Source organism: Kluyvera georgiana, from assembly GCF_050990895.1.
In the GTDB taxonomy this organism is placed as follows: domain Bacteria; phylum Pseudomonadota; class Gammaproteobacteria; order Enterobacterales; family Enterobacteriaceae; genus Kluyvera; species Kluyvera georgiana.
In genome coordinates this window covers 1,383,196-1,440,866 of sequence record NZ_CP158865.1, presented here as the reverse complement: position 1 = coordinate 1,440,866, position 57,671 = coordinate 1,383,196, and the positions used below count along the sequence as shown (strand labels likewise).

Below are 57,671 nucleotides of genomic sequence, written 5' to 3'. Positions count from 1 at the left end.
TTAATCAGAGCTGCGCAAGTATCGCCTCTACGCTCGCTTTTGCATCACCAAACAGCATGGTGGTGTTTTCTTTAAAGAACAGTGGGTTCTGTACGCCTGCGTAGCCAGTATTCATCGAGCGTTTGAACACTACCACCTGCTCTGCTTTCCACACTTCTAGTACCGGCATGCCTGCGATGGGGCTCCCGGGATCTTCCTGTGCAGCGGGGTTGACGGTGTCGTTGGCGCCGATGACCAGCACCACGTCAGTATCACTGAAGTCGCCATTAATCTCTTCCATCTCCAGCACGAGATCGTAGGAGACTTTGGCTTCCGCCAGCAGCACGTTCATATGTCCCGGTAAACGCCCGGCAACTGGATGGATACCGAATCTTACCTTCACGCCTAGCGCGTTCAGCCGGCTGGTCAATTCCTGTACCGGATATTGCGCCTGGGCTACCGCCAGACCGTAGCCGGGGGTAATAATGACTGAACGGGCGTTTTTCAGCGCTTCCGCTACCTCCGCAGCGCTGCATTCGCGATGTTCGCCCTGCAGGGCGCTACCGTCAGATGCCATACCTTCGCTGCCAAAGCCGCCGGCAATATTAGCCATTGAACTTAAGGCGTCCAGCGACTGGGCGCGAGAAATGCGCGGTACGGCATCCATTGCCAACACCGTAACGTCGCGGGCGGCGAGTTTCGCCATTAGCTCGGAGTTCTGTGCCGGCCAGATGAAACTGATTAACGTGCAGCCTGGGCGCAAAAGAGGGATTTCATCCGCAAGAGGCGCATTAACTTTCAGGATAATATCGCTCTGCCAGACCTCATCCTGCGAACACAGCGTTGCACCTGCGGTCTGCCATGCGTCATCAGTAATATTTGCCGCTGCCCCCGCGCCGCGGGCGATGGAGATCGTAAAGCCCAGCTTCAGCATCTGTTCAACGGTCGCGGGCGTGGCGGCGACCCGCGTCTCACCCGCCAGCGGTTCCCGGGGAATCGAAATGTTCATATAAGGGTTCTCGTTCAGATATCGATCGAAAGCGATCGCCTGCACATAGAGAGAGGCGATCGGCATTCAGGAAGGAGGATCACAATCAGGCGCTAACAGGCTGCTGGCGTATCAGGCCAAGGATGGCACGAGTTTCGTCAGGGGTCGCGATACTTTTATCCACCTCTGCAGCCAGCCGCTTAACGCGCTCAACGAACCAGGTATTGGATTGCGCCAATTCACCTTTGCGATAGAGAATATTATCTTCCATGCCAACCCGAACGTTGCCCCCCAGTGCCAGCGCGGCGAGGACAATCGGCAGGTGACCGCGACCAATGCCCAACGCCGACCAGGTGAAATTATCTCCCAGATGCTGTGTACAGGTATCGAGCAAGAACATCAGGTTACGCACTTCCGCCGTCATGCCGCCCGGCGCACCGAGGACAAACTGAAAGTGTGGATTCCCCACGATCAGTCCTTTCTTCATGTAGTACAGAACGTTGTAAATCATCCCGGCATCGAAGATTTCAAACTCCGGCTTCACCTGGCACTCGTTCATGCTGACGGCGAGTTTCTCCAGAAAGCGCGGGCTATTTTCGAATATTGTTGCGTGGGCCCAGTTCATGGTTCCGGCATCGAAAGAGGCCATTTCGGGCCGCAATAACTGGAATGGTTTCATGCGAATTTCGTCGCTAAGGCCAAGTCCGCCGGAGGTCGTCAGATTAATGACGATATCGCAGCGCGCGCGAACCAGGCGCACGGTCTCGGCGAATTGATCAAAATCCATCGAAGCCTGACTTCCCTCATCACGCACATGAATGTGGGCAATGGAGGCGCCGGCCTCGCAGCAGCGGACGATTTCGTCGGCCTGCTCCTGCGGGGTAAGTGGAATATACGGGGTGTCGCTCTTCTGCGGCCAGGCCCCGGTACAGGCGACGGTCAAAATAACGTGGTTTTGTGCTGACATAATTAGCTCCTTGTTCCTTATTCTTTTTCAACCACCATGGCCAACCCCATCCCACCGCCGATACAGAGCGTAGCGAGGCCGTAACGAGCGTGGCGGCGCTGCATTTCATGAACCAGCGAGACCAGAATGCGTGCGCCGGAAGCGCCGATGGGGTGGCCGAGAGCAATTGCACCGCCGTTGACGTTGGTTTTCTGCGGATCCAGCCCCAACCCTTTCATAACGCTCAGACACTGGGAGGCAAAGGCTTCGTTGGCCTCGATGACGTCGAGGTCATCCACCTGTAAGCCCGCGCGGGATAAAGCCCTGCGCGTTGCGGGTACCGGCCCGTAGCCCATAATGTTGGGATCGACGCCGCCGCTGCCCCAGGCGCGGATCGTTGCCAACGGCTGAAGCTGGAGGGCGGCAGCTTTTTCACGGCTCATCAGCACGAGCGCGGCAGCGCCGTCGTTAATGCCAGAAGCGTTCCCTGCCGTGACTACACCGTCAGGCCGGAACGCCGGGCGTAGCCTGGCGAGGGTTTCACGCGTAGTGCCGTGACGGGGGAATTCATCGACCTTGATGTAACGCTCTTCTTTACGCGTGACGATTTTTATCGGCACAATTTCATTGTCGAAACGACCGTTTTTCTGTGCCCATTCAGTGCGTTGCTGGCTTTCCGCCGCATAGGCGTCCAGCGCTTCCCGAGTGAGCTGGTATTTTTGTGCCAGGTTTTCAGCGGTGATCCCCATATGCTCGCCGGAAAAAGCGTCGGTCAGACCGTCGCTAATCAGGCTGTCAATCAGCGCGCTGTCGCCCATGCGCTGTCCCCAGCGGGCCGCGGCGGATAAGTACATGGCGTTGCTCATGCTTTCCGTGCCGCCAGCCACCACGATTTCCGCATCGCCCAGCGCGATGGCCTGTGCGCCAAGAATGGTTGCCTTGAGCCCGGAACCGCATACTTTGCTGACGTTAAAGGCGCTTTTCTCTACCGGGATCCCGGCGGCGATAGCGACCTGACGCGCGACGTTTTGACCCAGCCCGGCCCCCAGCACGTTACCCATGATCACTTCGTCAACATCGTCCGGTTTGATAGCGGCGCGGGCGATAGCGGCGGTGGTTGCATGTTCACCCAGTTGGATAGCCGAGAGATCCTTGAGCGCGCCGCCAAAGCAGCCGATGGGCGTACGGGCGGCGCTGACAATGACAACATCTTTTGTACTCATGTGGTTGCTCCTCCGATGCAGAGCGGCATTGATATTTAATAATATAAAAATATCGCTACAAGATTATTTTGGCGTAAAAGCGTGATGCACCAGAAATGAATAAAAATATTATTTCGGGCACAGATTACCTTTCACTAAATAGCAAATTAGTCAGCTACATTACTTATAAAAACTCAGGAGAAATTTAATTAAATGCAGCCTCCGTAGCTATAGGTTCTTTCCGGCACGTTATTCATATCATCTTCATCAATTTCCGCCACGCAGCGCACCATCGAGCCATCGCCTAAATACCAGCGCAGCGGGAAACAGAAGAAACGGAAACGCTTGCCGGAAACTTTATCCAGATTGCCGCCGAGGTTTTCAACGCCGACAATACCGTGACCGAGCATCTGCTTATGGCAGGGTTCCCAGGTTCCCCAGCAGCCAATAGCCTCTAGATCGCCGAACTTTTCATCATAGGCGGCATGGCCGTGAAGTTTGATATACAGCTCTTTATCAAATTCGGCATAGGCTTCTTCACCGAACTGTTCAGTATATTCTTCAGTAAGTGGACGTCCGGATGCGCCGAGTAGATTCATACGCGTGGCACCGTTATTCCCCATCGCAGTATGTAGCGGGTGATCTAATGCCTGCATATCCATAGCGACGCATTTAACTTTATTTTTAACAAACCATTTTCCAGCTTCCACGCCAGTACCGCAGGAATAGTGATAATACTCTTTTGAATCATCAAATTTACGATGCATACCGGTATTCAGGCATACCACCATTCCGGCTAACTCTGCTGGTCTGATATTTGCACGGAGACAGGCATCTTCCAGATGATGTGGCTGAATTAATTCCCAGCGCCCAACGTTAATCTCCAGGCATACCGCCTCGCCAGTATAAGCATCGACCGGCATTTCATGCGTATAGCGCGCTCTTTTACCGTCGAATTCTATTTCCATCACATGACGCGGGGCATCGCAGTGAGTGCCGGTGTGCATGGTGCAGGAAATACGCTGGGTTAACACGCCGCCTTTTGCCATGGTATGCGCACTGTCGATCAGCGGCTTATCGAAATAGGGCCAGCGCGGAGTGTCGGCGCTAAATGGATGCGTTAAATCGACAAAAACTTTCTTACCCATAGTGTTACTCCTCAGGTTGCTGAGTGACACGCTGCAGATAGTTCAGCAGGCGCTCACGACTTTCGTTAATTGATGCGTCGTCCCAGGTCTGAAATCCGCCACCGGATTTGAAGCCCAGCTTGCCTTCGCTCACCAGTCGGCGTAGCAGAGGCGAGGGAGTTGTCGCGTTATTCAGATGCGGAAAAATATATTCATGAATCGCCAGGGTCAGGTCCGTCCCTACCATATCGGCGTTTTCAAGTGGGCCGAGGGCCGGCAGTCGGATACCAAAACCATAGCGGATGCCTTCGTCTACGGTGCGCGCGTCGGCGATGCCCTGCTCCACAAGGTAAATCGCTTCGCGCCACAGGGCGTGCTGTAGCCGGTTTACCAGGAACCCCGGCACATCTTTATTGACCCGCACAGGGCGTTTTCCTGCCCAGGCGAGGATGTCAAATGTGCGTTCGAATAGCGCATCGCTGGTCCAGCGCGTGCGAATGACCTCCACCAGCGGGATCAGAAAGGCCGGATTCCAGAAATGGGTGCCCAGTACGCGCTGTTTGTGGATCACGTCGCGAGCGATCTCGCTGATGCTGATGACCGACGTATTGGAGGCGAGAATGGTTCCTGGCGGACAAAGCGCGTCCAGTTCATGAAACAGCCGCTGCTTGAGGGCCAGCTTTTCAGGTACGCATTCGAAGACGATTTGCGCCCCTTCAACGCTCTCCGCCAGCCGATCGCAAAAAACGACGCGGCTTACAACGTCTTCGATGGTGGCCTCGTCCGCCTGCATACGTCGCAGATTGCTGCGGATGGTGTCCGGTGCGGTCCAGGCGCCAGCGTCGATATCATAAATCGTGACTTCCACACCTCGGGCGGCAAAGATCTGCGCGATACCGCTGCCCATCAGGCCGCCGCCGAGGATCGTGATGCGTGTGAGCGGATTGTTCATTGCCATCTCCTTAGCCCGCCGTACAACCGCCGTCGATGTAAATGACCTGGCCGGTAATAAAATTTGCGGCAGGTGAGCAAAGGTATACGACGGTGCCGACCATATCTTCCACAACGGCAGCCCGGCCCATCGGGATGCGATCAAGGAAGATCTTTTTCAGTTTTTCGTCTTCCAGGACTTCCTGGGTCAGCGGCGTCCAGAAAATGGTCGGTGCGACGGCGTTAACGTTGATGTGGTATTTCGCCCATTCGGTAGCCAGCTGCCTGGTTAATAGATTAATAGCTCCTTTCGATGTGCCGTAAGCCGCGTAGCCGCCGGGGTGTCCGGCAAAAGCGCGCACCGATGAGGTATTAACGATTTTCCCGAACCCCTGCTGGATAAACAATTGGCCAAATACTTTGCAGGGAATAAAGGTACCAGTGATGTTGACGTCCATTACTTTGCGGAAATCATTAACATCAAAGGCTTCCGCTGGATGCCGAATTGCAATGCCGGCAATATTGATCAGAAAGTCGACTTTTCCCCAGACTGCGACCACGCGATCGGCCAGGGCTTTAACCGCCACTTCGTCGGTCATATCGCCAGCGATAGCGAGGGCCTCACCGCCCGCCTCCTGCACCTGCTGAACAGTTTTTTCCAGGGTGGCGATGGTACGGCCGGTTACCGCGACTTTAACGCCGTAGTTCGCCAGGCCACGGGCTACACCTTCTCCGAGCGCGCCTGCACCGCCGGTGATAACCGCAACTTTGCCTTCAAGGCTGAACAGCGCTTTGACTTTGTTATCCCATGTTGTGTCCATAATGATCCCTTACTGGTTACGTATTGCTGGCGATGACCAGCATGCTGGTTGGATAATTGGTGTGGTTAACCACTTCACGCCCCTCAAACGGCGCGAGGAAAACGGCTTCCCCTTTGCTGACTACACGCGTTTCCTCTCTGGTACGGATGGTGATAGCGCCTTCCAGTACCACGTAGAGTTTTTCCGTCGGCGAATCGTCATAGGCCCACTCGGCGCCGCCTCCGGGTAAAAAATGCGACAATCCGCACCAAAACTGGCGGGCGTCGCATAACGCACCATCACACAGCTTCAGCGCCACCATGGCGTGATGCAGCGGTGGGTTGTAGGGGCTAGCTTCACTAATCGGTATCACTTTCATTGATGGTGTCCTTTTTTAGGCAAAATGGATTAATGATTCAGAGATGCGTAGCGGCGCAGCGGTTTGCGCAACCACTTCCTCCACACTGGCATCCGCGGCGATTTCGCGTAAAATCAGGCCGTTATTGACTTCAATGACTGCTTTTTCCGTCACGATCAGATTGACCTGGCCGACGGCGGTCAGCGGCAGCTGGCAGAGAGGCAAAATTTTTGGCTGGCCTTTTTTATCGCAGTGTTCCATGGCGATGATGACGCGGCGGGCACCGTTCACCAGGTCCATAGCGCCTCCCATTCCGGGAACCATCTTGCCCGGGATGATCCAGTTGGCGAGATTGCCCTCCTGATCCACCTCCAGCGCCCCCAGAACGGTCACATCGACATGACCACCGCGTATGATGGCGAACGACAGTGCGCTGTCGAAGAATGCCGCTCCGGGTACGGCGGTGACCGGTTGACCGCCGGCGTTAGTTAAATCAGCGTCGATGCTGTCGCTATCCGGCATAGGACCGAGCCCCACCAGACCATTTTCAGACTGGAAAATGATGCCAAGATCGTCGGCGACGTAGTTGGCGACCTGCGTCGGCAGACCAATCCCCAGATTCACCAGATCCCCTTTGCGAAGCTCTTTTGCAACCCGGCGTGCAATGCGTTCTCTTACGGCGTTTTTATCCATGGTGATCTTCCCCCTTAACCAGGTAGTCGATAAAAATGCCGGGCGTGTTGTAACGGTCGGCGGCGGCGCAATCCATCGGCACAATGGATTCGCACTCGGCGATAACCAGGCGTGCGGCGGTAGCCATCACCGGGTTAAAGTTTTTGGTGGTTTTATTGAACATTGCGTTACCAGCGGTATCGGCAATGGAGCAGTGAATCAGGGCGATATCGGCCTGCAGGGGGTGTTCCAGCAGCCAGGGCTGGCCGTCAATAATCACCTGCTGTTTACCCTCCTCCACGACCGTGCCAAGACCGGTCCGGGTGAGTACACCACCCAGTCCGGCGCCACCGGCGCGGATACGCTCAACCAGCGTTCCCTGGGGAACCAGCTCTGCTTCAAGCTCGCCACTGGACATCTGGCGCCCGGTTTCCGGATTAAGGCCAATATGAGAAGCGATGATCTTGCGGACCTGTTTATTGACCACCAGTTTGCCGATCCCCCGATCGATAAAACCGGTGTCATTGGCGATAATCGTTAAATTACCCACGCCTTTTTCTACCAGCGCATCGATAATTTTTTCTGGCGTGCCGACTGCCATAAATCCGCCAATCATAATGGTCATTCCTTCTTCCACCATGGCGGCAGCGCGTTGCGGCGAAATAATCTCTTTTTCCAGCATGGTATAACTTCCTGAATAAGTGACGTTAATACTCGTGAACCGGCAGTTTACGAAAACGTTAAACCCTGGTGTGGCACTGAAAATATTTACCCGGTGACGACCGAATCTGTTTTGCCTTTGCATTTATCGTTAATCATGAAAATTAACAGGGCCGCAATAATATCCAGGGCGATAAAAGAGATATAAGCGCCATCATAATCACCGGTATATTTCAGACTGACGGCAACAACTGCAAAACAGCTAACCCGGAATAAACAGGCAATAGTTGAAACCAGACGGTTAGCGGCGGAAAAGTCGTAGCGGCCATACACGGTCCCAACCATTGAGGTACATAGCTCTTTGATACCAGCGATACTGGCGCCAACCATTAATAGCGTGAAGTAGATGAAGTAGTCGTTACCGCGAACCAGCAGGCAGGCGTGGGTAACAGCAAAGAAAAATGCGTAAGCGATACTGGCTTTTCGGGTGCCGACTTTCACATCTACCCAGCCCCAGAAATAACTGAAAATAGCGCAAATCAGCGCGGCGGAGGTGAACATCCAGACAGCGGTTTCTTTATCATAGCCAACCGAAATCAGCCGCGGGATTAACTGACTGACAACGCCAATATCCACCAGCCACAGCAGGCCGAAGCCGACGGAAATCAGCCACATTTCTCGGTCGCGGAACAGTACGCGGTAGGTAAAGGGACTCTGGTAATCGGTCTGGGCCGCGAGATTTGCCGCCTGCTGTTCACGAGAAATCGGTTCATTGTCCGGGTACAAGCCCAGTTCTTCCGGCGTATTACGGATCCAGATTATGGAGATGATACCGAGGGTAATTAACGTCCCACCGACAACAGCATAAGCCCCAGGCACGCCGAAGCGGTCAAAAAGAAAGAACATGATAGGGATCAGCGTCGCGGTGCAGAACGACATTCCCATGGTTGCCCAGCCGAGAGCCAGCCCTTTTTTTCTTGGAAACCAGCTATTAAGTAGAGTGGCGGGAACGTTGAAACAGCACCCGGTGGCCAACAGATTCATCAGAGCCAGGCCAATAGCGTATTCGGCGTAGGAAGTAACGCGACCAAACCAGATCATCGTTAATCCCAGTGCCAGCAGACCAAAAATAGCAACGATTTTCGCCCCTTTGCGCTTGATCATTTCTGCGATCACCAGCGCGCCGATAACGCCAATCCAGCCGGCGGGAGTGGAGAAAGAGAGAAGCGTGGCGAAATCCCAGCCGTGGAGATCGACAAAGCTTTGGACGATAACGTTCAGGCCGTCAGCGGTCCAGGCGGCGAAGTTGTAGTACATCAGCATGCTGAAGCCAACCATGCTCCAGCCCCAGCCACCGAAGTTACTCCGGGTGCTGGAATGATTAGCCGTTTTATCGGCAATGTTATTGGTATTTTGCATAATTCTCACCCAGTTAATAAATTTAATTACCCCCTTATCAACAGATTATGCGTAATAAGGGGAGATGCTTCATAAAACATCTGCGACGGGTAATGTTATTATCGTGAAAACAAACTAACTGAAATAAGATTAACAATACGAACATTGGGTTTGAAGACTAAAAATAAAAACTATACTTGCAAATATGAAAAGGGCACTGGCTTTTTTTAATAGCTCTCCGTACGTATTTGATGAAAAGTGGCAGTGTGTTGCTCAATCAAAAAATGTTTAAAAGAGGACACGCATTCGGTTATCTGACTACGGGCTGGATAATAGATGTTTAATAACCATTGTGATGTTTTCATCTCTTTAAACAAGCAAGTCAGTTTTCCATTGAGAATATCTCGCTGCACAACATATTCCGGCAGGTAGGCTATTCCAGCCCCTGAAAGCACCGATTTTCGTAACAGGGTGCTGTCGCACACCTCAAGAGATTTGGGAATTTTGAAAAAATGACTTTCACTATTAATCTCATAGGCCCAATCGTTGCTGCCGGTTAGAGAACTGGCAAACAGGCAGCGATGATGCACCAGTTCGGACGGGTGCTGCGGCGTGCCGTTTATCAACAGATACTGGGGCGAGGCGACGGTCACGAAAGGTTCAGCGATCAGATTACGTTTCACCAGCGGGAGCTCCTGCTCATGTTGGTGGCTTAATGCATTAACAGCACCGATGATGATATCGTGATCTTTCCAGTTTTGAATACCGAAGGCTGAGACGTGGACGGCGATATTCACCTGACGGTTACCGGCCAGGTAGTTGGCGACGATGGGAATCAGATATTGTTCGGCATACACCGGTGTACAGCATATGCGAATTGTTCCCCGACGCTCGGTGGAAAAATGGGTCAGCTCATTTTTTAACTGGCCGACCTTCTCGCCGATTAAACAAAAATTGCGATACAGATAGTCACCTGCATCGGTCAGCGGCATAGCTTTATTGTTGCGCCGATAAAGAGGACAGCCGATCTCTTTTTCCAGATCGGACAGCCAGCGTGAGCCTGATGAAATAGATATTCCCATACGCTCTGCCGCAGATGATATTGAACCAGTAGTGACCAGGTTTACGAAGAACATCATTCTAGTCATGATATGCGGATCGGAAAGAGCGACATCCTGCGACAAGGTGGGAACTGACTCCTCATAACGATAATCTTCACAGTACATGGTCGGTGTCTCGCTTCAGATTTGCCTGTATTTATCCTGGCAGCTAACCTGATTAGCAAATGGAAAGAATTAACATTTGCCGCGCGCGGTAGTTCACAATTCACATAATCTCACGGCTGGCGACCTGCCTCAGTCCATTAAGATCGAGTACTTCGATATTGCCGTAGTTGAGCGCCACCATCTGGCGATCGGCGAAATGCCTGAGCGTTTTGGCAACAAAAGGACGTGAGAGCCGCAGGCATTCGGCCATAAACTGCATCGTAAAGGGAATGTGACGCTCGCGATGCAATCCTTTTTGGCCTTCTTCACAATCCACCAGAAAAGCCGCCACGCAGGCTTCCCTTGAGGACACTTTATGGGTGTACAGCACCCGATCCAGATCGTTAAGCCTCTCGGTGAGAGAATCTATTACCTGCATTTTGAATTCATCAAACTGGGCCAGCAACTGCGTCGCGCTGCCCCGGGGGAGAATAAGTAATTCGACATCGGTCATAGCGATAAAGTTGCGGTCTAAGGGGGTGCGTTTCCAGACAAAGTTAAACAAGATCATACGTCCGACTGGCACGTGGGTGAGCAGCGTCTGGTTGCCGTTTGCATGATGAACATTAGCAAAGAGATGGCCTTTCAGCGTCCAGGCAATTGCCTCTACTTCGGCCCCCTGATGAAAGACAATACTGCCGGCTTTTTCACTACGAACGCGCGACTGACGCAGTAAAGCCTGCTGGAGTGCATGTGGAAATGCGTTCCAGCCGGGAATCATCATGATAGCTTCTTCGGAGAACATAAACGCTCCTGTCCGTGAGGGGGAGGCATTATTGTCAGCAAACGGGATGTAGTTTTTAAGCCGGGAATCCCCAACATGTGATAGCTATCAAAGAGAACCGTCAGGAGCAGAAAACGTGGCTTCTTCCAGCTCCTGACAACCTGACGTATTACGCCCGGGAATAAAGGAGGTATTGCATGACTATAGCGGCATCGATACCCCAATATGGAAAAAGGTCATTCCGGCATCATTTTCGCTGTGCAAATTAAACAATAGTCGGCCGGTAACGATCGCACCGCTGACGCTATAGCTCATCATCGGACCGGCTTTGAAATGTTCGACGCGTTTGCCGGTAGAATAAATACCCTCAACCCCCTGCACCGTTCTACCGTTAATCTTGTCGTCAGTCACCTGCTTAGTCCAGTTACCGATAAGCCCAGCGGTGAGGTTATTGTTGATACGATGGGTGGCAGTCACATCCAGATACCAAGTGCTACCAGAGCGGTAGTCGGTTTCGCTATTTTTCATATTGAAGTCAAAAATATTATTAAGCGTAATCCCCCAGTCGTCGGTCAGATAGCTTACGGCGATATTGGGTTCAAACGACCAATAATCCCATGAGACGTTATCTCCGGAGATCTCTTTACGCCCGGTTGCCGCATTGCGGGTATAGGCCGTTTTGCCATCCGGTAAATAGATGGCTAACCCGGCGCCAATGTGGAAATTGTTGTGTAAATCCCAGGAAAGAGCGAGGGGCATAATGCTGGTCCCCAGCAATCCGCTTGTGTGGTCGGTGGTGTGTTGGCCGGTGTTTTTTACCTGAATAAACTTATAGGGCTGTACGATCATCGCCGCATAGCGAGCACCGAGGAATTCTACGCCGGGAACCCATGTGGCAGCCATCACCAGCCCGACATTAGAAAGTTTATTTTTCCCCCCGGCGATTTTCGCCGTATCACCACCGCCGTTTCGTACCACACCGGTTTCATAGGTGGATGTCATCGCTATGTAAATTCCGTCGGGCGGAAGCGCGCCGGTATGGGTACCTGTTGTAGCCCCGGGCTGTAACGGCGTCAGTCCTTCGGCAGCAAAGAGTGGGCAACAAAAAGCCAGAGAAGAGATAAGGATAAGAGGTAGCGTTCTGATTTTCATTTTAATCGTCCGTTTTATGACCAGTGCCGGAACGATTAAAGTCAAAAATGGTACTATCCGGAATAGCATAAATAAGAACGTCTTTTCGGAATATGCAAACGTATTGGCATCTTCATCGTAACGCCGTAAACCTGACCTGCCTTCCCCTTCTCTGCATTTCATCAGCGCTCAGCAGGCGGCCCTTAACCGGGCCAGCCTGCATCTCGATTAAACTTTCTCTACAGGGAACTGTATTTCAGTCATCCACTCTGCGGAGTCTTGTTTGTTCCAGATGCCGTCGATGTAGCTTTCCCTTGGGGGATTTGTTAACAAGTAGCCATTGTCTTCAACCCATTGCATCAGGTAGATGTAAGCATTTCTTAATGAATCATAGGGTCCCTTGTGTATTACAGTTACAGCTGTAATGGCAGGGATAACCTGGAAGATAATATCTCCTTCGTTTTTACCCAAATCATCAACAGCTTCACAGAACTCCACATCCATATTTTTCTCTTTGTACTCTTTATCATGATAAAGAGTGAAGCAATAAGCCGGGGTCGCTAAAGTTAAACCTGGATTTGCCTTCATTACCTCTTGCCCTATAGGTGGAATTAATTTGATATACGAGGGTAAATCAGGAACAATGAAACGCCTGGAGTAAACAATACATTCCGGAATTTCTTTCAAAACAGCTTGATATTGCATAATTCTTTCCTTTTTTTTATGTTGCAGATAGTGGTTAATTCGGGAAAGCATATCGTCCATGTCTCGAATTTTTTTCTGTATTTCAAGGCGTCGCTGTTCAATTATGTGACAGGAGTTTTCATCCTGAGTAAGCGTAACTATTTCAGTTATTGTAAATCCAAGCTGACGTAAACTCGCAATCTGATGAAACTTCATTAACTGGTCAGAAGTATAAAATCGATAACCATTCTCAGGATTAATATAGGCAGGAACAAGCAAACCGATTTCATTATAGTAATGAAGCGTTTTTATCGTCACACGACAGATCTTTGAAAACAGCCCTATTTGATACATGCAACCATCCCCCTGAATGAATATGTGAACCTTACAGTCTTACCTTACAGGAGAGTCAACAACAAACTGACGCATCTTAATCACCACAAGCAAATGCTTCAAGAAAGTGAATTACAGGGAGCTATCTGACAGCAATGCCTGCCAGGGAGCATAAAGCAGAAGAATAATCAGTACCTTTTTTGAGCAGAAAGGATTGACATCACACCATCGAACTAGTTTACTGATACAAAATGTAAACAGACAGGTATCGAACGATGACATTTTCAGTGATGACTTTGCATGACTGGTGGCGCACTTCCCGTTAACGGGCAGTATCGTCACGTCTGCAATCCGCACACCGATACCCTGCCCGCCATGAGCGGGCTTTTTTTTGCCCAAATTTTGTCATGCGCGAAAAGTCCATCGCGTATTAACGCAGCCAGGAAGCGCCGCGTAGTCACTGATTTCACTTCACGTGCAGAGTCCGGACCACAGCACCAGGCACTGCGCAGACATTAAGGAGCAATAATGAGCACCATACTAAACCCACGCTTTGGCGAATACGGTGGAATGTACGTCCCGCAAATCCTCATACCCGCCCTGCTTCAACTGGAAGAGGCTTTTGTTAACGCACAGAAAGATCCGGCATTTCATACCGAATTGACCGGGCTGCTGAAAAACTACGCCGGGCGTCCAACAGCGTTGACCCTGTGCCGCAACCTCACCAGAGGAACCCGCACCACGTTATACCTCAAACGCGAAGATCTGCTCCACGGCGGCGCGCACAAAACCAACCAGGTTCTGGGCCAGGCGCTGCTGGCAAAGCGCATGGGGAAAACTGAAATCATTGCCGAAACCGGGGCCGGGCAGCACGGCGTCGCCTCGGCGCTCGCCAGCGCACTGCTTGGTCTGAAATGCCGCATTTATATGGGGGCAAAGGATATTGAGCGCCAGTCGCCGAACGTCTTCAGGATGCGTCTGATGGGGGCGGAGGTGATCCCGGTACACAGCGGTTCCGCAACCCTGAAAGATGCCTCCAACGAGGCGCTTCGCGACTGGTCCGGTAGCTATGAAAAGTCGCATTTCATGCTCGGAACAGCCGCGGGTCCACATCCCTTCCCGACAATTGTTCGTGAATTCCAGCGCATGATTGGAGAAGAGACCCGGGTGCAGATTCTGGAAAGAGAAGGCCGTCTGCCGGATGCGGTTATCGCCTGCGTGGGTGGGGGATCGAACGCGATTGGAATGTTTGCCGACTTTATTGATGAACCACGTGTCGGTCTGATCGGCGTGGAGCCTGCTGGTCACGGCATTGAAACCGGCGAGCATGGCGCGCCACTCAAGCACGGTCGCACGGGTATCTATTTCGGTATGAAATCGCCGATGATGCAGACCGATGAGGGGCAAATCATTGAGTCCTGTTCCATTTCCGCCGGCCTGGACTTCCCCTCCGTCGGACCACAGCATGCGTACCTGAACAGCATCGGACGTGCCGACTATGTCGCCGCGACCGATGATGAAGCGCTGGACGCCTTTAAAACTCTCAGCCGCGAAGAAGGCATCATTCCCGCCCTGGAGTCCTCTCATGCACTGGCGCATGCCCTGAGAATGATGCGTGAACATCCCGACAGGGAGCAGTTACTGGTGGTTAACCTTTCTGGTAGAGGGGATAAGGACATTTTTACCGTACACGACATTCTGCAGGCACGAGGAGAAATTTGATGGAACGCTATAAAAATATGTTTACTGCGCTGAAAGCCCGCAGAGAAGGTGCTTTTGTTCCCTTTGTGATGACTGGCGATCCAGGTCCAGTACAATCGCTCCGGATTATTGATACCCTGATCACAGCAGGCGCAGACGCGCTGGAACTGGGGATCCCGTTTTCGGATCCGCTGGCAGATGGCCCAACCATTCAGACTGCGGCACTACGAGCCTTCGCCGCAAACGTCACTCCAACGCTGTGCTTTGAGATGCTGGCTAATGTTCGACAAAAACACCCGAACATTCCCATTGGCCTGCTGGTGTATGCCAACCTTGTATTCAACCGAGGCATTGATGCATTTTACGCCGAATGCGCGCGGGTCGGGATAGATTCAGTGCTGGTAGCGGATGTACCGTTCGAAGAATCCCAGCCGTTCCGTCAGGCAGCTATGCGCTATCATATTGCGCCCATTTTTATCTGTCCTCCGAATGCGGAAAATAAATTACTCATGGAGATAGCCCGTCACTGTGAGGGATATACCTATTTGCTATCCCGCGCAGGGGTCACGGGTACCGAACAGGGAGCATCAAAGCCGCTGCAACATTTGGTTGAGACACTGACGAATCTTCAGGCCCCTCCAGCACTTCAGGGATTTGGTATTTCCACCCCCGATCAGGTCTCGGATGCTATTCAGGCTGGTGCGATGGGCGCCATTTCCGGTTCTGCCATAGTCAAAATCATTGAGAAACATCGTGAGGATGATGTTGCGATGCTGAATGAACTGAGGGCGTTTGTTATGAGCATGAAGGCGGCAACGCGTCGGGTTTAAGACTATGAGATTGCCTGTATGTATCGACAGGCAATCTCTTATGAGGACAGATGCCAGGCATTCTTATTTCAGAGCATATCTGTGCTGCCTGAACTTATCAAAATAGTCCACGAACATCCGGCTAACCGAAGGTATCCGCGTATGTGGTCATGCCGGTCGCGGCATCCGCGACCGGTTCCCCTGCGTATCAATCGTTTTTCCCGTTCGGGTCGTCATGGTGTAAGCCGTCGTACAGCCAGAGAGAAGCCCCGTCAGCAGGATAAGCGTGAGGTAAGCGCGCTTGCGCATAGTGAATTCCCATTTAAAATCATAAAACGCGAACGCTACGGGATTTCGGGCAAACAAGATGGATAATTGATGCGCTATCTCAGCGTAAAGTCTGTTTACGAATCTCTCAACCTTTGAGAAAGGGTAGCTCCCGCCGGATGGCAGGAGCGGCGAGTCACTTTTGAATCAGATAACGAATCGTTGGCCCATCCTGTTGGATATCAAGCACGGTGTAACCGTGGTTGCGCGCATCCAGGGGGATGTTGTTGATCGACTGCGGACAGTCGCTAACGACTTCCAGTATTTCTCCCTTTTTCAGCTGCGGCATCGCTTCCAGCGTCGCCACCGCGGGATACGGACAGGGCTCTCCCACCATGTCCAGACGATAATCAGGCACGATAGCGCTCATGCATCCTCCTTAGCGATCATTCTTTGAGTGGTCGCGGTTAACTCGCGACGGAAGAAGCGTTTCTCCCAGCCAATAATCAGCAGCATCGCCAGCAGCAGCAGTGCATAAGTCACCAGCAGGCCGCCCAACGGACCGAAAGTGGTGAGCAGGTTGACCTTGTCCCAGCTTGTCGCCAGCGACGGTGCCAGATCGTCCCAATAGTAGGCAAGAACCGTTGAACCGATGACGTTGCCCAGCCCAACCCACCAATAATGCACCTGCCCCTCTACCGCACGATACATCCAGCCGGTTTCACAGCCACCGGCCAACACAATGCCAAAGCCGAACAACAGACCGCCAATTACTGCGTTCGGGCCCGCCCACATAATTTTGGGTGCAACGCCCAGTTGAACGTAGCTGAAGATGCCGATAGCGCTCACGGCCATGCCCGCAATAATCGCCTTCGCCATTTGGGTACGGCCGGTGATCCACAGGTCGCGGAAGGCAGAGGTAAAACAGATTTGCGCACGCTCGATAAGCAGGCCAAAACCGACGCCAAACAGCATTGCCAGTCCCAGCTTAGGACGGTCGAACGCGGTCAACAGCGCCCAGCCCAGCATCCCGACAAACACCAGCATCCCAAGACGAAAGCGGCGACGGGCCTGATCGGGCCTCTGAGTGAGCGGTGAGGCGGCAGAAACTTTCTGAATATTGACCGGAATGCGAAACATAGGCAATAACGTAAAACGCGCACCAAACCACGAACCGAGCGCAGTCGCTAGCGCGAAGAACCAGGCGTGCAGCGAAAACTGCGGGATCCCGGTAAAGAAGGCCGCGAGGTTACAGCCCATCGCCAGGCGCGCGCCAAAGCCCGCAATCATCCCGCCCACGATAGCCTGAAAAATACGAATGCGGCTGCGGGGAAAACGTAGTTTCACGTTATTGGCCCATAGCGCCGCGGCAAAACAACCGCCGAACATGCCAATGATCATCATGCCATCGATACGCGTCAGCGGCGTCCCTTCAAGGCTAATCAGCTTGTAATAGCCCCAGGTTTCACTGTGTACGCCCACCAACTGTAATAGCTGGCCGCCCCAGCGAGTAAATTCGCCGGTGACCGCCCAGAAGGTGCCGGTGATGCCAAAATAGTAGGTAGAAAGAATACCGGCGGCGATAACGGCCGGAACAGGCGACCAGAATTTGATCAAATAAGCCTGCTTGAATTGTTGCCATGTCATAAAGGTTAGCCTCTGAACTCAGAAGGTGTTTGTGCGCGGGAAGTGGCACAGGAGCAAAAGAGTATAGCGACAATAACGGAGGCAATAATTGAAATGATGACAAAAGGTCGATTGGATCAAATAGCTACTCAGACATTAAACAACGATCGTTAATATGTGGCGGCGCCCCATCAGAAAATACCCAGTTGGGGTGATGTGTATTCACTAATTAACTGGCCTTCCACATCTCGACGCAGTTACGTCCGCGTTTTTTAGCGATATACAGCGCCTCATCCGCCAGCTGAATTAAGCGTTCATAGTCCGGATGGCCGCTGAACATCGCCGCACCGATCGACAGCGATAACATAATATCTTCACCGTTGGGGGCCTTCACTTTAGTTTTTTCAACGCGACTGCGGATGCGTTCGGCGGTACGTAGCGTATCGTGAGCGGTAGATTCCGTCAGCACGATAATAAATTCATCGCCACCATAACGGAAAACGTAGTCGCTGCTACGCACATTGTCATAAAACACCTGCGACACCCGGCGCAGTATCTCGTCGCCGGTGTTATGCCCCCATGTATCATTGATTTGTTTGAATTTATCGACATCAATCACCAGGATCGACAACGGCGTGCCAACGCGGTTGGCATGGGCGATTTCACGTTTAAAGATCGTCGGCAGAAAGCGGCGATTAAGCAGTTTGGTCAGAACATCCATCCCCACTTCATGGCGGGAGACTTCCTCAAATAGTTCGCGCAGCAGCGTCGTAATCTGAGAAACCGTGCTTCTGAGCTGCAATAAAAACTTATTGCGGTGAGTCTTACTGTCGAGCGGTTTGGTGGTATTGTTGATCGTCGCAAGAATACCGTCGAAATCCTGTAGCAAGCGAGAAATATGACCAACCTCAGCGATGCCACTAAAATAGTGTCGGCCTTTGTGATTAAACCATAGACCGAAATCAGACTGGCTTAATGGCAGTGTATTACCAAGATCGCCATCCAGTACCACCTTGTAAATGATCTCCAGTTCCCACGACAATAGTGAAGAAATTTGCCGTTCTTTTTCTTCTTCAGCATTTTCCAGCAACGAGAAAATTCGATAATTCTCATCCTCTTTCGCCATACTACTTTCGCTAAAGGAAAAGGCCCGCGACATAACCTCCATCGCTAAATCAATGCTATTAATAGCAAAATGATAAATTTGTAATTTGTCAGCTGACGGTTGTGGGCCATAAATGATAACGGGGTAAAGTATCTTTTTTAACACCCGGAACCCCATTTCAACCAACTCAACGGGAATACCGATGCGAGCGTGAACTTCTGCCACGGTATGCTGAGCGGCCATCAACCCCTCAACATCACCCACGTTGCAGGAGAGGATATCGATAAGCCATTTCTCTAACGCCGTTTTAAGCTGTTTCTCAACCTGCTCATTGCTGAGAAACTCTTCAGCATGGGGATCGGCAAGAACCACGCGATAAAATTCCACGCTTAACGCCTGCGCATGCGCAACGGCAATATCCGCAGCCTGTTGTCTAATCTGAGGATCCGTTTGGTCGAGCAGCGCCAGCCATTCGTTTTTCATTCTTTGCAGATACATCTCCACAGTACACATCCTCACAAGATAGAAAAACGTGTCGTTAAATAACTATGGTTTCTCTTGCGGTAAGACACAAGAAAGAGCGCTAACTCCTCATAAAAAAGCCCCGCGATCTCTCGCGGGGAAAATCTTTCAGGGAAATAATCATTCGCTTAGCGTAGGTCGAACAGATCTTTGTTTCTTTGCAGGATGTATTCTTCCGTGGCCGCCAGCGCGTTAATCCGACCAAAAGCGGCCAACAAGTAGACGACGGCCGACTGCTGTAACGTCGTTTTGTCCGCCGTATCCTTGATGCTACCGGACAAAAACCAGGTGTTTGCCGCCTGCTGGCACAGCGTTTTCACCGATTCAGGATACTCTCGCACTTCTATTTCATCTAATAACCGACGGAATGCCACATCACCTCGATTCTCTTCTCGTGCGTAAAAGAGGATATCCATGATGACGTCAATAATGATGCGCAACTCTTCAGCGTAAATATTCATGGCGTCTCGATACCACAGCACATCAGCGGTAGTTAAATGCATCAGAATGCGTATTTGATCCCCAGCATGCCCTGTGTATCGCTATAACCTTTATCGCCAATCTGTTGAGCGACATTCCCCCAGATATGCAGATTTCGGCCTATCTGACCTTCTACACCGGCCTTCAGCTCACCGATATTGCGCGTTCCAGCCTGATAGTTCGTGACACCATTCATGGCTACGCCGTAGGACCTGGTATTATAGATCCAGTTAGCCTCAACAAAAGGCTGGAACTCACGCCCTTTTCCCTCATCAGCTGCGCTATGGCCTTTGATAAAGGCCTTCATCCCCAGCCGCGTTTGCAGATTACCATCGCCTTTGCCTTCGACTCGCGTGCCGTTGGCTTCCGTATGGGTGTCGGCCTTCACGCCCATCCACGTTAGCTGCGCTTTCGGCTGGAGCCAGTAGGTAGAACGCCCATCGCTACGCTCCCCCATCAGGAAGCTATAGCCCCCTTCGACAGAAGCGGTGATGCCATCGGAATCGTACTTCTCGTTTGCTAACCCCTGGCCGTATACCTTGTTATTGAACCAGTTGTACAAGATCCAGCTGTCCAGATAGGTACCGGTTTTGTGCTCGTCATTGGCGTACCAGGTTCCATATAATCCCACGCTGTACCCCGTCACCTGGCCGCGAGAGTGATAGCGACTGACATCAGAACGCGTGTTGCTCTGATTGTTACCGTAGCCCGCCATAAGGCCGAGGTGCCAACGGTCAAGACCGTCGGTACTCCATTGCGCCAAATCGCCTCCCAACTGCAAAACATAGCGATTGCTTTGCGTACTCAATTGCCCGCTGGAATCCTTAAAGCGCGTATGGCCGCCCACATTGCGCATCCACAGGCTGGTCGTCTTAAGCTCTCCCGTCAGCATGTCTATATACTGCGTATCTCCCAGTCGATCGTGCAGACGGGTATTAAACATCGTGTTGGCAGCGGCCAGATTAGCGATATACGAACCACTTTCGGGACGCAATGTCGGCTGCTCAGGCACCGGTTGTTCGGGCGATTCGGCAGCGTTCATCAGGTACCAATGACTGTATTGCGCCCCTTCTCCGCGACGTAGCGCATATTCATAACTGCCGGCAACAATACGCCCTGCCTGCACAAAGTCGCCGTCAGAAACGCCGTCAACGTGAATGACTTCAATGCCGTTAATCGTCTTAGCGCCACTTCCGCCCGCATTAGCCACCGCAACGCGCGTGGTCCCCGAGGTGTCGCCCTGAACGACCAGCTTATCGCTAACCGAATTGTCATCCCCCAGGACCGTATTAAGCTTCAGCAGGCCGTTATCACCGTGATAGTTCCCGGCAACGGTCAGGATATTTCCCGCCGCGGCCCCCGACCAGGCGACCGTGCCATTGTTCAGCGTTAGCGATGACAGCACCGAATCGCCGGTCATCGTCCAGAGGCTGCTATCGCCATCAATCGTCAAAGCGATAGTCCCGGCATCCGCAGTGGACGTCACCAGCTGATTGGAGTTGGTGATGCCGGTAAATCGGCTGCCGTCCGCCATATGCAGCTGAACCTGCCCGTCCTTATCCGCGACGATATTGCCGTTAATTTCGTAGATCCCTGCCGTCTCGCTTGCCGTGCCGATGTCATAGGATTTCACCAGCGCTTCAGCGCCTGTGGCGTAGACTGCCGCGCCGGTGGCGACGTTAATGGTGGCGTTTTTGGCGAGGAAAATGGCGGCCTGCTGACCAGCCGTTGTCGAAGAGGCAAACAGCCCGTTAGCCCCATCCCCGGTAGCCGAAATATTCACATTTCCCAGGGAGATAGTGCCAGACGCGCGAGCATAAACGGCGTGGGCGTTCTTACCCACCGTTTTAATCGTACTATCGCCGTTGAGGAAAATTTCCGCTTTGCCTTTTACTGCCGTGGAGTTCGCTTCGGTATCCTGCCCGGCATACACCGCATAGCCCGCCACGTTAGAGCCTGCCGAGGTCGTTTCGATGGTCGTCGGGCCATTTAGGGTAATCGTCGCTACCGCATTCGCGTTGTTTACCGATGCATTAGCGCGAACGCCCATGCCCGCCGCTTTAATATTGGTTTCATTATTCACCGTGACCCGAGAATAGTTTGCCGACAGCTCTCGTCCCAGGTTGATACCATCGGAACTGTAGGAACTGGTTATCGCATTGTAATTTTCAATGACGATATTACCGCCGCCGTTTTTGGTATGAATGCCATCCGATAACATCCCAGAAGTGTTAACGGTGAGATCGTTAAACTTGTAATTTTCGCCGTTCATATAAATAGCCCAGCCTTTCAGCCCGCTGGTTGACGCTATTGCATTGGTCGTGATAACCACTTCATCGTAGTTGGTATAGTCGCTGTTGTTGCCGTTCGGATTACCGGATGAATAGTAATAAAGGGTGTTATTCGCATTTAGCGTGTCGGCATACACGGCGCTAATGCTGATATTCGTCGCCAGCAATGCGGCAGTGATACACAATGCTAACTTCCTGGGTTTTAAGGGTATCGGCATCATAATAAACTCCTTGTATTCTTCCTTTTATGTCGCTGCCAGTGCTTGCTTTAATATTTATTCAAGACGTTATTTTTTGTTCAATAAGCAAAAAGGTCGTCGAGTATGGCATCGACGTATGGTTCCTGGGGATATTCTTTATTCATTCTTAATATTTAGGGTACAGGCCTCCCTCACCGTAAGGTGATTACTATAAATATAGAGATTGATTATTTAGTCACATTTACAGAGCGTGTGAAAAACGAAATAGTGTATTAATATCTGCGCCCATCTTTTTTTCCGCGCGACGCTTTGCGGCGTACACCGTCCGGATGTCGACATTCAGTTCACTGGCCAGCTGATTGCAGCTTTCACCGGCAATCAGCGCGCTCAGGACAGAAAATTCCAGCGTCGACAGAACCTCCCCACGAAAGAAAGCATCACGTTGATAGATAAAACGTTTCTTTAATTTCTCACAGGCGATATTTAATTTATCCTGTTGATATATAATGAGAAAAATATCTTTAGAATGTTTAAACCAATAATTTGCCAATGGTTTTAGGTATTTATCGCAAACGATAACAATTTTTAATTTTGTTTCACGTAAATAATCAACCCATCGTTTATCGGTAAAACAACGTAGGTAGCTGATAGAAAAATCAACAAAAATACACCCAAGGTACAGATAGTTATAGCTTTGCTTAAGAAGTCCCTCCATGACTCCGAGAGAAAAATAGCCACTTGTTTCAGGCCAGGTACAAAAACAATAGTTCTGGCAAAATGAAACCCGCAGCGAAGTATTGGGTTTAACTTCACAGTTAGAAGGGCAACTCATACAGTTGATTCTTCCACAATCATTATTTAGCGACATCATTGTCCCCTCCTTATCCGTGATCGAATAATTTCATTGAGGTTAAATATTGTCAATATCCTTTTCTGAGCGAAAACTTTATAAATATGAGAGTAAAACAATATTCTTATCCATCTAAAGAAGATGAAAAAACAACCGTGCGGAAATAGAGGAAAAGAAAGGCGGAAAAACATCTTCCGGGGTAACTACCAGGAATCCTACGAATGTAAATCAGATAATTACAACAAAAAGACTCGGCGATACAATTAATTATTAGTGATATTATTTTTAATTCAATAATTCATGGGCGTGACATGAACATACGTCATTTTGACAGGAACTTTTTCTTCCTGAAAAAAACGATCCCATTAGCGATCAAGATGAGCATTAATCATCATACAGAAGTCGCAGCCAAAACATCGAAGAGAATAGTCAACGCGGGAGCATAAATAGAAAGTGGAGCGACAGATCACTCCACATTTTTAGGACTAATAACCGTCGGTGACAATTCTGGCGGCAGCAGCGAGCACGTCACGACGGCTCTCTGCCTTCGGCTCCGGCTGGGTGAAGTAAGTCACCAGAACGAGCGGCGCGCGACCTTCCGGCCAAATAACCGCGATATCATTCGTCGTACCATAATCGCCGCTGCCGGTTTTATCCCCGACAACCCACGATGTGGGTAGCCCTGCCTGAATGCTGGCTGCGCCGGTGGTGTTGCCTTTCAGCCACGTCACCAGCTGCGCACGCTGAGTGTCACCCAGGGCATTGCCCAATGTGAGATTGCGTAGAGTCTGCGCCATCGCTAACGGCGTGGTGGTATCGCGCGGGTCGCCGGGGATCGCGGTGTTGAGCGTCGGCTCGGTACGATCGAGCCGGAAAGTGTCATCGCCAATCACGCGAGCAAATGCCGTCACTTTACCCGGCCCCCCGAGATGGGCAATCAGCTTATTCATGGCAGTATTATCGCTGTACTGCAGCGCCGCCGCGCTCAGCTCCCCGAGTGTCATCGTGCCATTGACGTGCTTTTCAGCGATTGGGTTGTAGTTAATCAAGTCTGAGGACTTAATTTCAACCCGCTGACTCAGTAAGTCTTTTTGCGTTTCACTTTGCTTAAGCACCGCCGCTGCCGCCATCACTTTACTGGTGCTGCACATGGCAAAACGCTCGTCGGCGCGGTAGAGCGTCTGCGTGTTATCGGCGGTGTTAATCAACGCCACACCCAGTCGTCCCCCGCTGCTTTTCTCCAGCGCCGCCAGCTTTTGCTGAACATCGTTCGCGTGGGCATACAGCGGCACACTGGCCAACAGCAGCGACACACAAGCTGTCGTCATTAGCATCGCCCGCCTTACGCTTTTTCTCATTATCCTAATCCCCTGAACATTCAATTCGTGTGAGTGAAGTATTCACAGTAAGTACAAAAAGTAAAAAACAAAAAACACGCGTCCCCTCTTAACTCCACTCGGTCACACCAGGAATTGTCGCCAGGATAGCATTTTCGGAATAACGCCAGAAAAATAGGCGCAAAATCAATAGGGTTTAAGGCGTCATCAGAGGCAAAACGAAGCGTCGCCAGAATGAAATTTATTACCGTATGAAATTAAAGTGTCGCCGAATCACGACAGTCGTAAGTAACTAAAAATTAATAAAAAAATCCCTCTTGTTTCCCCCTTTTTTTAGGCGTACATTAGCGCCATCTGGAGCACAACAGCACAGAATTCTGAGGTGATGCCAGCCGCGAAAGAGGTCCGTTTTTTTCGTCGGTTGTTACCAGCTCGCAGTACCACTACCGTTCATAAGTGCGTAGAAAAAAAGATACGCGGAGAGATGAGTCGTGAAATATTTCTTTATGGGCATTTCCTTTATGGTCATCGTTTTTGCCGGCACCTTTGCCCTGATGATCTAGTCGATAAAAATGCAAAAAAAACAGGAGCCATCTGGCTCCTGTTTGCATTTCTGCGAGCGAAAAATTATCCCGCTGATTTTTGCTCTGACGGCAGCAGACCGTCGGCGCGGAACATCGCTTTAATTCCGCGCACCGCCTGACGAATACGATCGCGGTTCTCAATCAACGCGAAACGTACGTGGGTGTCGCCGTAGTCACCAAAACCGATGCCTGGCGAAACGCATACTTTGGCGTCCTGCAGCAACTTTTTCGCGAACTCTAAGGAGCCCATCGCCGCATAGTGCTCGGGTATTTTGGCCCACACGTACATCGACGCTTTCGGCATTTCAACCATCCAGCCTGCTTCATGCAGCCCCTTCACCAGCACATCGCGGCGACGTTTATACTGCGCAGCGATATCACGTACGCATTGCTGATCCCCTTCCAGTGCGGCAATCGCCGCCACCTGTAGCGGAGTGAAGGTGCCGTAATCGTGGTAGCTCTTAATCCGTGCCAGCGCGTTAACCAGCGTTTTATTACCGACCATAAAGCCGATACGCCAGCCCGCCATATTGTAGCTCTTAGAGAGCGTGAAGAACTCTACCGCCACGTCGCGCGCGCCGGGCACCTGCATGATCGACGGCGCTTTCCAGCCATCGTAAACGATATCCGCGTAGGCGAGATCATGTACCACCAGCACGTCATAGCGTTTAGCCAACGCGACCACCTTTTCGAAGAACTCCAGCTCAACGCACTGGGCAGTCGGGTTCGACGGGAAGCCTAAAATCATCATCTTGGGTTTCGGATAGCTTTCGCGAATGGCGCGCTCCAGCTCGTTGAAGAAATCAACGCCTTCCACCAGCGGTACGGAACGCACCTGCGCCCCGGCAATCACCGCACCGTAGATATGAATGGGATAGCTTGGGTTGGGTACCAGCACGGTGTCGCCGTGATCGAGCGTCGCCAGCATCAGGTGCGCCAGCCCTTCTTTCGAACCAATAGTGACGATCGCTTCGCTTTCCGGGTCAATTTCAACGTCATAACGGTCCTGATACCAGCGCGAAATGGCGCGACGCAGGCGCGGAATACCGCGTGAAGTTGAGTAACCATGGGTGTCCGGGCGTTGGGCCACGGTGCAGAGCTTTTCGACAATGTGCGCAGGCGTGGCGCCGTCTGGGTTCCCCATGCTGAAATCAATAATATCCTCGCCGCGCCGACGCGCAGCCATCTTAAGTTCAGCGGTGATGTTAAAAACGTACGGGGGTAAGCGATCGATACGCGTAAAACGGCGTTCAGAGCTGGATTCAGCCATAGGTTCCTCAGGATTACGTAAGCGCCCGAACCGTTCGAGCGACGCTGCCACCGATGTGGCATGAACAGAAAATAACCTGAAAAAATTAGCGCTGTCGAGAGGGTAAGCGAAAAAATGTTTTATCGGTAAAAAGAGGAACCAATGAAAACGAGAATCATTAATTAAAATAAGGGATTCAATGGATATAAAACATAATGGCAACAATAAATTATCCATTGTTTTTCATTGTAGGCAGTTCAAGTCCCCCCTGAAGTGGCCATCTCTTCTTGTACAATACGTTTGCCTGACAATCCCCTTTTAAAATTAAGGTTTTTCCCTATTCCGCGTACTGCTGGTCATCTGCCCTCGGGTTACTTATCATAAGACTTTACTGAAAACATTCGGCGCCCCCATGCACGAAATATTCGATATGCTGCTCGCGGTCTACGACCGGGCCGCATTGATGCTGATCTGTCTCTTTTTTCTGATCCGCATCCGCCTGTTCCGCGAACTGTTGCACAAAACGGCCCATACCGCGAAAGAGCTGCTGGCCGTTACCGTCATCTTCTCGATGTTCGCCATCTTCAGCACCTGGTCCGGCGTGCCGGTTGAAGGCTCGTTGGTTAACGTTCGAATTATCGCGGTGATGTCCGGTGGGATCCTCTTCGGCCCGTGGGTAGGCGGCATCGTAGGGGTGATTGCCGGGATCCACCGTTACCTGATTGACGCAGGCGGCGTCACCGCCGTGCCGTGTTTTATCACCAGTATTATCGCCGGGATCCTGTCCGGGCTGATTAACCGCCGGGTACCGAAAGAGCTGCACTGGAAGATTGGTATCCTCGGCGGCATGCTGTGCGAAACGCTGACCATGATTCTGGTGGTCATCTGGGCGCCCAGCATCGCGCTCGGCGTCGATATCGTGTCAAAAATCGGTATTCCGATGATTGCCGGCAGCGTGTGCATCGGTTTTATTGTCCTGCTGGTGCAAAGCGTAGAGGGCGAGAAAGAAGCCAGCGCCGCGCGTCAGGCCAAGCTAGCGCTGGATATAGCCAATAAAACGCTGCCGCTATTTCGTCAGATTAACAGCGACACTCTGCGCCAGATTTGCGACATCATTCGTCAGGATATTCGCGCCGACGCCGTCGCCATCACCAACACCGAACGCGTGCTGGCCTATGTCGGCGTCGGGGAAGATAACTACCACAATAACGATGACTCCATCAGCCCGGTCACCCGTCAGGCGATTAACAACGGTGAAATCATCATTAAAAACAATGATGAAGCTTATCGTACGCCGGAGATTCACTCGATGCTGGTGATCCCGCTGTCGGAGAAAGGCGTGATTACCGGTACGCTCAAGATCTACTACTGCCACGCGCACCAGATCACCTCCTCGTTGCAGGAGATGGCTATCGGCCTGTCGCAGATTATCTCCACGCAGCTGGAGGTCTCTCGTGCCGAACAGCTGCGCGAGATGGCAAATAAGGCAGAGCTGCGCGCGCTACAGAGTAAAATCAATCCCCATTTCTTGTTCAACGCGCTGAACGCAATTTCTTCATCCATTCGCCTTAATCCGGACACAGCGCGACAGCTGATTTTCAATCTGTCGCGCTATCTGCGCTATAACATTGAATTAAAAGACGATGAGCAGATAGATATCCGTCGGGAGCTGTATCAGATTAAGGACTACATCGCCATTGAGCAGGCGCGTTTTGGCGACAAGCTGACCGTTATCTACGATATTGATGATGAGGTGAACTGCGTGATTCCCAGCCTGTTGATCCAGCCGCTGGTTGAGAACGCCATCGTACACGGTATTCAACGTAGCAAAGGCAAAGGCGTGGTGACCATCAGCATTGCCGAGTCGGGCAACCGCGTGCGTATTGCCGTACGTGATACCGGGCCGGGTATCGATCCCCTGGTCATCGCGCGGGTGGAAGCCAATGAAATGCCTGGCAATAAAATTGGTCTGCTGAACGTCCATCACCGAGTCAAACTGCTATACGGTGAGGGATTGCATATTCGCCGACTCGAGCCGGGAACGGAGATCGCGTTCTATATTCCTAACCAGCGCACGTCCGTTCCGGCCGCCGCCACCTTATTGCCCTAACCCGGAGTCACCATGAAAGTCATCATTGTCGAAGATGAATTCCTGGCGCAACAGGAGCTCACCTGGCTGATTCAACAACACAGCCAGATGGAGATTGTCGGCACCTTTGACGACGGTCTGGACGTGCTGAAATTTTTGCAGCACAACAAAGTGGACGCGATCTTCCTCGACATCAACATTCCGTCACTGGACGGCGTGCTGCTGGCACAGAACATCAGTCAGTTTGCCCATAAGCCGTTTATCGTGTTTATCACCGCGTGGAAAGAACATGCGGTGGAGGCCTTTGAGCTGGAAGCGTTCGACTACATTCTGAAACCGTATCAGGAATCCCGCATTGTCAGCATGCTGCAAAAACTGGAAGCGGCCTGGCAACAGCAGCAATCGAGCATCGTCAGCAGCAGCCCCAGCGCACCGCGTGAAAACGACACTATTAATCTGGTGAAAGATGAACGCATCATCGTGACGCCCATCAGCGATATCTACTACGCGGAAGCGCACGAAAAGATGACTTTCGTCTACACCCGCCGCGAATCGTACGTGATGCCGATGAACATTACCGAGTTTTGCAGCAAGCTGCCGAGCAGTCACTTTTTTCGCTGCCATCGTTCATTCTGTGTGAACCTGAATAAAATTCGCGAGATAGAGCCGTGGTTTAATAACACCTACATTCTACGCCTGCGCGACCTTGAGTTTCAGGTGCCGGTGAGCCGCAGTAAGGTGAAAGAGTTTCGGCAGATCATGCATTTGTAGCCGCTGACGGAACATCGACGGCAGGAATGAGCCCGGGAAAAACCCGGGCTCTGTGTATTACAGCACCTGACCCAGCGTCTGACGCAGGTGCGCGCCGGAGCCCAGCAGGCCCGGATTGTCGTGAATAATCAGATACACCGGGATCGGGTGTACATAGTCTTTGAAACGACCTTTGTCTTCGAACCCGCCGCGGAAGCCGGACGCTTTAAAGAACTCAAGGAAGCGCGGCACAATGCCACCCGCAATGTACACGCCGCCGAAAGTGCCCAACGTCAGCGCTAAATCACCGCCGAAGCGGCCCATGATCACGCAGAACAGCGACAGCGCGCGACGGCAGTCGGTGCAGGTGTCTGCCAGCGCGCGTTCGGTAATATCTTTCGGCTTGTAGTTTTCCGGCACCCGGTTGTCCGACTTGACGATAGCCCGGTACAAGTTCACCAGGCCAGGACCGGAGAGCACGCGCTCAGCGGAAACGTGGCCAATCTCTTCACGCAGCACTTCGAGGATAATCCCCTCTTCTTCGCTGTTTGGCGCAAAGTCGACGTGGCCACCTTCGCCCGGCAGGCTAACCCAGCGCTTGTCGACGTGAACCAGATGCGCCACGCCAAGGCCGGTTCCCGCGCCGTAAACGGCGATCGGCTTACCTTCAACCGGCTCGGTGCCGCCAAACTGGATCAGATGCTCTTTTTTCAGCATCGGAATCGCCATTGAGACGGCGGTGAAATCGTTGATGATTTCCAGGTGCGAGAAACCAAGGTTTTTCTTCATTTCCGCAATGGAGAACTGCCAGGTGTGGTTGGTCATCGCCACCCAGTCACCGGTAATCGGACAGGCAATGGCGATACAGCCGTCTTCGACCGACACGTTATGCTCGTCGAGATAGACGCGGACAACGGCTTCCAGGCTTGGATAATCCAGGCCGGAATAGGTTTTCGCCTGCGAAATTTCACCGCTGGCTAAATCGCACAATGCCAGACGCGCATTGGTGCCCCCAACATCACCCACTAAAGCAAACTTTGTCATTCCTTTACGGCTCCGCTAAAGTCAGAATAAATCTTTGCCACACTGTAAATTCAAGGCGCGTTAACAACAATGACGATTATGTTGGCGCCCCAGGATTATCGATCCAGGTCACATTTTTTGCGTATTTTTTAGCAGGTATAGAACGGGATAAGCTGTAGGGCCGTATCGTTTCAGCATCATTTGCGCTGAACATCGGCTCGGGAAAATGCACAGTAAACTCAGTATTCAGCAAAAAGGATATCACCATGCTCCACCCGCGAGCCCGAACGATGTTGTTGCTCTCCATCCCCGCGGTATTGATTGGCATCGCCTCCAGCCTAATTTTGATCGTGGTGATGAAGATTGCTACGGTGCTCCAGCATCTGCTGTGGCGCAACCTACCGGATGCGCTCGGCATGGATATGAATTCGTCGCTGTGGATTATCCTGATGCTGACGCTGACCGGTCTCGCCGTAGGTCTGGTGATTCGTTATAGCCCAGGCCATGCGGGCCCGGATCCCGCCAGCGAGCCGCTGATCGGCGCCGCGGTTCCCGTCGCACATCTACCGGGGCTGGCGATCGCCTTGATCCTCGGGCTGGCGGGCGGTGTAAGCCTGGGCCCAGAGCACCCGATTATGTCAGTCAATATTGCGTTGGCCGTGGCGCTGGGCGCACGTTTCTTCCCACGGGTCAGTTCGCTAGACTGGACGATTCTCGCCGCTGCCGGCACCATTGGCGCACTGTTCGGAACGCCGGTTGCCGCCGCGCTTATTTTTTCCCAGACGTTAACCAGCAGTAATGATGCGCCGCTGTGGGATCGCCTGTTTGCTCCTCTGCTGGCTGCCGCCGCGGGCGCGTTGACCACAGGCCTGTTCTTTCACCCTCAGTTCTCACTCCCCATCGAGCATTATCAGACGATGCGCATCGTCGATATTTTCAGCGGCGCGATGGTCGCTATCATCGCCATCGCCATCGGTATGATCGGCGTCTGGTGCCTGCCGCACCTGCATGGGTTAGTTCACCGTTTAAAACATCCGGTGCTAATTCTCGGCGTCGGTGGATTTGTACTGGGGATTATCGGCACGATTGGCGGCCCGTTAACGCTGTTTAAAGGGCTGGATGAAATGCAGCGCCTGACCGCCGGGCAAAATTTCGGCGCGGGCGACTATATGCTCTTCGCGCTGAGCAAACTGGCGGCACTGGTCGTTGCTGCGGCCTGCGGTTTCCGCGGCGGGCGCATATTCCCGGCGGTATTTGTCGCCGTGGCGCTGGGGTTGATGCTGCATGCGCACGTGGAAGCGGTGCCGGCCGCGATTACCGTCTCCTGCGCCATCATGGGGTTAGTGCTGGTGGTCACCCGCGATGCCTGGCTCAGCCTGTTTATGGCCGCCGTCGTCGTACCGGATACCACGCTGCTGCCGCTGCTGTGTATCGTGATGCTCCCCGCCTGGCTATTGCTGGCGGGGAAACCTACGATGATGGTGCCGCGTAAGCGTAAGGATTAACGGCCGCTGTTTCGCGCCTCCAGCGCGTCGGTAACGGCTTTAAGCAGCGGAGGGATGTCCATTTTGGGTAGCATCACCTCCAGCAGCGTCAGCCTGTCGCGGCGCGCGGCGCGCGCCAGCGCATCGTTCAACTGCGCGACATTGCTGACCTTCCAGCATTCGGCCTGGCTGTCGAGATTCAGTGCCTGTGGCAGCAAGGTCCAGTTCCACAGGCTAATCTCGTTATAGCGCTGCTCTGGCCCATGGATCGCGCGCTCAACCGTATAGCCTTCATTATTCAGTAACAGAATCAGCGGCCGCTGCCCGTCCCGCAACATGGAGCCTAGCTCCTGAATGGTCAACTGCGCCGCACCGTCCCCCACCACCAGCACCACGCGCCGGTCCGGACACGCGGTTTGTGCGCCGAATGCGGCAGGTAAAGTGTAGCCAATCGATCCCCACAGCGGCTGAACCAGCAAACTGGCGCCGGTGGGCAGCGTTAATGCCGCGATACCAAAGGCAGCCGTCCCCTGATCGGCCAGCACAATATCGTGCGGTTGCAGGTATTTCTGCAGCGTTTGCCAGAAGTGACGCTGGGTCAGATGCCCGGTGTCGAGCACCGCTGGCGAGGATATCCGCCGGACATCGGTGTGCCATGGGGCTAAGTCTTCGCTCAACGTTATCAGCGCGTCCACCGCCGACTGCATGTCAATACCGCTAAACCAGCGGGTGCCTACGCGAGCGGAAAATGGCTGTACCTCAATTGATTTTTCCGGCGCAATCCGGTGAGTAAAGCCTGCGGTGATAGTGTCGGTAAAACAGGTGCCGACGCAGACGATCGCCTCCGCATCCTCGATAGCCTCTCGCGTTTGCGGCAGACTCGCCCCGCCGCTGTACGTGCCGACAAATCCTGGCTGTTGTTCATCAAACAATCCTTTCCCCATCAGCAGCGTGGCGTGTGGAATGGGACGCGCACGCATCCACTGATTGAGCGTCGCCTGAAGCCCAAATCGATGAGCCAGCACGTCCGCCAGCAAAGACACATGCGAACATCCCTCCAGCAGGCTACGCGCATGATGCACAAAATCCTCCAGTTGAGCCCTATCCGATACCCGTGGCGCTGCGGTGAGAGCGCTTACAGGTTTCGCCGTCGGCAGCGCGGCAACATCGGCGGGAAGCAGCAGGTAGCCAGGCCGACAATATTGCCTCACCGTCTGCAGCACGCGATCGATCTCCTGACAGGCGTTTTGCGCCGTCAGCACACCCTGAGCGACGGAAATTGGCGCACTCATCTGGCGGAAATGGTCAAAGTCGCCGTCACCCAACGTGTGGTGTAAACATTCGCGACGCAGCTGCGCGCCGGTACAAGGGGCACCGACGATATGCAGCACCGGAACGTGCTCGGCAAAACTACCGGCCACACCGTTCAGCGCGCTAATTTCCCCCACACCGTAAGTGGTCAGCAGCGCGCCACAGCCCTGCATTCGCGCGTAGCCATCGGCGGCATAGGCCGCGTTCAGTTCGTTAGCGCAGCCCACCCAGCGCAGCGTGCGGTGAGCAATGACGTGGTCAAGAAACTGGAGATTGTAGTCGCCGGGTACGCCAAACAGACTCTCGACGCCACAGTCAGCAAGACGGTCAAGCAGGTAATCTGCCACGGTATAGGACGAAGCCATGGTGCCACTCCTTCAGCCGGTTATTTCTTTGAGTATTGAAGAAGTGTTAAGCGTGTCCAGTATTGATAAGAAAGTCCTCTGGAAAGCAAATTTTACAGATTTCAGCTGTGTACGCGCGAAGAGACATTCGTTAGTGTAAGCGCATACACAACCGGAAATTCTGGAGGACACAATGGTTTACCAGGCAAGTCCAACACGTTATGAGACTATGACGTTTCAGCGCTGCGGCAACAGCGGCCTCAAACTGCCCGCCGTTTCACTGGGGCTGTGGCATAATTTTGGCGATGAAACCCGCGTAGAGAACAGCCGCCAGCTGCTTCGCCACGCGTTCGATCTCGGCATAACCCATTTCGATCTCGCCAACAACTACGGGCCACCGCCAGGCTCCGCTGAGAGCAACTTTGGCCGTATTCTGCACGAAGATTTTCTGCCTTATCGCGACGAACTGATTATCTCCAGCAAGGCTGGATACACCATGTGGGATGGTCCGTACGGTGACTGGGGTTCACGTAAGTATCTGATTTCCAGCCTTGACCAGAGTCTGAAGCGCATGGGTCTTGAGTACGTGGATATTTTCTACCACCATCGCCCGGACCCAGAAACGCCGCTGCTGGAGACTATGCGCGCGCTGGATCACGTCGTCCGTCAGGGCAAAGCGCTGTACGTTGGGCTTTCCAACTACCCGGCGGAACTGGCGCAGCAGGCAATTGACATACTCAACGATCTGGGCACCCCCTGTCTTATCCACCAGCCGAAATACTCCATGCTGGAACGTGGAGTGGAAAACGGCCTGTTGAACGTGCTGCAGCAGGAAGGGGTCGGCTGTATCGCCTTCTCACCGCTGGCCGGTGGGCAGCTTACCGACCGTTACCTGAACGGCATTCCTGCCGACTCTCGCGCTGCCAGCGGCAGCATCTTCCTCAAGCCAGAACAGCTCACTGATGGCAAGATTAACGCCGTTCGCCAACTGAACGAACTGGCAGAACAGCGTGGACAGAAACTGTCGCAGATGGCGTTGGCGTGGGTACTGCGTCAACAGGCGGTCACCTCGGTTCTGATTGGCGCCAGCAAGGTCTCACAGCTGGATGACGCGATCGGTATGCTGGCAAACCGTCATTTCAGCGCCGCAGAATGTGCCGAAATTGATACCATTTTGCGTAGCATAAAATAACGACTATTTTAGCAAAAAGTGCTCTCTCCTGGCGGTTTAAGAGTTAACCCAATAATTCGTATGTTTACCGAATTGTAATATTGCGTTAACAGGCCTTTCTGGCCACGATCGTATAGGAGAGAAGTATGTTCAGGTCACTGATTCTGGCGGCAGTGTTGTTAGCATCGGCCCCGATGTTCGCTAATGCTGGCGAAATCACCCTGCTGCCATCCGTAAAATTACAAATTGGCGATCGCGATAATTACGGTAACTACTGGGACGGCGGCCGCTGGCGCGACCGCGACTACTGGCATAAACACTGGTATCGCCACGACAACGGCTGGCATCGCGGTTGGGACAAACGAAATAAGGCCTACGAGCGCGGCTATCGCGACGGTTGGGGCGACCGTGATGACCATCGTGGACGCGGGCGCGGTCATGGACACGGCCACGGACATGGTCACCACTAGTTTCCATTATTCAGGCGCTGCGCCTGAATAACAAAAAAAGAGCCTACGGGCTCTTTTTTTATGGTCAAATCCTGCGCTTCTTATTTATCAGCATTTGCCCTTGAGCAAAAAAATCCTGCCAGTATCTTATCGTCAAGATATTTCACGTCAGGATTAACATCATGAATGCTAATTTTAAAAATGAAATTCAGACATTCGGTCGTTCACTTCTGTTACCTATCGCGGTATTAGCCCCCGTCGGGATGGTCATGGGAATCAGCTCGGCGCTTGGCCAGAGCTATATGATCGATAAACTCCCCTTTTTGGGTAATGATATTTTCAAAGCGGTTTTATCGTCACTAGGTTTAATCAGCAGCGTCGTTTTTAATAATATTCCTTTATTATTTGCGATGGGCGTTGCCTACGGCATGTCGAAAAAAGAAAAAGGCATTGCGGTATTCGCCTCGGTCGTCGCCTATTTAACGTTGCTGATTGCCATGCACGTGCATCTCAAGCTCGCAGGGACACTGGCGAAAGAAGATCTTTCACTGGTGGGCCAGGGCATGGTACTTGGCGTACAGACGCTAAAAATCGAGGCGCTGGGCGGCATTATCGCGGGCCTGCTGGCAGCCAAAATTACCGACCGCTTCTATCGGCTGCAGCTGCCTCTGGCCTTTGCATTCTTCAGCGGCAAGAAATCAGTGGCGATTCTGGCGATTGCCTTTGCCATACCCGTTGGGCTGATCATCCCCTTTATCTGGGATCTTTTTACCGCGGGAATGCGCGCCGTCTCAACCATTATGATGGCACCGGACATTGGCGCCGGCATCTACATGACGCTTAACCGCCTGCTGATACCGTTCGGCCTGCATCACGTACTGAGCTCCACCGTGCGCTTCACCGCCGCGGGCGGTACCTACCTTATTGATGGGCAAACCTACGTCGGCATTCTGCCCGCAATGAACAAGATCCTCTTTGAGCTGGGCCCTTCACACCCCGCGTGGCAAGAATATATGCCTACGTTGACCAGCTACCTGGCCTCCTCACAGATGTTGACGACCCTGTTCCGCGTGCCGGCTATCGGCCTGGCGATGTACCATATGGCCTATTTCAAAAATAAGAAATTTGCCAAAGGAATGATTCTCACCGTCGTACTCACGGCAATGCTGGGGAATATTACCGAGCCGCTGGAATTCTCTTTCCTGTTTATTGCGCCAAAACTGTTTATCGTTTATGCGGTGCTGTGTGGCTTACTCACTATCCCACTACAGATGCTGGAAGTCTCCATCGGTTATATTCGCGGTACCATTTTCGACTTCGGCATTTTTGGCTTGATGTACGAAAATACGCATTGGGTAAATTTAATTCTTCTCGGTATTGTGAACTTCGTCGTGTTTTATTTCGTGTTCCGTTTTGCAATCGGTAAATTCGATATCAAGACCCCAGGCCGCGAAAGTGAAATTGCCGATAGCACCTTACTGAACAATAAAGAATACGACAAGGTCGCCGCCATGGTGATTGAAGGTCTCGGCGGCCGGGATAACATCAAACGCGTCGAAAACTGTGTTTCTCGCCTGCGTATCGATTTGCAGGATCAGAAGAAAATCAACATGGATATCCTCAAAGAGTCCGGCTCGTTGGGAACCTTTATTCCCTCCAGCAACCATGTTCACGTGGTTTTTGGCCCACACGTAGAATTTGTTCGCAACGCGGTTGACGACCGCATTGTCGGCGCGAAATAAATAACCAGGAGGCGGCAATGCGCGCACTGTATGATTCAAAAAGTAAAACCATTGACGATCGCGGCATGAAAGCCCTGCTCGGTCAGCAGGCTCGAGTGCAGTCATGGCTGGACGTCGAAGCCGCGCTGGCGCTGGCGCAGGCCGAGCACGGGATGATTCCTGCCAGCGCGGCGGCGAATATCGCCGCCAACTGCCGGGTTGAGAATATCGACCTGGTCGAGATGGAACGCCTGTTACGCGAAATTGGCCATGGTTTTGTACCGATGATCAAAGTGCTGGTCAAAGCCTGCGACAGTGAAAGCGGTAAGTATGTGCACTATGGCGTCACCACGCAGAACATTCAGCAAACGGCCCAGCTGTATCTGGCGAAGCAGTTCAACGTCGTGCTGCAAGGTTTCGTTGATGACATTCTGCGCAATCTGGCCCATATGGCGCGCGAGCATCACGCCACGCTCATGGCCGGACGCACCCACGGTAAGCATGCATTGCCCATCACCTGGGGATACAAAGCCGCCGTCTGGATTGATGAACTCCTCAACGCCCAGCAGCGTATGCAAGAAGCGGAAAAACGGGTCTTCACCGTGATGATGGGAGGCGCCGTCGGCGCATTTCACGCAACCGGAGAAACCGGTCGACGGGTACAGGAGAGCGTAGCGAAAGCCTTAGGCATGCACGCAATGGCCATTCCATCGCGCAACTCGCGCGTGTATCGCACCGAGTACATCAGCAACCTGTGCCTGCTTGCCACTACCCTGCACAAAATTGCCGAAGAGGTTTACCAGACTTCGAGTGAAGAATTTGGCGAAGTGTCCGAAGCCTTTACCAGAGGGACCGTCGGCAGCAGTACCATGCCGCAGAAGGTCAACCCGAAACTGGCAAAAGGCATTATCGCTAACGCACAAAAACTTTACTCCGTACATACCTCGTGCCTGTACGTCAGCCCACGCCCCTTCGAGGCAGATAGCTCGGCCTACTTTATCTTTGATGGCAATATTCAGGAGAGCATGGAGTGCATCGCCGAGATCGTTATGCGCGCCGAGGAACTGACCCGCACGCTGGTGATCAACACCGAGCGGATGCAGCAAAATGTGCAGCTGACCCACGGCTTAATCAATAGCGAAAAAATCATGATGCATCTGGTGGCGAAGCTCGGCAAAGATGCGGCGCACGAGCGCGTTTACCAACTGGCGATGCGCAGTACCCATGAAGGCATTCCTTACGGCGAGGTGCTGCGCCAGGATCCGGTGATTCAGCAGAACTTCACCGAGGCGGAAATTGACGCACTGATTGACCCATCGCACTACATCGGTTTGTGCTCAGAGATGGCGCTGGAAACCGCCGCGCGCGTACAGGAGGCCCATGGTGACTGACACCCTGCTCTCTCTCGCCAGTCAGCGAATTGTGACGCCGGATGGCATACGGTCCGGCTACCTTCACATCTGCGGCGATAAAATTACCGGCATCGATGAAACACCGCGTGGCCGCGTCATCGACTATCACCATGCGATGCTGATGCCGGGGTTTGTCGATATCCACGTCCACGGCTGGGGGCGAGGTTCATTTGCCTGGAAGGGAGAGCGGGACTCGCTGCGCGCCATGAGTCAGGATTTAGTACAAGCGGGGGTAACGGCCTGGCTGGCGACCTCGGCCACCCAGCCGGAGGATTTCTTGTGCGAAAGCCTGGCCACCGCCGCCGAATGGATCGCGCAAGCCACGCCAGCCGACGGTGCTGAAGCGGTCGGTATCCACATGGAAGGCCCGTATATCAACCCGAAATTTATCGGCATGCAGCGCCTGGACTGCGTTCAGCCCCCCAGCATAGCCGGATTCGAGCGCTATCAGCGCGCCGCACGCGGCCACGTCCGCCTGATGACGCTGGCCCCGGAACTTCCCGGAGCGCTGGCATTGATTCGCCATTTGCATCAATCCGGCGTCACCGTTTCCGCGGGCCATACCGATGCGACGTTTGACGAAATCAGCGAGGCAATTACCGCCGGTTTGAGTCATTTTACACACGCCTTCAGCGCCATGCGCGGCCTACACCACCGCGAGCCTGGCGTGGTGGGAGCGCTGATGTACTATGAAGACACCTACGCAGAAGTGGCAAAACAAAGCGGAATTACCCTGCGCCCGGAGGTATTCGATATCCTCTATCGGCTGAAAAAGGATCGGCGGCAGGTGATGATGAGCGATTGTCTTGGCTACGTCGACTTTCCGGAAGGCTTCGAGTTTCATCACTATCTGCGCCAGGAAACATTTCGTATCCGCCAACATGCGCTGGAAATCACCGACTGCCACGGCTGCACCCGCACCATCCGCGCCGAAGACTGGCCGGAAGTGCGCAAGCTGGAAATGAGTTTTCTGGATTCCGTCAAGAACGTGGTGGAGCGTCTGGCGCACGGATGGGTGTCTGCGGCGCAGGTCGCCTGTCTCAATCCCGCCATCCTCGCGGGCGTGGCGGATCGCAAAGGTAGCCTGACCCCCGGCAAAGATGCCGATATTCTGGTGCTTAACGCCGAACATGAACTGCACGCGGTATGGTGTCGCGGCGTGCGCCAGCCGCGGGTTAAATAAAGACGTCGCCGTAGTGCTGCTCGAGGAAGGTTTTTAGCGCCTGCGGGCTCATCCCCTGTACCTGTTGCACGAACGCGTCAACGGGTATTTTTTTGCGCGCCGGGCTCAACCCGTGCTCACGCAGCAGTTGAAAATCATCCTGCGTCAGATAGAAATTCACCTTCACGTAGCTCAGTTGAGCATGGCGAAGATGACTGGCAATTTTATTGGTAAAGGCAATTAACAGGTCGAAATCCTGCTGCTGGAGCCTGTCCAGCTCGTTGATGTTGACGCAGGCCAGCACCTCAATGTGAAAACGCGAAAGCAGCACCTCTTTGAAGTAGCCCACTTTACTCTCTGATGAGTTGGTCACAATGATGACGCGCTTTTTCACATCGCTGACCACGCGATTTTTCAGTTCATGCTTTTTGATAATCAGCACCAGGGTCGCCAGATGAATCGCCGAAAATGACATCTGCCAACGCGATTCTATTTCCCGCAGCGCACGCTGAACGTGCAGCCAGAGGTCCGGATAACGGCGCTGCACATCGTGCAACTTTTTATCATCAAACCACAGGCGCAGTTTGTTCTGCACAATGGCCGCATAGATAAAGTGGTAAATTTCGGCAAACCAGCCGTGATGATTGTGAATCGTTGCCTTCAGACCGTGGGACATCACCTCGCAGGCCAGCTTAACGTACCCAACCAGCCGCGCGTCGTAGAGCGTAAAAGGGCGCCAGGTAAAAGTCAGCGAAGCGATAAGCATATCCAGGCAGGCATTTTCATCTTTCTCGGCCAGCACGCGGTAGGGATAGGTGGTCAGAAATGCCGCCGCCGAGCTGTCGTGAATGAGTCGCCCGCGACGAATACGCTGTAGCGCCAGACTGAGATAGACCAGCAGATATTTCCGCCCGTTGTAGCCAAGGTGAATCACCGGGCTGATGACCTTTTCATAATAGGCCGCCGCCTGGGTAATCTCCTGCGCACACTCATGGAGAAACTGCTCGGCAATGGAACGATTGATAGGCTCGTTGGCCTGATGCGCAATCAGTTGATGACCGGTACCGATCTCGACGGTTTTCAGAATCGACATACAGGCTGCCAGACGCAGGCTGAATTCATCGCCCACCAGTTGCGAACCTTTTCTCGGTATGCTCAGCAGCGTTAACCCACTTTCCTGCACCCGGTTGAGCATGAGCGTATTATCGTTTTTCACCGTCCCGGCGCTGACATAGAACTTTTTATAGTACTCATTTTTATTGACCACATCGTGCAGACAGAGCGCAACAAACAGATCCTGAACGCGCTCTTCACCGGTAGTGAGATAGCGGTTAAAACGCACGCGCTGTAAAAACTGGATGTAATCACTGTAGGTGATGTCGGTCGTAATAAACGCATTATCCTGATGGAGATGCGCTTCATCCGGCAGCAGTTCGTTAAGCTCTTTCATCGTTCGCTTCAGGGTGGAAAGCGTTTTGCCAAAGCGCAGCACCGCGCTATCGACCGCGAGCGGGCTGTTATCCTGAAGGTATTTGAGAAAAGAGAGATCAAAAGAGTTCATGAACGTTCGCTGAGGTTAAACGCAAAACACAGCGTAACGAAAAAACGCCAGAAAAACCGTGACCTGTCGCGGGTCACGGCAATCGGGCAATTAATTCAGCAGGGTTCCCAGCAGCAGCCAGCCGTTCAGCGCCACCACCACCGCAACGATCGCCCAGCCGAGGCGTTTAATCCACCGCGTGTTGACCAGTTCGCCCATCAGCTTGCGGTCGCTGGTGAAAATCAGCAGCGGAACCAGCGCCAGCGCAATCCCAAAGCTCAACAGCACCTGGCTCATCACCAGAATACGCGTCGGATCCAGCCCCATCAGAATGACAATAAACGACGGCAGCATGGTGACCGCACGGCGGAACCAGAGCGGAATGTGAAAGCGAATAAAGCCCTGCATCACCACCTGGCCGGCAAGCGTACCCACCACCGTAGAGGAGAGACCGGCCGCGATCAGGCTGAGGCCAAAAATAGTCGCCGCCGCATGGCTGAGCAGCGGTTCAAGCGTCAGGTAGGCCTGATCGAGATCGGTAATCCCGGTATGTCCGTGGAAATGGAAAGCCGCTGCGGCGGTCGCCATCATCGCCAGGTTCACGAAGCCGGCGATGGTCATGGCGATAGCGACGTCCCAGCGGGTGGCCTGATAGCGCTCTTTAGCGCTGCCGCCGTGCAGATGCTGGGTCAGCGATGAGTGAAGATAAATAACGTGCGGCATAATGGTTGCCCCCAGCACGCCCGCCGCCAGGTAGACCGCCTCGCCGTTTGGCAACGATGGCAAGAGCATGCCTTTGGTCAGCGGCGCCAGCGCGGGCTGAGAGAACACCAGCTCAACGATATAGGCTGCAGCCACAAACAGCAGCAGGCCGCCGATAACTTTTTCCAGCGGTTTTTGCCCACGGCGCTGAAGCATCAGAATCAAAAAGGTGGCAATCCCGGTCAGCACCGCGCCCTGCAATAGCGAAATGCCCAGAATCAGCTTAAAGCCGATCGCCGCACCGATAAACTCGGCAAGATCGGTCGCCATGGCGATAATTTCCGCCTGCACCCAGTAGAACCAGACCACCGGTCGTGGGTAATGGTCGCGAATCTGCTCCGCGAGGTTTTTCCCCGTGGCGATACCCAGCTTTGCTGAAAGCACCTGAATCAGCATCGCCATCAGGTTGGCCCACACTACCACCCACAGCAACTGGTAGCCAAAGCTGGCGCCCGCCTGAATGTTGGTCGCAAAGTTGCCCGGATCGATATAGCCGATCGCGGCAATAAATGCCGGCCCCATCAGCGCCAGCCGCATACGGCGTGCGGTACGACAGCTGTTAGTTTCAATGCGACTGTTTGTCATTCTCTGCCTCAAAAACATAGCCTTTGCTATGTTTTAGGCTAACAGAATGAGAATGATTATCAAGTTCATTTAAGCAAGGTGATAATGATTATTCTGATAGCCGGAACCAATAGCCAGACTGGAGGTTGGGAAGGTTTGGTATACGCTTAAGAAGAGAGTAGTACAACACGGAAACTTTTCATACATTTACTCAACATAACAAAAATGTATGTTTGATCACTAATTTTGAGTTTGCTCACAGCTTCTGAATATAGTGAGAGACAGATCTCGTTTTATTTAATCATGTTACATAGAATGTGCACGAAAATTTAACCCGTCTCATGTTTGGAGCAAATATGGACCGCGTCTTGCATTTTATTCTCGCGCTCGTTGTGGTAGCTGTTCTGGCCCTGCTGGTCAGTTCGAACCGCAAACAGATCCGCATTCGTTACGTTATTCAGCTTCTGGTTATTGAAGTGCTGTTGGCCTGGTTCTTCCTGAACTCCGATATCGGTCTGGGTTTTGTCAGAGGCTTCTCCGAGATGTTCGAAAAACTTCTCGGCTTTGCTAATGAAGGGACCAACTTTGTCTTCGGTAGCATGAACGATAAAGGTCTGGCCTTCTTCTTCCTGAAAGTCCTGTGCCCTATCGTCTTCATTTCTGCGTTGATCGGTATCCTGCAGCACATTCGCGTACTGCCTATCGTGATCCGCGCGATTGGTACCGTGCTCTCGAAAATCAACGGCATGGGCAAACTGGAGTCTTTCAACGCCGTCAGCTCCCTGATTCTGGGCCAGTCTGAAAACTTCATCGCCTATAAAGATATCCTCGGAAAAATGTCCCGTAACCGCATGTACACCATGGCGGCGACGGCGATGTCTACCGTGTCGATGTCTATCGTTGGCGCCTACATGACCATGCTGGAGCCGAAGTACGTTGTCGCGGCGCTGGTACTGAACATGTTCAGCACCTTTATCGTTCTGTCGCTTATCAACCCGTACCGCGTTGATGCCAGCGAAGAAAACATTCAGATGTCTAACCTGCACGAAGGTCAGAGCTTCTTCGAAATGCTGGGTGAATACATTCTGGCAGGTTTCAAAGTGGCCATTATCGTTGCTGCGATGCTGATCGGTTTTATCGCCCTTATCGCCGCGCTGAACGCCCTGTTCGCCACCGTGACCGGCTGGTTTGGCTACAGCATCTCCTTCCAGGGCATTCTGGGCTACATTTTCTATCCGGTTGCATGGATCATGGGTGTACCGGCAAGTGAATCCCTGCAGGTGGGCAGCATCATGGCGACCAAACTGGTTTCCAATGAATTCGTTGCCATGATGGATCTGCAGAAAATCGCCGCTGAGCTCTCTCCGCGCGCGGTCGGCATCATCTCCGTGTTCCTGGTCTCCTTCGCCAACTTCTCTTCCATCGGCATCATCGCGGGTGCGATTAAAGGTCTGAACGAAGAACAGGGTAACGTGGTTTCTCGCTTCGGCCTGAAGCTGGTTTACGGTTCTACGCTGGTGAGCGTACTGTCTGCGTCTATCGCCGCGCTGGTTCTGTAATTCACCGTCGCTAACATCAGGACCTGTAACGTTGTTACAGGTCCTTTTTTTTGTTCTCAAGCTGCCAGAGCGGACGCGGTTTATCAATCAGGTAGCCCTGCATATAGTGCACGCCAAGGCGCTCCAGCAGCTGTTGCTGTTCTTCCGTTTCGACATATTCTGCCACCACGGACAAATTTCGCAGCTTCGCCATCTCGCAGATAGAGCGAATAATCATCGCATCCATCGGATTGTTTAAAACATCGCGGACGAAGCAGCCGTCTATCTTGATGATGTCAGCTTCCAGTCGCTTCAGGCGCTCGTAGTTCGCGTAGCCGGTACCGAAGTCATCAATCGCAATCAGGCAGCCAAACTGACGCAACTGCTGGATATTAGCGACGCTGACATCCGAGTTGGAGAATGCCTGCTCTTCGGTAATCTCAATAATAATGCGCTTAACATCGACGTGATAACGGCGGAATAGCGCGATAATCTCGGCGGCGCTACCCTTTTGCATCAAGGTGTACGGCATCAGATTCACCGAGAAGTTCTTATTGGGAAGCTCGTCCAGCGAGCTGAACAGGTACTCCAGCACCTGCATGTCAAAACGTTTGCTGAGGTTAAACTGCGCGAGAACAGGGATAAATTTGTCCGGCGTCACCATGCCGTCAGCGTCAACGAGGCGGCTTAGGATCTCGTAGTAACCTTCACCAGAAGGTTTTCTGATAGGCTGTGCGTAAAGCACAAAACCGCCCCAGTCCAGCGCGTTTTTAACCCGATTTAACAGCACAACCTGTTCGCTGCTTTGATCGAAAGCGTCAACGTGACCGTTATCCAGCTTCAGGATTTGATTCCCTTCATCGGCCTGCTCCACCAACCAGCTCAGTTGCCCCAGCATATGGTGCATATTTTTATCCCGCGGGCTCACCGGCGCCCAGGAGATCGCATATTCCAGGTTCAGAACCGCATTGTTCCAGTGAATCTCTTTATTGCTTAGAAAATTAATCAGATGATTCAGCCGGGCTTCGGTATCCGGGCCGTTCAGCACCAGCAGCAGTTCATTACCCGGCAGCTGAAACAACTTCTCTTCACTGAACAGTATCGGCTGTAGGATGTGTGTGACGCTGCGTTTGCAATGCATACGCATCATCATGCCATAGTGACGGCTGAGGAAGTCGAGGTTGCCAATGTGCAGACAACACAGGCTGATCGCGCCTGCGCGCGGCGTCATCATATACTCCTCCAGCGCACGCAGGTTCGGTAAGCCAGTTATCGGGTCCTGCATGGCCTGCGCCTGCCACTTTGCCTGCAGTCGCTGGCTGCGATGGTATACCTGCAGCAGGTAAAGCAGGCACACCGTGAAGGAGATCAGCGACGACAGAATAAAAGCCAGCGAATACTGAGTTTGTATACCGTGGAGGAAGTTTTTGTTGTACATCACCAGCAGGAAGGCGGAAACCGTCCAGGTCATGACGACCAGCGGGTAAGCCAACTGGCTGATGCCAAAAGAGAAAAAGATAAATATAGCCGGAACCAGATAACCCGCAAAATAATAATCGCCAAACGGCGCACACAAAAATATCATCATACCTATCAGGCTAATAAACCAACAGGTAATAAATATCTTATTTCTAAGATTGGTGTAACAAGCAATATTACGATACCAGAATGCCCTGGCATAACGTGGGTTCAAGAACATCCTGAACGGGTAATAAAAAAGACGAGTAAATATCAGTGATGCACAAACCAGCCCCTGTATATCAACAATAGAATAAATAACGGATGTTATATTAAAATAACTGTACATTAACTCCGGGATGTCAATTATCTCACCGGTAACGTACATCAGAACCTTGCCCATAATCGGGGTCACAAAGCCCAACCAAAAAACATTCAAACCAATGTTTTTTATGGGATTACCATGCCGCCACCGGCGTCCGAGCGTATAGCGTAGAATAACGCAGGAGATGCATACAGCGGCCAACTGACAGAATAGCAACGTTAATGAATAGAAGGGTGATAAATGCAGTTGCCAATAGTTAGTGACGGTAAAACCAATCGCTAATGGGGCAATAGCATGACGACCAAAAAGCATGATCAATGCAATCATTACGCCAAGCGGTAGCCAGGCCAGATATACAGAATGCCCATCATAAAAAGCGGTAGGAGAGATATATCTGGAAAATGGAATAGCCACCAGGCTCAATATAAGAGCCAAGCAGAATTTCCTGAGTGGGTTAGTCCTTATCACCGTCATGCGTATCAGCCGATATCCTTTATCGTACGTAATTTGACTCTTTAAATATTATGGTCGCGAATTTGTTGGCGCAAGTTTAAGCGATAAAATCCTGATCTGTACCGGACTTTTGAACGTAAACCGCTGTATTTTTGTACACAACAAGGATGAAAAAAACCCCCGCCGTCAGGCGAGGGTTTCAAATTTTGGTGGAGCTAAGCGGGATCGAACCGCTGACCTCTTGCATGCCATGCAAGCGCTCTCCCAGCTGAGCTATAGCCCCACAGTACCTTTACGTTCCAAAACCTGATGGGAGCAGGATTTGGTGGAGCTAAGCGGGATCGAACCGCTGACCTCTTGCATGCCATGCAAGCGCTCTCCCAGCTGAGCTATAGCCCCAACGTAAAGCTGTCGAGTTGACGGGCGGCATAATATGAATTCCCTCGCACAGTGTCAACGGCAAAATTCGCTAACGGCATCTAATCGCTGAAAAAGCAGACAAACGCGCCTGTTTACGCGCCTGCTCGCAAACAGGAGTTATGCATGTCACGTTTTCCACTAAAACGATGCTATAACATGAACCTGTAATTCCCACACAGCAACTCAGGAAATAGTATGCTCAAGGAACGAATGACGCCGGAGGAAATCGCCCACCTGACAGGCTATAGCCGCCAGACCATTAACAAGTGGGTGCGTAAAGAAGGCTGGAAGACCTCTCCTCGCCCCGGCGTTCAGGGGGGGAAAGCCAGAGTCGTCCACGTCAACGATGAAGTCGTGGAGTTTATCCACAGCGCGCAGCGCGCTTCAGAGCCCCCTGCTCCCTATATTTCCGATAACCCCTTCCATACGCTGCTGCTGACGCTGGTTGATGAAATGACCGAAACAGAGCAAAAGCAGTTGACCTCGCTGCTACTCCGGGAAGGAATTAGCGGTTTATTGCAACGTTTAGGAATCCGTGGTTAAACGCGAGAGATGAAAACACTTCCTGCCAAAATGTCGACCGAAGAGCTCGCCGAGCGCTTAGGGATAACCCGACAAACCGTTAACCGCTGGATTCGCGAGCAAGGCTGGCACACAGAACCCATGCCGGGTATTAAAGGGGGTCGCGCACGCCTGATTTTTATCACGCCCGAGGTGCTGGATTACCTCGCCAATACCCCGGCGCTGCGAAGCCTGACCACGCAAAGCCAGCTCGAGGAACCTTCCCGCAGCTACGGCACAAATGAGTCAGAGGTCGTGTGGCGGCAGATTACCGACGTCCTGCAGAACATGACGCCGCTGGAACAGCAGCGCCTGCACCACTTGCTGGCGCGTGAAGGTATTTGCGGATTTCTTTCCCGGCTAGGGCTGAGCCACGACGAGACGTAAAAAAAGCGGGTTTCCCCGCTTTTTTCTTGCCCAAAGGCGAATTACTGCTGGCTTTCACGCTCGGCGATAAAGCCCAGCGCCTTGTTGATGCGCTCAATACTGCGGGATTTACCAATCGCGTGCACGGTAACGTCCAGCGCAGGCGACTGCCCTGCCCCGGTCACCGCAACGCGCAGCGGCATCCCCACTTTCCCCATGCCCACTTCCAGCTCATCGGCAGTTGCCTGAATCGCGTGGTGAACGTTTTCCGCCGTCCACTCGGTGATGGCGGCAATTTTATCGCGCACCACTTCCAGCGGCTGACGCGCAACCGGACGCAGGTGTTTCTTCGCCGCATCAGCGTCGAACTCGGCAAAATCTTCGTAGAAGTAGCGGCAGCTTTGCGCCATCTCTTTCAGGGTTTTGCAGCGCTCGCCCAGCAGTTTCACCAGCTCGCACAGCTGCGGCCCAACGCGGGTGTCGATATTTTCCTGCTCAATGTGCCACTGCAGGTGCGTCGCCACGTATTCCGGCGCCAGCGTGTTGATGTAGTGATGATTCAGCCACAGCAGTTTATCAGTATTGAACGCGCTGGCAGATTTGCTGACCGCATTCAAAGAGAAGAACTCGATCATCTCTTCACGGGTGAAGATCTCCTGATCGCCGTGGGACCAGCCCAGACGCACCAGGTAGTTCAGCAGCGCTTCCGGCAGATAGCCGTCGTCACGATACTGCATCACGCTGACCGCGCCGTGACGCTTGGACAGCTTTTTGCCGTCGTCGCCGTTGATCATCGACACGTGGGCGTAAACCGGCACCGGCGCATTCAGCGCTTTCAGGATGTTGATCTGACGCGGCGTGTTGTTGATATGGTCTTCACCGCGGATCACGTGGGTAATTTCCATATCCCAGTCATCGACCACCACGCAGAAGTTGTAGGTCGGGGAACCGTCGGTGCGACGGATGATCAGATCGTCCAGCTCCTGGTTGCTGAATTCGATCGGACCACGGATCTGGTCGTCAAAAATAACGGAACCGTCCTGCGGGTTAGCAAAACGTACCACGCATGGCTCATCGGCAGCGTGATGTTCGTGACCATGGCGGCAACGGCCGTCGTAACGCGGTTTTTCACCGTTGGCCATCTGCTCTTCGCGCAGCGCATCCAGACGCTCTTTGGAGCAATAACATTTATACGCCGTGCCCGCTTCCAGCATTTCATCAATCACCGCGTTGTAGCGATCGAAACGCTTGGTCTGATAGTACGGACCTTCATCCCACTCCAGATTCAGCCAGTTCATTCCATCCATGATGGCTTCAATGGCTTCTGGCGTTGAGCGCTCAAGATCGGTGTCTTCAATACGCAGCACAAACTCACCGTCGTGGTTACGTGCAAAAAGCCAGGAATAAAGAGCAGTACGAGCGCCGCCGACGTGCAGATAGCCAGTCGGGCTAGGCGCGAAGCGAGTTTTGATTTTCATGAAATGGCCTTACGTTTATAAAGATGCCGACAACCGGCAAATCCCGGAAATACAAGTGGGCAATATTCTAGCACTCCCACTCGGTTGTTCCCACCGCAAGCGCATGCTTTGCTGATTTTGCATATAATTCATACAACATAGCGCGTTTTGCGATCGCTTTGTTTATTTTTACGACGAACGAACAAATTCTTTAGAAAAGGCGTTGACTCATTTTCAACTCTCCCTATAATGCGACTCCACACAGCGGGGGTGATTAGCTCAGCTGGGAGAGCACCTCCCTTACAAGGAGGGGGTCGGCGGTTCGATCCCGTCATCACCCACCAACTACTTTATGTAGTCTCCGCCGTGTAGAGTAAGAAATTGAGAAGTGGGTGATTAGCTCAGCTGGGAGAGCACCTCCCTTACAAGGAGGGGGTCGGCGGTTCGATCCCGTCATCACCCACCACTTTCTCGCCAGCTGGATTTCTTACAACAAAATGAAGTACCGAAGTGGGTGATTAGCTCAGCTGGGAGAGCACCTCCCTTACAAGGAGGGGGTCGGCGGTTCGATCCCGTCATCACCCACCACTTCGGGTCGTTAGCTCAGTTGGTAGAGCAGTTGACTTTTAATCAATTGGTCGCAGGTTCGAATCCTGCACGACCCACCAATGTAAAAAAGCGCCCTAAAGGCGCTTTTTTGCTATCTGCGATCTGAATGATTCGAACCTGCGGCAGGTTCGGTGTCGAACGCAGTGAGACAACGGAGCCGTTTACGGCGACGGCCCGAAGGGCGAGCGAAGCGAGTCATCCTGCACGACCCACCAATGTAAAAAGGCGCCTTTTTGCTATCTGCAATCTGGACGATTCGCCCCCGCCCTCAGCCATTCAAGTCCAGCCGCATTCTGCCGATACTCCTTATATTTACCCGTATAAGGCGTACACAATGACCGTTATCAGCTCTACCTCTATTCCAGCCCTGAAAACCACCACCAGCACCGCCGCGCCGAGCGGTAACGATACGGCATCGCAAATGGCGCGCATTACCCAACAAATTGTCAAACTGACCCAACAGCTGAAAGAAATCGCTGATGGCAGCGGCAGCGCGGAGGAAAAACAGAAACAGGCCGAAATGATTCAGGAGCAAATTACCATGCTGGAAGCTCAGCTGGCCCAGCTGCAGAACCAACAAGCGGAAAAAGCACAGGAAAAACAAGAAGCCTCTGTGACTGCTATCGCCAATGTCAACAAGCCCAGCGACGAGCACCAGATCGACATCTACGTCTGATACAGCGGCTCCTGCTGGCGTTCATCCGTCAGGCGCTGGCTCTGTTCGCGTACCACATCCCACAGCGCCTGCGCGGCGGTGGAAAGCGAACGGTTTTTCCGCCGCACCAGCATTAACTGGCGCTCAACGCCCGGCACCAGCCTTTTGACCACCAGCGGGCTGCCCTCCGGAAGCGGCAATGCCAGCGCCGGAATAATGCTAATCCCAATGCCTGCCGTCACCATCGGAAACAACGTCGCCGGGTGACCAATCTCCTGCACGATATCCGCCTCAATATCGTGCAGGCGCAGCGCCGCATCAATCAGCATTCGGCTTCCTGATGCGTAGTCCTGAAGCACCAGCTTTGCCGCTTGTAGCGCCTGCCAGCTGACGTACGGCAAATCCGCAAATGAATGATCGCGTCGACACAGAAGGAAAAAAGGCTCCGACAGTACCGTTTCGCACTGCAAATCCCCGACCACGCCAGGATCGATAACGATGCCAAAATCCACGTCCCCCTGACGAATACTTTCCAGCACCCACTGTTGAGGACGGTCGTGCAGCACAAAGCGAATCTCGGGATAGCGCAGATTGCTCTCGGCAATACACTGCGGAATAAGGTGTGCGGATATGGTCTGACTTGCCGCCACCCGCACTGTCCCACTGAGCTGTTGACCAATCCGCCCTGCTTCACGCAGCGTGCTGTGCAGCTCATCCAGCTGGCGCTCAAGCCGCTGCGCCAGCTGCTGCCCGGCTTCGGTCAGCACCACCTCACGCGTGGTGCGGTCGATCAAACGCACGCCGGTCTGATGTTCCAGCTCCTTAACGCTATGGCTGACCGCTGACTGGCTGAGGCCAATGATCTCCCCGGCTCGGCTGAAGCTTTTGGCTCGGGCAACCGTGACAAACACCTTTAACTGACGCAGCGAGTAATTCATCTGTTTTTTTCATCAATGGATGCAATAAATCAATTTTATTTCTCAAAAATAAAAAAGCAAAATGTCTGCATCGATCTTCAGGAGTCTTTATGAAACTTTTTCGCGTTTTAGACCCGTTTACGCTAACGCTTATCGCCGTCGTCCTGCTCGCCACCTTCTTCCCGGCGCGCGGCGATTTTGTGCCGTTTTTCGAAAACCTGACTACCGCCGCCATCGCGCTACTGTTCTTTATGCACGGCGCCAAATTGTCGCGTGAGTCGATTATCGCCGGCGGCAGCCACTGGCGTCTGCATCTGTGGGTGATGTGCAGCACTTTTGTGGTGTTCCCGGTGCTGGGCGTGCTGTTTGCCTGGTGGGCGCCCATTAACGTCGACCCGCAGCTCTATGCCGGTTTCCTGTATCTGTGCATTCTGCCTGCCACCGTGCAGTCGGCAATCGCCTTTACCTCGCTGGCTGGCGGTAACGTCGCGGCTGCGGTATGTTCAGCTTCGGCCTCCAGCCTGCTGGGGATCTTCCTTTCCCCGCTGTTGGTTGGCCTGGTGATGAACGTCCACGGCGCGGGCGGCAGCCTGGAGCAGGTCGGCAAAATCATGCTGCAACTGCTGCTGCCGTTTGTCCTCGGCCACCTGTCACGTCCGTGGACCGCCGCCTTCGTGACAAAACATAAGAAATGGATCGCCAAAACCGACCAGACCTCCATTTTGCTGGTGGTCTACTCGGCTTTCAGCGAAGCGGTCGTGAACGGTATCTGGCATAAAGTGGGCGTGGGTTCACTGCTGTTTATTGTGGTCGTGAGCATCGTGCTGCTGGCGCTGGTGATCCTGATTAACACCGTGGTCGCCCGGCGGATGGGCTTCAATAAAGCGGATGAAATTACGATTGTCTTCTGCGGTTCGAAAAAGAGTCTGGCCAACGGTATCCCGATGGCCAATATTCTCTTCCCGACGTCGGTGCTGGGAATGATGGTGCTGCCGCTGATGATCTTCCACCAGATTCAGCTGATGACCTGTGCGGTGCTGGCGCGCCGCTATAAAGCGCAGACGGAAAAACTGCAGGCCAAAGAGCAGGCCCGCGTCTAAGGTTAGCGCTTGAGGGGTTGTACCAGTTGGCTCAACCCCTCGGTTTTAATCAACAGCGTGAGCTGCATCAGTTCACCAAGATGGCCCGCCGGAAACTGATCCTTACGGGCGAACCACAGCAGATACTCTTCCGGAACGTCGATTAAACGTCGGCCTTTATACTTGCCAAATGGCATCTCGGTATTAGCAATCTCAATCAGCTGCGCTTTATCCACCTTAGACTCCCAGCAGCCGCAGCATTTCGGCTTCATCAATCACCGCAATACCCAGTTCCTGCGCTTTGACAAGCTTAGAACCCGCCGCTTCACCGGCAATCACCAGATCGGTTTTCTTCGACACGCTGCCCGCGACTTTAGCCCCGAGTTCCACCAGCCGCGCTTTGGCATCATCACGGGACATCTGGCTCAGGCTGCCGGTCAGCACCACCGTTTTTCCCGCAAACGGGCTGTCGATCTCTTCGGCGTTGACCACCACCGGAGCGGGCCAGCTGACGCCTTCTTTCAACAGTTGCTGAATCACTTCGCGATTGCTGGCTTCGGCAAAAAAGTTAAACACGTGGTTGGCCACCACGACGCCAACATCCGGCACCTTCTGCAGCTCTTCAATGGATGCGGCTTCCAGCGCCTCAAGGGTGCCAAAGTAGCCTGCCAGCCCGGCGGCCGTCGCTTCACCCACTTCGCGAATGCCTAAACCATAGAGAAAACGGGCGAAGGTTGTTTGTTTGGCTTTTTCCAGCGCGTTAACCACGTTCTGCGCCGATTTTGGCCCCATGCGGTCCAGCCCGGTAAGCTTACCGGCCGTCAGCGTGAACAGGTCTGCCGGCGTATGGACATACTCCTTCTCCACCAGCTGATCGATGATTTTATCGCCCATGCCGTCAACGTCGAGCGCGCGTCGGGAGACGAAATGCTTGAGCGCCTCTTTCCGCTGCGCACCGCAGATCAGACCGCCGGTACAGCGGGCCACCGCTTCCCCTTCAACGCGTTCAACGTCGGAATTACAGACCGGGCAATGGGTCGGGAAAACAATCTCCTGCGTTTCGGCAGGACGTTCAGAAAGCACCACGTTAACGACCTGCGGGATAACGTCACCGGCACGACGAATCACCACTTTATCGCCAATGCGCAGCCCCAGACGCTCAATTTCATCGGCGTTATGCAGCGTTGCGTTGCTGACCAGCACGCCCGCCACCTGAACCGGTTCAAGACGCGCCACTGGGGTAATGGCCCCGGTACGACCCACCTGGAATTCGACGTCGCGCACGAAGGTCATCTGTTCCTGAGCCGGGAACTTAAACGCCACCGCCCAACGCGGCGCACGGGCGACAAAGCCAAGCTGTTCCTGCAGCGCGAGCGAGTTGACCTTAATCACCACGCCATCAATATCAAAACCCAGCGTCGGACGATCTTCTGCAACCTTATGATAGTAAGCGAGTACTTCCTCCGGCGAGTCGCACAGCGTAACGCGGTCGCTGACCGGCAGGCCCCACGCTTTAAACTGCAGCAAACGCCCCAGATGAGTATCCGGCAGCACGCCGCCTTCCAGTACGCCCACACCGTAGCAGAAGAACGTCAGCGGTCGCTTCGCCGTGATGCGCGGGTCCAGCTGGCGCAACGAACCGGCGGCAGCGTTGCGCGGGTTGGCGAACACTTTGCTACCGGTACGGCGCGCCTCTTCGTTAATTTTTTCAAACCCGGCCTGTGGCAGGAAGACTTCACCGCGCACTTCCAGACGCGCCGGGATATTGTCACCGTGCAGCTTCAGCGGAATGGCGCGGATAGTACGCACGTTGGCGGTAATATCCTCACCGGTGGTGCCGTCGCCGCGCGTCGCCGCGCTGACCAGCACGCCATTTTCATAAAGAATGCTCACCGCCAGGCCATCAAGCTTCAGCTCACAGCACCAGGTCAGCTTATCGCTGCTGTTCAGGCGGTCCTGAACGCGCTTGTTGAACGCCAGGAAGCTCTCTTCGTCAAAAACGTTATCCAGCGACAGCATCGGCACTTCGTGGCGAATCTGGCTAAAGGCCGCCAGCGGCCCTGCACCGACGCGCTGAGTCGGTGAGTCAGCGGTAACTAACTCGGGGTGCTGCGCCTCCAGCTCGCGCAGCTCGCGCATCAGGCGGTCATACTCGGCGTCGGGCAGTTCCGGCGCATCAAGCACGTGATACAGGTATTCATGATGGCGAAGCGTCGCTCGCAGTTCATTCAGTCGTTGTTCTATTGGTTGCATATCACACCATCAATGATAAAAAACCCCCGACAGGCGGGGGTTCAGGAAGGATTGAAAAAACACGAACCTTATCAGGCGTTGGCGTCTTTCACTTCGCGAATACGATCCTGATACTCGCGCAGCTTTTGCGGGGTCATCATCCGACGTTGATCGTCGAGCACCACGCCGCCCACTTCGTCGGCAATGTACTGCGCCGACTGGAGCATTAGCTTGAAGTTCTGCAATTCGTCGCCGTAGCCCGGCACCTGCATGAAGATGGTCACACCAGGCGTCTGCATATCACTCATGTTATCCGGGTCAAAGGTACCCGGTTTGAGCATGTTTGCCAGGCTAAACAGCGCGGGGCCGCTTCCGTCCGGGCTGAGGTGACGATGGAAGATATTCATGTCGCCAAACTTAAATCCGGCCTGTTGAATGCTGTTGAGCAGCAATTCACCGTTAATTTGTGAGCCCTGGTGAGCGGAAACGTTCATCACAATCACCGTCTCTTTACGCTCTGTTTTGGCCGGCTGAGCAGGTTCCGGCGCGGGCTGAGCGACCGGCTCAGGCTGCTGTACCGGCTGCGGCGCTGGCGCTTCTACTGGCTGAGCGGGCTGTGGCGCAACGGGCTGTTGAGCGACCTGTTGCGGCTGCTGTACCGGCGCGTGCGGCGGCTGTTCGACTACCGGTGGGCGCACAGGTTGTTGCTGCTGAACAGGCTGCGGCGGTGGAACCGGCGCGTGCTGAGCAGGCTGATGAGGCTGTTGCACGGGCGGCTGCGGTACCGGTTCCTGCACGCGCGCAGGCTGAGGCGCCTGACGCTCGTAAGGCGGCTGGTACTGGTGTTGGGGCGCGTGACGAGGTGCTTCATGCTCCCCGGCAACCCCAGGGGCGTGATTGACCTTGTGGACACGAACTTCACCCACGCCTTCAACATTGTCATCAAAGTCGTCTTCCGACTCATCGTCGGCGTCACGAGACTTCATACGCTTGATTGGGCGATCGCGGAACATCGAGGAACGCTCTTTACGGCTCGTCCAGAAACCATGAACCAGTAAAGCGAGTATGGCGATCGCGCCAACAATGATTAATATCAGACGCAAATCCTGCATCATTATATTCTCTGTTGTTCTAACACCTTGCCACCACGGCAAACATTTACTCACTAAGAGTATTTGCCCATCACGTCAAGTGCAAGTGTACACATGACATTCACCGCATAAAGATGAATTAAATCGTACTTTTTGCTTGTTTTTCGAACATTTCTTAACTGGTCATTGTCCAACAACTCGCTAATATAGTGTCGTCTTTTAATGTAGTCAGACAAAGGAGCTTCATCTGACCATGGTTTCATCGTCCACCCCTGCCGCGCGTAGCGGCGTTTACTATTTCTCTCAGGGCTGGAAACTGATCGGCTTGCCGGGCATTCGCCGATTCGTCATCTTACCGCTGTTGGTCAATATTGTGCTGATGGGCGGCGCCTTCTGGTGGCTGTTCAGCAAGCTGGAAAGCTGGATCCCCTCGCTGATGGGGCGTATTCCCGACTGGCTGCAGTGGCTTAGCTATCTGCTTTGGCCGGTTATCGTGATTTCGATTTTGCTGGTCTTCGGCTACTTCTTTTCTACGATCGCCAACTGGATAGCCGCACCGTTTAATGGCCTGCTGGCCGAGCAGCTAGAAGCGCGCTTAACCGGCGCAACCCCGCCAGACACCGGTATTGTCGGTATTATGAAAGACCTGCCGCGCATTATGAAACGTGAATGGCAAAAGCTGGCGTGGTATCTGCCGCGCGCCGTTGTGCTGCTATTGCTCTATTTCATTCCGGGCATTGGTCAGACGGTCGCACCGGTGCTGTGGTTTTTGTTCAGCGCATGGATGCTGGCGATTCAGTACTGTGACTACCCGTTCGATAACCATAAGGTGCCGTTTAAAACCATGCGAGAAGCGCTGCGCACGCGTAAGGTCACCAACATGCAGTTTGGCGCGCTGACCAGCCTGTTCACCTTAATTCCGGTGCTTAATCTGGTGATCATCCCGGTGGCCATCTGCGGCGCGACGGCAATGTGGGTTGACTGCTATCGTGATAAACACGCGATGTGGAAGTAAGTACCTGCTGTTTCAGGCAGTTGCTCAGGTGGCCGGCATCGTAAAAGTGACGCCCCGACACAGCCAATCACCCACGTTATGTGCAAGCCCTATCCAGAGGGATAGGGCTTATACCTTGTCTTATTCCATCCTGCTTGCCATTATTTCCCTTCAGTATATAGATATGCGAAATCCTTACTTCCGCAGAATCTTTAAGCAGGTATGCTGGTCCAGTACCCCAAATTTCATACAGTTAAGGACAGGCCATGAGTAAGATTTTTGAAGACAACTCCCTGACTATCGGTCATACGCCGCTGGTACGACTGAACCGCATCGGTAACGGGCGCATCCTGGCGAAGGTTGAATCACGTAACCCGAGCTTTAGTGTCAAATGCCGTATCGGTGCCAATATGATTTGGGATGCCGAAAAACGTGGCGTGCTGAAACCGGGCGTAGAACTGGTTGAACCAACCAGCGGCAACACCGGTATCGCTCTGTCCTACGTCGCCGCGGCCCGCGGTTACAAGCTGACGCTGACCATGCCGGAAACCATGAGTATCGAACGCCGTAAGCTGCTGAAAGCGCTGGGCGCGAACCTGGTACTGACGGAAGGCGCGAAAGGCATGAAGGGCGCGATTCAAAAAGCGGAAGAAATCGTCGCCAGTAATCCAGAAAAATATTTGCTGCTGCAGCAGTTCAGCAACCCGGCTAACCCGGAAATTCACGAAAAAACCACCGGCCCGGAAATCTGGGAAGATACCGATGGCCAGGTTGACGTCTTCATTGCTGGCGTAGGCACCGGCGGCACCCTGACCGGCGTGACGCGCTATATTAAAGGCACAAAAGGCAAAACGGATCTTATCTCCGTTGCCGTTGAGCCAACCGACTCGCCGGTTATCACCCAGGCGCTGGCCGGTGAAGAGCTGAAGCCGGGCCCACATAAGATCCAGGGGATCGGCGCAGGCTTCATTCCGGGTAACCTCGATCTGAAGCTGATCGACAAAGTGGTTACGATTACCAACGAAGAAGCCATTTCCACGGCGCGTCGCCTGATGGAAGAAGAAGGTATTCTGGCGGGGATCTCTTCCGGTGCAGCGGTTGCCGCAGCGCTGAAATTACAGGAAGACGAAACCTTTACCAATAAGAATATTGTGGTTATCCTACCGTCTTCGGGTGAACGCTATTTGAGCACGGCGCTGTTCGCAGATCTCTTCACTGAGAAAGAACTGCAACAGTAATGCCAGCGCGTTAAATTTGTGTAAAAAAGCACCCTTTCGGGTGCTTTTTTGTGGTGCACGTCAAACTTTTACCCCCCCTGGCATTGCTTCACCTCCGTAGGTCTGGTATTTAACCATCATATTTATTTTGAGCCGCGAAATTATTCATTACAGGTTTTCCTGTGCTGAATCGATTTTATGATTTGGTTCAAATCCTGCTTTCGCGGCATAATGTTTAATGATAAGCGAAACGTCAAAGGCCAGAAGCGTCTGCGTCGGAAGGTTTGTCGCCGATGGTA

The 57,671-nt window shown here is 53.1% G+C and carries 49 protein-coding genes, 6 tRNA genes, 1 other RNA gene, 2 pseudogenes and 1 other annotated feature; of the genes and pseudogenes, 23 read left to right on the top strand and 35 right to left on the bottom strand.

Annotated features, from left to right (window positions below; translation table 11 throughout):
* Positions 1-4 precede the first annotated feature (4 nt).
* From ABTW00_RS06880 to ABTW00_RS06810, 15 genes and pseudogenes are all read right to left on the bottom strand, one after another.
* Positions 5-598: pseudogene (locus ABTW00_RS06880) on the bottom strand (NAD(P)(+) transhydrogenase (Re/Si-specific) subunit beta); the annotation flags it as partial.
* Positions 575-988, bottom strand: a pseudogene (gene pntA / locus ABTW00_RS06875) (Re/Si-specific NAD(P)(+) transhydrogenase subunit alpha); the annotation flags it as partial. The pseudogenes pntA and ABTW00_RS06880, both read right to left, overlap by 24 nt.
* 85 nt (positions 989-1,073) lie before the next feature.
* On the bottom strand, positions 1,074-1,934 hold the full coding sequence (locus ABTW00_RS06870) for a 3-keto-5-aminohexanoate cleavage protein (RefSeq protein ID WP_433639755.1): 861 nt from the start codon (positions 1,932-1,934) through the stop codon (positions 1,074-1,076).
* A gap of 17 nt (positions 1,935-1,951) precedes the next feature.
* On the bottom strand, positions 1,952-3,136 hold the full coding sequence (locus ABTW00_RS06865; RefSeq protein ID WP_433639752.1) for an acetyl-CoA C-acetyltransferase: 1,185 nt from the start codon (positions 3,134-3,136) through the stop codon (positions 1,952-1,954).
* A gap of 188 nt (positions 3,137-3,324) precedes the next feature.
* Positions 3,325-4,263 carry a cyclase family protein gene (locus ABTW00_RS06860; RefSeq protein ID WP_433639750.1) on the bottom strand — a complete coding sequence of 313 codons (939 nt, stop codon included), beginning with the start codon at positions 4,261-4,263 and terminating at the stop codon, positions 3,325-3,327.
* A gap of 4 nt (positions 4,264-4,267) precedes the next feature.
* Positions 4,268-5,194: a 3-hydroxyacyl-CoA dehydrogenase family protein gene (locus ABTW00_RS06855; RefSeq protein ID WP_433639747.1), complete on the bottom strand. Its 927-nt coding sequence runs from the start codon at positions 5,192-5,194 to the stop codon at positions 4,268-4,270.
* Positions 5,195-5,204: 10 nt separating this feature from the next.
* A complete protein-coding gene (locus ABTW00_RS06850) occupies positions 5,205-5,993 on the bottom strand; it encodes an SDR family NAD(P)-dependent oxidoreductase (RefSeq protein WP_433639745.1) in 789 nt (262 codons plus the stop codon).
* A 16-nt stretch (positions 5,994-6,009) separates the two neighbouring features.
* A complete protein-coding gene (locus tag ABTW00_RS06845) occupies positions 6,010-6,351 on the bottom strand; it encodes a cupin domain-containing protein (RefSeq protein ID WP_125345782.1) in 342 nt (113 codons plus the stop codon).
* A 15-nt stretch (positions 6,352-6,366) separates the two neighbouring features.
* Positions 6,367-7,023 carry a 3-oxoacid CoA-transferase subunit B gene (locus ABTW00_RS06840; protein WP_433639742.1) on the bottom strand — a complete coding sequence of 219 codons (657 nt, stop codon included), beginning with the start codon at positions 7,021-7,023 and terminating at the stop codon, positions 6,367-6,369.
* On the bottom strand, positions 7,016-7,681 hold the full coding sequence (locus ABTW00_RS06835) for a CoA transferase subunit A (protein WP_433640958.1): 666 nt from the start codon (positions 7,679-7,681) through the stop codon (positions 7,016-7,018). Before ABTW00_RS06835 ends, ABTW00_RS06840 begins: the two co-directional genes overlap by 8 nt.
* An 89-nt stretch (positions 7,682-7,770) precedes the next feature.
* The gene (locus ABTW00_RS06830) at positions 7,771-9,081 is read right to left on the bottom strand and encodes an MFS transporter (protein WP_433639739.1); all 1,311 of its coding nucleotides are present in this window, start codon (positions 9,079-9,081) and stop codon (positions 7,771-7,773) included.
* 206 nt (positions 9,082-9,287) lie between these two features.
* Positions 9,288-10,286: a LysR family transcriptional regulator gene (locus tag ABTW00_RS06825; RefSeq protein WP_433639736.1), complete on the bottom strand. Its 999-nt coding sequence runs from the start codon at positions 10,284-10,286 to the stop codon at positions 9,288-9,290.
* Positions 10,287-10,386: 100 nt separating this feature from the next.
* Positions 10,387-11,070: a Crp/Fnr family transcriptional regulator gene (locus ABTW00_RS06820; RefSeq protein ID WP_433639733.1), complete on the bottom strand. Its 684-nt coding sequence runs from the start codon at positions 11,068-11,070 to the stop codon at positions 10,387-10,389.
* Positions 11,071-11,250: 180 nt separating this feature from the next.
* The gene (locus ABTW00_RS06815; protein WP_433639730.1) at positions 11,251-12,051 is read right to left on the bottom strand and encodes a SphA family protein; all 801 of its coding nucleotides are present in this window, start codon (positions 12,049-12,051) and stop codon (positions 11,251-11,253) included.
* A gap of 357 nt (positions 12,052-12,408) precedes the next feature.
* Positions 12,409-13,218, bottom strand: a complete 810-nt coding sequence (locus tag ABTW00_RS06810; protein ID WP_433639727.1) for a MerR family transcriptional regulator — start codon at positions 13,216-13,218, stop codon at positions 12,409-12,411.
* Between the two features lie 278 nt (positions 13,219-13,496).
* Positions 13,497-13,590 (top strand) — a sequence feature (Trp leader region).
* A gap of 135 nt (positions 13,591-13,725) precedes the next feature.
* On the opposite strand from ABTW00_RS06810, the gene trpB reads away from it, so the two are divergent.
* Complete coding sequence (gene trpB / locus ABTW00_RS06805; RefSeq protein ID WP_433639724.1) at positions 13,726-14,919, top strand: tryptophan synthase subunit beta; 1,194 nt, start codon at positions 13,726-13,728, stop codon at positions 14,917-14,919.
* Positions 14,919-15,728, top strand: a complete 810-nt coding sequence (gene trpA, locus ABTW00_RS06800) for a tryptophan synthase subunit alpha (protein ID WP_433639722.1) — start codon at positions 14,919-14,921, stop codon at positions 15,726-15,728. Before trpB ends, trpA begins: the two co-directional genes overlap by 1 nt.
* 442 nt (positions 15,729-16,170) lie before the next feature.
* Here trpA and yedF read toward each other — a convergent pair whose 3' ends face one another.
* The 7 genes from yedF to blaCTX-M all read right to left on the bottom strand — a co-directional run bounded on the left by yedF (position 16,171) and on the right by blaCTX-M (position 24,409).
* Positions 16,171-16,404, bottom strand: coding sequence for a sulfurtransferase-like selenium metabolism protein YedF (yedF, locus tag ABTW00_RS06795; RefSeq protein WP_065355838.1), 234 nt, complete (start codon positions 16,402-16,404; stop codon positions 16,171-16,173).
* Positions 16,401-17,621, bottom strand: coding sequence for a selenium metabolism membrane protein YedE/FdhT (gene yedE, locus ABTW00_RS06790; RefSeq protein WP_433639719.1), 1,221 nt, complete (start codon positions 17,619-17,621; stop codon positions 16,401-16,403). The genes yedF and yedE overlap by 4 nt, the downstream gene beginning before the upstream one ends.
* 208 nt (positions 17,622-17,829) lie before the next feature.
* Positions 17,830-19,209: a diguanylate cyclase gene (locus ABTW00_RS06785; protein WP_433639716.1), complete on the bottom strand. Its 1,380-nt coding sequence runs from the start codon at positions 19,207-19,209 to the stop codon at positions 17,830-17,832.
* 146 nt (positions 19,210-19,355) lie between these two features.
* Positions 19,356-19,688: a hypothetical protein gene (locus ABTW00_RS06780; RefSeq protein WP_164092350.1), complete on the bottom strand. Its 333-nt coding sequence runs from the start codon at positions 19,686-19,688 to the stop codon at positions 19,356-19,358.
* Positions 19,689-19,729: 41 nt separating this feature from the next.
* Entirely contained in the window at positions 19,730-22,219 is a 2,490-nt protein-coding gene (locus ABTW00_RS06775; RefSeq protein ID WP_433639712.1) for an autotransporter outer membrane beta-barrel domain-containing protein, read from the bottom strand.
* 220 nt (positions 22,220-22,439) lie between these two features.
* Complete coding sequence (locus ABTW00_RS06770) at positions 22,440-23,069, bottom strand: LuxR C-terminal-related transcriptional regulator (RefSeq protein WP_433639710.1); 630 nt, start codon at positions 23,067-23,069, stop codon at positions 22,440-22,442.
* A gap of 464 nt (positions 23,070-23,533) precedes the next feature.
* On the bottom strand, positions 23,534-24,409 hold the full coding sequence (blaCTX-M, locus tag ABTW00_RS06765) for a CTX-M family extended-spectrum class A beta-lactamase (protein ID WP_433640956.1): 876 nt from the start codon (positions 24,407-24,409) through the stop codon (positions 23,534-23,536).
* Between the two features lie 467 nt (positions 24,410-24,876).
* Between blaCTX-M and ypdK the strand changes: the two genes are divergently transcribed.
* Positions 24,877-24,948 (top strand): membrane protein YpdK, encoded by a 72-nt coding sequence (gene ypdK / locus ABTW00_RS06760; RefSeq protein ID WP_100249902.1) that lies wholly within the window; start codon positions 24,877-24,879, stop codon positions 24,946-24,948.
* Positions 24,949-25,012: 64 nt separating this feature from the next.
* Here ypdK and alaC read toward each other — a convergent pair whose 3' ends face one another.
* On the bottom strand, positions 25,013-26,239 hold the full coding sequence (gene alaC / locus ABTW00_RS06755; RefSeq protein ID WP_064543753.1) for an alanine transaminase: 1,227 nt from the start codon (positions 26,237-26,239) through the stop codon (positions 25,013-25,015).
* Positions 26,240-26,630: 391 nt separating this feature from the next.
* On the opposite strand from alaC, the gene ABTW00_RS06750 reads away from it, so the two are divergent.
* Positions 26,631-28,328: a sensor histidine kinase gene (locus tag ABTW00_RS06750; RefSeq protein ID WP_064543752.1), complete on the top strand. Its 1,698-nt coding sequence runs from the start codon at positions 26,631-26,633 to the stop codon at positions 28,326-28,328.
* 12 nt (positions 28,329-28,340) lie between these two features.
* A complete protein-coding gene (locus ABTW00_RS06745; protein WP_064543751.1) occupies positions 28,341-29,078 on the top strand; it encodes a LytR/AlgR family response regulator transcription factor in 738 nt (245 codons plus the stop codon).
* A gap of 57 nt (positions 29,079-29,135) precedes the next feature.
* Here ABTW00_RS06745 and glk read toward each other — a convergent pair whose 3' ends face one another.
* Positions 29,136-30,101 (bottom strand): glucokinase, encoded by a 966-nt coding sequence (glk, locus tag ABTW00_RS06740; protein WP_064543747.1) that lies wholly within the window; start codon positions 30,099-30,101, stop codon positions 29,136-29,138.
* A gap of 245 nt (positions 30,102-30,346) precedes the next feature.
* On the opposite strand from glk, the gene ABTW00_RS06735 reads away from it, so the two are divergent.
* Positions 30,347-31,585, top strand: a complete 1,239-nt coding sequence (locus ABTW00_RS06735; protein WP_064543745.1) for an ion channel protein — start codon at positions 30,347-30,349, stop codon at positions 31,583-31,585.
* On the opposite strand, the gene ABTW00_RS06730 is transcribed toward ABTW00_RS06735, so the two are convergent.
* On the bottom strand, positions 31,582-33,240 hold the full coding sequence (locus tag ABTW00_RS06730; protein WP_433639704.1) for an alpha-keto acid decarboxylase family protein: 1,659 nt from the start codon (positions 33,238-33,240) through the stop codon (positions 31,582-31,584). The two genes, ABTW00_RS06735 and ABTW00_RS06730, sit on opposite strands and share 4 nt — an antisense overlap.
* A 172-nt stretch (positions 33,241-33,412) precedes the next feature.
* Here ABTW00_RS06730 and mgrA point away from each other — a divergent pair, with 172 nt between their 5' ends.
* From mgrA to ABTW00_RS06705, 5 genes are all read left to right on the top strand, one after another.
* A complete protein-coding gene (gene mgrA / locus ABTW00_RS06725; protein ID WP_433639702.1) occupies positions 33,413-34,411 on the top strand; it encodes an L-glyceraldehyde 3-phosphate reductase in 999 nt (332 codons plus the stop codon).
* Between the two features lie 125 nt (positions 34,412-34,536).
* Positions 34,537-34,860, top strand: coding sequence for a DUF2502 domain-containing protein (locus ABTW00_RS06720; protein ID WP_433639699.1), 324 nt, complete (start codon positions 34,537-34,539; stop codon positions 34,858-34,860).
* A 161-nt stretch (positions 34,861-35,021) separates the two neighbouring features.
* On the top strand, positions 35,022-36,581 hold the full coding sequence (locus ABTW00_RS06715) for a PTS transporter subunit EIIC (RefSeq protein ID WP_064543735.1): 1,560 nt from the start codon (positions 35,022-35,024) through the stop codon (positions 36,579-36,581).
* Between the two features lie 17 nt (positions 36,582-36,598).
* Positions 36,599-37,951 (top strand): class-II fumarase/aspartase family protein, encoded by a 1,353-nt coding sequence (locus tag ABTW00_RS06710; protein WP_064543733.1) that lies wholly within the window; start codon positions 36,599-36,601, stop codon positions 37,949-37,951.
* Positions 37,941-39,155, top strand: coding sequence for an N-acetylglucosamine-6-phosphate deacetylase (locus ABTW00_RS06705; RefSeq protein ID WP_433639694.1), 1,215 nt, complete (start codon positions 37,941-37,943; stop codon positions 39,153-39,155). Before ABTW00_RS06710 ends, ABTW00_RS06705 begins: the two co-directional genes overlap by 11 nt.
* Here the strand turns inward: ABTW00_RS06705 and ABTW00_RS06700 are convergent.
* Positions 39,148-40,695 (bottom strand): hypothetical protein, encoded by a 1,548-nt coding sequence (locus ABTW00_RS06700; RefSeq protein ID WP_433639691.1) that lies wholly within the window; start codon positions 40,693-40,695, stop codon positions 39,148-39,150. The two genes, ABTW00_RS06705 and ABTW00_RS06700, sit on opposite strands and share 8 nt — an antisense overlap.
* Positions 40,696-40,785: 90 nt before the next feature.
* Positions 40,786-42,021: an Nramp family divalent metal transporter gene (locus tag ABTW00_RS06695; RefSeq protein WP_065355849.1), complete on the bottom strand. Its 1,236-nt coding sequence runs from the start codon at positions 42,019-42,021 to the stop codon at positions 40,786-40,788.
* Between the two features lie 335 nt (positions 42,022-42,356).
* On the opposite strand from ABTW00_RS06695, the gene nupC reads away from it, so the two are divergent.
* A complete protein-coding gene (gene nupC, locus ABTW00_RS06690) occupies positions 42,357-43,559 on the top strand; it encodes a nucleoside permease NupC (protein WP_064543727.1) in 1,203 nt (400 codons plus the stop codon).
* A 34-nt stretch (positions 43,560-43,593) separates the two neighbouring features.
* Here the strand turns inward: nupC and ABTW00_RS06685 are convergent, their stop codons facing one another.
* From ABTW00_RS06685 to ABTW00_RS06675, 3 genes are all read right to left on the bottom strand, one after another.
* On the bottom strand, positions 43,594-45,795 hold the full coding sequence (locus ABTW00_RS06685) for an EAL domain-containing protein (protein WP_433639687.1): 2,202 nt from the start codon (positions 45,793-45,795) through the stop codon (positions 43,594-43,596).
* Between the two features lie 186 nt (positions 45,796-45,981).
* Positions 45,982-46,057 (bottom strand) — tRNA-Ala (locus ABTW00_RS06680).
* A 40-nt stretch (positions 46,058-46,097) separates the two neighbouring features.
* Positions 46,098-46,173, bottom strand: a tRNA-Ala gene (locus ABTW00_RS06675).
* Between the two features lie 216 nt (positions 46,174-46,389).
* On the opposite strand from ABTW00_RS06675, the gene ABTW00_RS06670 reads away from it, so the two are divergent.
* Together ABTW00_RS06670 and ABTW00_RS06665 are read left to right on the top strand one after the other, a co-directional pair.
* A complete protein-coding gene (locus tag ABTW00_RS06670) occupies positions 46,390-46,737 on the top strand; it encodes a YfeC-like transcriptional regulator (RefSeq protein WP_064543724.1) in 348 nt (115 codons plus the stop codon).
* Between the two features lie 9 nt (positions 46,738-46,746).
* Positions 46,747-47,142 (top strand): YfeC-like transcriptional regulator, encoded by a 396-nt coding sequence (locus ABTW00_RS06665; RefSeq protein WP_065355851.1) that lies wholly within the window; start codon positions 46,747-46,749, stop codon positions 47,140-47,142.
* A gap of 41 nt (positions 47,143-47,183) precedes the next feature.
* Here ABTW00_RS06665 and gltX read toward each other — a convergent pair whose 3' ends face one another.
* A complete protein-coding gene (gene gltX / locus ABTW00_RS06660; RefSeq protein WP_065355852.1) occupies positions 47,184-48,599 on the bottom strand; it encodes a glutamate--tRNA ligase in 1,416 nt (471 codons plus the stop codon).
* Positions 48,600-48,846: 247 nt separating this feature from the next.
* Between gltX and ABTW00_RS06655 the strand changes: the two genes are divergently transcribed.
* From ABTW00_RS06655 to ABTW00_RS06630, 6 genes are all read left to right on the top strand, one after another.
* A tRNA-Val gene (locus ABTW00_RS06655) sits at positions 48,847-48,922 on the top strand.
* Between the two features lie 46 nt (positions 48,923-48,968).
* A tRNA-Val gene (locus tag ABTW00_RS06650) sits at positions 48,969-49,044 on the top strand.
* A 46-nt stretch (positions 49,045-49,090) separates the two neighbouring features.
* Positions 49,091-49,166 (top strand) — tRNA-Val (locus ABTW00_RS06645).
* 4 nt (positions 49,167-49,170) lie between these two features.
* Positions 49,171-49,246: transfer RNA gene (locus ABTW00_RS06640), tRNA-Lys, on the top strand.
* Positions 49,247-49,275: 29 nt separating this feature from the next.
* Positions 49,276-49,402, top strand: a non-coding RNA gene (locus ABTW00_RS06635) — RtT sRNA.
* Between the two features lie 119 nt (positions 49,403-49,521).
* The gene (locus ABTW00_RS06630; protein WP_064543719.1) at positions 49,522-49,863 is read left to right on the top strand and encodes a FlxA-like family protein; all 342 of its coding nucleotides are present in this window, start codon (positions 49,522-49,524) and stop codon (positions 49,861-49,863) included.
* Here ABTW00_RS06630 and ABTW00_RS06625 read toward each other — a convergent pair.
* Entirely contained in the window at positions 49,854-50,780 is a 927-nt protein-coding gene (locus tag ABTW00_RS06625) for a LysR family transcriptional regulator (RefSeq protein WP_065355853.1), read from the bottom strand. The two genes, ABTW00_RS06630 and ABTW00_RS06625, sit on opposite strands and share 10 nt — an antisense overlap.
* A gap of 89 nt (positions 50,781-50,869) precedes the next feature.
* Between ABTW00_RS06625 and ABTW00_RS06620 the strand changes: the two genes are divergently transcribed.
* Positions 50,870-51,859: a bile acid:sodium symporter family protein gene (locus ABTW00_RS06620; RefSeq protein ID WP_064543715.1), complete on the top strand. Its 990-nt coding sequence runs from the start codon at positions 50,870-50,872 to the stop codon at positions 51,857-51,859.
* 2 nt (positions 51,860-51,861) lie between these two features.
* Here ABTW00_RS06620 and ABTW00_RS06615 read toward each other — a convergent pair whose 3' ends face one another.
* The 3 genes from ABTW00_RS06615 to zipA form a co-directional block, all read right to left on the bottom strand.
* The gene (locus ABTW00_RS06615; RefSeq protein WP_035896906.1) at positions 51,862-52,074 is read right to left on the bottom strand and encodes a DUF3820 family protein; all 213 of its coding nucleotides are present in this window, start codon (positions 52,072-52,074) and stop codon (positions 51,862-51,864) included.
* A gap of 1 nt (position 52,075) precedes the next feature.
* Positions 52,076-54,091 carry an NAD-dependent DNA ligase LigA gene (ligA, locus tag ABTW00_RS06610; RefSeq protein WP_065355854.1) on the bottom strand — a complete coding sequence of 672 codons (2,016 nt, stop codon included), beginning with the start codon at positions 54,089-54,091 and terminating at the stop codon, positions 52,076-52,078.
* Between the two features lie 71 nt (positions 54,092-54,162).
* A complete protein-coding gene (gene zipA, locus ABTW00_RS06605) occupies positions 54,163-55,185 on the bottom strand; it encodes a cell division protein ZipA (protein WP_433639682.1) in 1,023 nt (340 codons plus the stop codon).
* Positions 55,186-55,414: 229 nt separating this feature from the next.
* Between zipA and cysZ the strand changes: the two genes are divergently transcribed.
* Complete coding sequence (cysZ, locus tag ABTW00_RS06600) at positions 55,415-56,176, top strand: sulfate transporter CysZ (protein WP_065355855.1); 762 nt, start codon at positions 55,415-55,417, stop codon at positions 56,174-56,176.
* Between the two features lie 245 nt (positions 56,177-56,421).
* Positions 56,422-57,393, top strand: a complete 972-nt coding sequence (gene cysK, locus ABTW00_RS06595; protein WP_433639679.1) for a cysteine synthase A — start codon at positions 56,422-56,424, stop codon at positions 57,391-57,393.
* Positions 57,394-57,671: the final 278 nt, after the last annotated feature.

What these genes read in the sequence shown, in the direction of transcription:
- ABTW00_RS06870 (WP_433639755.1), bottom strand. Translation starts at nt 1,934, where the DNA reads ATGTCAGCACAAAACCACGTTATTTTGACCGTCGCCTGTACCGGGGCC.
- ABTW00_RS06865 (WP_433639752.1), bottom strand. Translation starts at nt 3,136, where the DNA reads ATGAGTACAAAAGATGTTGTCATTGTCAGCGCCGCCCGTACGCCCATC.
- ABTW00_RS06860 (WP_433639750.1), bottom strand. Translation starts at nt 4,263, where the DNA reads ATGGGTAAGAAAGTTTTTGTCGATTTAACGCATCCATTTAGCGCCGAC.
- ABTW00_RS06855 (WP_433639747.1), bottom strand. Translation starts at nt 5,194, where the DNA reads ATGAACAATCCGCTCACACGCATCACGATCCTCGGCGGCGGCCTGATG.
- ABTW00_RS06850 (WP_433639745.1), bottom strand. Translation starts at nt 5,993, where the DNA reads ATGGACACAACATGGGATAACAAAGTCAAAGCGCTGTTCAGCCTTGAA.
- ABTW00_RS06845 (WP_125345782.1), bottom strand. Translation starts at nt 6,351, where the DNA reads ATGAAAGTGATACCGATTAGTGAAGCTAGCCCCTACAACCCACCGCTG.
- ABTW00_RS06840 (WP_433639742.1), bottom strand. Translation starts at nt 7,023, where the DNA reads ATGGATAAAAACGCCGTAAGAGAACGCATTGCACGCCGGGTTGCAAAA.
- ABTW00_RS06830 (WP_433639739.1), bottom strand. Translation starts at nt 9,081, where the DNA reads ATGCAAAATACCAATAACATTGCCGATAAAACGGCTAATCATTCCAGC.
- ABTW00_RS06825 (WP_433639736.1), bottom strand. Translation starts at nt 10,286, where the DNA reads ATGTACTGTGAAGATTATCGTTATGAGGAGTCAGTTCCCACCTTGTCG.
- ABTW00_RS06820 (WP_433639733.1), bottom strand. Translation starts at nt 11,070, where the DNA reads ATGTTCTCCGAAGAAGCTATCATGATGATTCCCGGCTGGAACGCATTT.
- ABTW00_RS06815 (WP_433639730.1), bottom strand. Translation starts at nt 12,051, where the DNA reads ATGACATCCACCTATGAAACCGGTGTGGTACGAAACGGCGGTGGTGAT.
- ABTW00_RS06810 (WP_433639727.1), bottom strand. Translation starts at nt 13,218, where the DNA reads ATGTATCAAATAGGGCTGTTTTCAAAGATCTGTCGTGTGACGATAAAA.
- trpB (WP_433639724.1), top strand. Translation starts at nt 13,726, where the DNA reads ATGAGCACCATACTAAACCCACGCTTTGGCGAATACGGTGGAATGTAC.
- trpA (WP_433639722.1), top strand. Translation starts at nt 14,919, where the DNA reads ATGGAACGCTATAAAAATATGTTTACTGCGCTGAAAGCCCGCAGAGAA.
- yedF (WP_065355838.1), bottom strand. Translation starts at nt 16,404, where the DNA reads ATGAGCGCTATCGTGCCTGATTATCGTCTGGACATGGTGGGAGAGCCC.
- yedE (WP_433639719.1), bottom strand. Translation starts at nt 17,621, where the DNA reads ATGACATGGCAACAATTCAAGCAGGCTTATTTGATCAAATTCTGGTCG.
- ABTW00_RS06780 (WP_164092350.1), bottom strand. Translation starts at nt 19,688, where the DNA reads ATGAATATTTACGCTGAAGAGTTGCGCATCATTATTGACGTCATCATG.
- ABTW00_RS06775 (WP_433639712.1), bottom strand. Translation starts at nt 22,219, where the DNA reads ATGATGCCGATACCCTTAAAACCCAGGAAGTTAGCATTGTGTATCACT.
- ABTW00_RS06770 (WP_433639710.1), bottom strand. Translation starts at nt 23,069, where the DNA reads ATGATGTCGCTAAATAATGATTGTGGAAGAATCAACTGTATGAGTTGC.
- alaC (WP_064543753.1), bottom strand. Translation starts at nt 26,239, where the DNA reads ATGGCTGAATCCAGCTCTGAACGCCGTTTTACGCGTATCGATCGCTTA.
- ABTW00_RS06750 (WP_064543752.1), top strand. Translation starts at nt 26,631, where the DNA reads ATGCACGAAATATTCGATATGCTGCTCGCGGTCTACGACCGGGCCGCA.
- ABTW00_RS06745 (WP_064543751.1), top strand. Translation starts at nt 28,341, where the DNA reads ATGAAAGTCATCATTGTCGAAGATGAATTCCTGGCGCAACAGGAGCTC.
- glk (WP_064543747.1), bottom strand. Translation starts at nt 30,101, where the DNA reads ATGACAAAGTTTGCTTTAGTGGGTGATGTTGGGGGCACCAATGCGCGT.
- ABTW00_RS06735 (WP_064543745.1), top strand. Translation starts at nt 30,347, where the DNA reads ATGCTCCACCCGCGAGCCCGAACGATGTTGTTGCTCTCCATCCCCGCG.
- ABTW00_RS06730 (WP_433639704.1), bottom strand. Translation starts at nt 33,240, where the DNA reads ATGGCTTCGTCCTATACCGTGGCAGATTACCTGCTTGACCGTCTTGCT.
- mgrA (WP_433639702.1), top strand. Translation starts at nt 33,413, where the DNA reads ATGGTTTACCAGGCAAGTCCAACACGTTATGAGACTATGACGTTTCAG.
- ABTW00_RS06720 (WP_433639699.1), top strand. Translation starts at nt 34,537, where the DNA reads ATGTTCAGGTCACTGATTCTGGCGGCAGTGTTGTTAGCATCGGCCCCG.
- ABTW00_RS06715 (WP_064543735.1), top strand. Translation starts at nt 35,022, where the DNA reads ATGAATGCTAATTTTAAAAATGAAATTCAGACATTCGGTCGTTCACTT.
- ABTW00_RS06710 (WP_064543733.1), top strand. Translation starts at nt 36,599, where the DNA reads ATGCGCGCACTGTATGATTCAAAAAGTAAAACCATTGACGATCGCGGC.
- ABTW00_RS06705 (WP_433639694.1), top strand. Translation starts at nt 37,941, where the DNA reads ATGGTGACTGACACCCTGCTCTCTCTCGCCAGTCAGCGAATTGTGACG.
- ABTW00_RS06700 (WP_433639691.1), bottom strand. Translation starts at nt 40,695, where the DNA reads ATGAACTCTTTTGATCTCTCTTTTCTCAAATACCTTCAGGATAACAGC.
- ABTW00_RS06695 (WP_065355849.1), bottom strand. Translation starts at nt 42,021, where the DNA reads ATGACAAACAGTCGCATTGAAACTAACAGCTGTCGTACCGCACGCCGT.
- nupC (WP_064543727.1), top strand. Translation starts at nt 42,357, where the DNA reads ATGGACCGCGTCTTGCATTTTATTCTCGCGCTCGTTGTGGTAGCTGTT.
- ABTW00_RS06685 (WP_433639687.1), bottom strand. Translation starts at nt 45,795, where the DNA reads ATGACGGTGATAAGGACTAACCCACTCAGGAAATTCTGCTTGGCTCTT.
- ABTW00_RS06670 (WP_064543724.1), top strand. Translation starts at nt 46,390, where the DNA reads ATGCTCAAGGAACGAATGACGCCGGAGGAAATCGCCCACCTGACAGGC.
- ABTW00_RS06665 (WP_065355851.1), top strand. Translation starts at nt 46,747, where the DNA reads ATGAAAACACTTCCTGCCAAAATGTCGACCGAAGAGCTCGCCGAGCGC.
- gltX (WP_065355852.1), bottom strand. Translation starts at nt 48,599, where the DNA reads ATGAAAATCAAAACTCGCTTCGCGCCTAGCCCGACTGGCTATCTGCAC.
- ABTW00_RS06630 (WP_064543719.1), top strand. Translation starts at nt 49,522, where the DNA reads ATGACCGTTATCAGCTCTACCTCTATTCCAGCCCTGAAAACCACCACC.
- ABTW00_RS06625 (WP_065355853.1), bottom strand. Translation starts at nt 50,780, where the DNA reads ATGAATTACTCGCTGCGTCAGTTAAAGGTGTTTGTCACGGTTGCCCGA.
- ABTW00_RS06620 (WP_064543715.1), top strand. Translation starts at nt 50,870, where the DNA reads ATGAAACTTTTTCGCGTTTTAGACCCGTTTACGCTAACGCTTATCGCC.
- ligA (WP_065355854.1), bottom strand. Translation starts at nt 54,091, where the DNA reads ATGCAACCAATAGAACAACGACTGAATGAACTGCGAGCGACGCTTCGC.
- zipA (WP_433639682.1), bottom strand. Translation starts at nt 55,185, where the DNA reads ATGATGCAGGATTTGCGTCTGATATTAATCATTGTTGGCGCGATCGCC.
- cysZ (WP_065355855.1), top strand. Translation starts at nt 55,415, where the DNA reads ATGGTTTCATCGTCCACCCCTGCCGCGCGTAGCGGCGTTTACTATTTC.
- cysK (WP_433639679.1), top strand. Translation starts at nt 56,422, where the DNA reads ATGAGTAAGATTTTTGAAGACAACTCCCTGACTATCGGTCATACGCCG.